Here is a 57,671-nt window from a genome sequence, read left to right on the forward strand (position 1 = left end):
CCGCGTCATTGAATGGCAATTCATTTCTTTGATAAAGAGAGGAATTTACTATGAAGAAAATTACGGCGATCGTTCGTGCTGAGAAGCTTGAGGTTCTTAAAGACGCGCTGTTTGCTGCCGATGTTCGCGGTATGACTATCAACCAGGTGCAGGGCTGCGGCTCACAGCATGGCTGGAAGGAATACGTGCGCGGCAACGAGTTGCTTGTCAACACGATCCCTAAGGTGCAGTTCACCCTTATCTGCGCCGATGAGCACGTCGATGGCATTGTCGACATCATCTGCAACGCCGCTCGCACCGGAGCCGTCGGCGATGGCAAGATCTGGGTCGAGCCGGTCGAGGAAGTCATCCGCATCCGTACCGGCGAACACGGCCCCGCCGCGGTGTAGAATCGACCGCCTGCCATCCGCAACGTTAAAATACTGCAATGAGGCACAAGACTTGCGTTGCGGATGGACAGATTATGGGGCGTAATAAATATCCCGAGGAGACAGTCGCGAAGATTCTCGACGCGGCGCTGGAGCTATTCTGCGCACAGGGTTATGAGGGGACGAGCATTCAAGATATCGTCGACCGCCTCGATGGCATGACCAAGGGTGCTGTCTATCATCACTTTAAGAGCAAAGAAGAGATTTTCAACGCCGCATTTGATCGGGCAATGGCTCCGATTGTTGAGCGCCGCCGCGCGACACTCGGTGCTGGCAATATGACGGGAGCCCAAAAGCTCAAGCGACTGTACGCGCCCGAGTCTGTCGTTCCGCAAATTGAGCTATGGGCACGCATGCATCCTGCGGCAGATCCGGTAAAAAGCTCGCGTCTACTGGCGATGCAGTACCAGGGCTCGTTCGACGAGTCGGCCGATGGCTGTCTTTTGCCAGTGATCGAGGAGGGCATCGCCGACGGCTCCATTGCGTGCAAATGCCCGCGCGAAGCGGCTGAGGCCGTATCGTTGTTGGCGAATCTTTGGCTGCTGCCGCTGTTCCGTCCGCTCGAGACCAAGGATCGAATGCTCGCTCGCGCGCAATGTTTGGCGCAGATGGCGGCCGCGGTGGGGCTCGATTTGGGTAATGAAGTGCTCCAGACAACGGCTCAGATTTGGGACGTATGGAACCGTGCTGGGTGGTAATATAGATACTGACGGTATGTAATTGATTTGTAAGGGTAGCCACGGCTGCCCTTTTCAAGTCATTAAATACATACTAATGGTATGTATAGGGGGCAGGCTTATGGCTGGAATGCGGAGGAGCAATGTCTCGTTGGCGCAAAAAACAGTGCGATCTATCAGGCTTTTCGGTCTTCTTGTTGCACAGCTGTGCGCGTATTCGATGTTGTCGGCACTGTGCTTTGCGTGCCCGCTTTACTTGTTCGATTGCAGCGGCTCGTCAACGTTATATGGTGCTGTCGCGGCGATAGCGTTCGTGCCGGGCGTGCTTGCGACTCCGGCTGGCGGAATCTTGGCGGATCACGGGAGACATCGCGGGGTTCTTGTGGTGCTCGGCATTGTTCTGATGGCTGCATCACTGCTGTTTATCCCCATGAAGTGTTCGCTGCCTCTTGCGGTTGTCGTGGCAGCAATGCTTTGCGTCCAATATGGCATCCAATCGCTGCTGAAACCGATGCTTTAAATTGAGACGGTGCACATGATGGGCCAAGAAAAGGTTGAGCGTGCCACAGCGTTGGTCTCGCAGGTAACCATGGCGAGCAATATCTTGGGGCCTGTAGTCGGGACGGCAGTCTATGGGTGCTTTGGTATCGATGCTCTATGCGAAACCGCGGCGTTGACGTTTGCGATGTCAGCCCTGCTGTTCGGGGGCGCACTCAAGCAAAATGCCTCATCTGGAATGACAGGGGACAGTACGACTTGCTCGACATGCCGAAGCGATTTTCGGGAGTCGATTCGGTACCTGTTTCAAAACGCATCATTGCTCGTTGTGTTTTTGCTTGCGGCTATTTTGAACCTTGCGTTAGTTGGGTTAACGATTGGTGCTCCCGTTATTGTTGCAAAGCATCTCGGAATGCAGTCATCCTTTGTTGGGATTATTGAGGTGGCTATGGGCTTAGGTGGTTTTGTCGGCAGTGGTTTGGTCGGTATTTGGCCGCATCGTTTTTCCTTCAAGGGCATATGTCGATATGTTGCGATGATTTGTTTTGGAGTCGTACCGATTATTGTCACGCTACTGAGCGGTCCTGATGAATTAGCGTTTGCCGCGCTTGCGGCCGGCTCGGCATGGGTCATGGCGTGGGCAAGCATTGCATCGGTCGGAATCGTTTCATTTGTTCAGCGGTCAGCGCCAAAGGAACTCTGCGGAAAAGTGCTGGCACTCGTTTATATGACACTTTCCTGTGCAACGCCTATTGGCCAATTGGTTTACGGGCTTGCATATGATCGATGGGCTCCGGCGATTGTATTCGCAGGCATGTTGGCGGTGCTGACGTCGACGACGGCGCTGTTTAATCGGCTGAAAAGTCGCTTATGGCGAATGTCTTAAGGCGCTGGGGGACCGTGAATTTGTGGAGACAGTGGCACGCCGCGCCGGGACGGCATTGTTTAGGCATGCCTCTCCTTCGTCTACAATATCGTGCAGACGAAGGAGAGGCGTATCCATGATCAAGATGTTTGCGAGTGACTTAGACGGAACGCTGCTGAACGCCCTGCACGAGGCAGATGGGACCATCCGCCGTGCCATTCGCGAGCTGACCGAGGCTGGCCTGCATGTGGTTCCCGCGACCGGGCGCTCGACGCTGCCGATTGGCGAGCATGGCTTTACGGGCCTGGCACTCGACGCCTGCTGCTCCAATGGGTCCATCGTGCGCGACAGCCATGGCGAGGTGCTCAGGACCTGGACCATCGACTCGCAGATTACCGAGGAGCTGCTCAAGGAGTTTCCGGATATCTGTTTTGACTGCTCCACGCCCGATGGCATGTTCTCGAGTGGATCGTTCGAGATGCACCAGGCAGGCTTTAAAAAAGACAGTCCTATCAAGCGCATCGTGATGCGCGGTATGCGTGCACGTGGCGGGTACCACGAGGAACAGTATTTCGACCAGTCGATCGGTGACATCCTGCGCCACGATGTGTGCAAGATCAACTGTCGCGTGACCTCGCCCGAGCTGGAGCGCGACCTTAAGGCGTATTTGGCCGAGCGCTCGGACCGTGTGGTCAACGCGCCGTTTGATCCGGTGATGTTCGAGATCACGGACGTGGCGTGCAACAAGGGCGAGAGTGTGGCCTGGCTGGCGGGCTACTACGGCATTGCCGAGGACGAGGTCGCGGTTTACGGAGACGGCGGCAACGACATTGCCATGCTCAAACGCTTCCGCCATAGCTACGCGACCAAAAACGGCAGTGACGCGGCCAAGGCCGCCGCGAGCGCGACTATCGGTAGCTGCATGGCCCACGCCGTTCCCAAACACATGCTTGCCACCATGCACAAGCAGAATTCCTGCACCGTAATCGAATAATGTGACAAAGGGACAGCCCCTTTGTCACAGGTGACGCTGGTCTCTTGAAATACGAACAAACATTCGCATATCTAACTGCGCTTTGATAGAATTGATACTGTTGGCGGCAGTTCCATGTGCCGGGCAACGCCCTCCATCTGATGGGAGGTGATGCCCATGACCGATCTGATTGATTTCGTGAGACTTCTGACCGCTTTGGTCTCGTTCTCCACGGCGCTCGTCGGGCTTTCCGAGGCACTCAAGCAACGTTCGAAGCAACGTAAAAGGGGTCGCCGCCGCTAAGGCGTTGACCCCTTAATCCAAGCAACGGCGCTGCCCAGCTTTCCAGAACTTGGGCTGCCGTCGACACTATTCTACCCACGAATGACATTTTGAACAATCGGCAATGCCGCTCCAAAAGCCAGGCACAACTGGCACAACCTAGGCGGTCGCTGAATGTGACAAAGGGACTGCCCTTTGTCACATTCCAAATATTGCCTTTACGTGTTGATACACACGGTGTGCAATAATACTCGCACTGTGCAATAGCGTACAGTCTGAGTAACAAGGAGGACGCTTGTCCCAGCTCGAGAAATGTGATCGCCGGTCCCTTCGCTCGCAGCGCGCCCTTCGCCAGGCGCTTGCCAGCGAGCTTGCCGAAAGCGGCGACCTTTCGCGCATTAACGTCGCGTCGCTCACCGAGCGCGCCGGTCTTACGCGTCGAACGTTCTATTCGCACTACCGCGATATCCCCGACTTTATCAGCCAGATCGAGGACGGCCTGCTTGCCGAGATTCGCGAGCGGGTGGAGCTTATCACCGCAGCTCAATTACCCGATCTTTACCGCAACATCGACGAGCTCGAGCCGGCACCCGGTTCGGTTGAGCTGCTTCGCTATCTTGCGGCTAATCGCGACCTTATCGGGGCCCTACTGGGCCCGGGCGGCGACCCCGCCTTTATTAAAAAGATCATCGATACCGCACGCGAGGCTGTGGTGCCGCGTGCACAGACGGGCATCTTGGGCCTGGCACTGGGCACCTTCTTTGACTACTACGTTACCTATGTCGTGAGTGCCGAGGTCGGTCTGATTCAGCGCTGGTTTGAGCGTGGGCTCACCGAATCGCCCGAGACCATGGCGCGCATTATGACGGTTATCGCCTTTGTGCGCCCCGGCGACCTGTATGGCCAACCCATCGATATCAACGTGCCGGAATACGGCATGAAGCTATTGAATCTGCAGCTCGAGGACGCGGTCGACACCACCGCAACCGTCGAGTCCAACAACTAAGAGGAGAGACAATGAGCAAACTCGTCGAGGGCATCAAGGACCGCATGGTCGCTGCCGCACGCGAGGCCGCGCCCGCCGTGGTGGACGCCGCGCAGAAGGCCGCGACCGCGGCTGCCGAGAAAGTTGCCGAGGCAGTTGCCGATGCCAAGAACGTGGCAGGGGAGACTTCCGTCGTCAGCGAGCCCGCCACCGCCGCTGAGCCCGTAGCCGCCGCCCAGGCCCCCGAAGGCGCGATCTTCAACCCCGAGGCCGCCCGCGGCAACCTGCACCTGGGCATCGACGTGGGCTCCACCACCGTTAAGCTCGCCGTGCTCAACGACGACAACCAGATCGTCTACGCCAAGTACCAGCGCCACCACACCGACGTCCGCGCTTGTGCCCGCGACCTGTTCGAGGGCGCTGCGACCGTGCTGCCGACGGCCCAGATGACCTGCGCCATTACCGGCTCGGGCGGCCTGCTGCTGTCCCAGTGGCTTGACCTGGAGTTTGTCCAGGAGGTCATCGCCAGCAAGCGTGCCGTCGAGACCCTCATCCCGGCCACCGACGTCGCCATCGAGCTGGGCGGCGAGGACGCCAAGATCATCTACTTCGACAACGGCATCGAGCAGCGCATGAACGGCACCTGCGCCGGCGGCACGGGCGCGTTCATCGACCAGATGGCAACCCTGCTGCACACTGACGCCAGCGGCCTTAACGAACTCGCGGCCAACGCCACCACCATCTATCCCATCGCTAGCCGCTGCGGTGTCTTTGCCAAGACCGACGTCCAGCCGCTGCTCAACGAGGGCGCCCGCCCCGAGGACGTGGCCGCCTCCATCTTCCAGGCCGTCGTGACCCAGACCATCTCGGGCCTGGCGTGCGGCCGTCCCATCCGCGGCAACGTCGCCTTCCTGGGCGGCCCGCTGCAGTATCTCTCCGAGCTGCGCCATCGCTTCTACCTCACGCTCAACCTGGACGAGGAGCACCGCATTGTGCCCCAAAACGCCCACCTGTTTGTGGCGAGCGGCGCCGCCATGGCGCATGAGTCCAACAAGCTCAGCACGTTCCCGCAGCTCATCGAGGCTATCGATGCCCTGGGTGACACACAGGGTGCCGAGGTCGAGCGCCTGGATCCGCTCTTTGCCACCGACGAGGACTTCGCCGAGTTCAAAACCCGCCACGACCAGGAAGTCGTCCCCAAGGGCAAGCTCGACGGCTACACCGGCCGCGTGTTCATCGGCATCGACGCCGGCTCCACCACCATGAAGGCCGCGCTCGTGGGCGAGGACGGTCAGCTGCTGCACACCTGGTACGGCAACAACAACGGCGACATCCTTGGCACGGCCAAGGTCATCATGGCCGATTTCTACAACCACATCCCCGCCGGCTGCACCATCGGCCACGTGACAACTACGGGCTACGGCGAGGCGCTGCTCATCGAGGCACTCAAGGCCGACTCCGGCGAGATCGAGACCGTTGCGCACCTGCGCGGCGCCAAGGCGTTCCTGCCCGGCGTCGAGTTTATTCTGGACATTGGCGGCCAAGACATGAAGTGCCTGCGCGTCAAGGACGGCGTTATCGAGCACATCATGCTCAACGAGGCCTGCTCGTCGGGTTGCGGTAGCTTTATCGAGAGCTTCGCCGTCTCTATGAACATGGACGTGCGCGCGTTTGCCGATGCCGCCATCCATGCCAAGGCCCCGGTCGACCTGGGCAGTCGCTGCACGGTCTTTATGAACTCGCGCGTCAAGCAGGCGCAAAAGGAAGGCGCCACGGTGGGCGACATCGCGGCCGGCCTGTCCTATTCCGTCATCAAGAATGCCCTGTTCAAGGTCATTAAGCTGCGCGACCCCAAGGAGATCGGCAGCCAGGTGATCGTCCAAGGCGGCACCTTTATGTCCGATGCCACGCTGCGTGCGTTTGAGCAGCTCACCGGCGTCCACGCCGTGCGTCCCGACATCGCCGGCTGCATGGGTGCCTATGGTGCTGCCCTGCTCGCCCGCGATCGCGCCGGCGCTGACGGCACCTCGACCATCCTTTCGGCTGAGGACATCGCGCACCTTACCGTGACGCAAAAGCATGTCCGCTGCGGCCGTTGCTCCAACAACTGCCAGCTCACCGTCAACGATTTTGGCGGCGGCAGGCGCTTCATTACCGGTAACCGCTGCGAGAAGGGTGCTGGCCACAAAAAGCAGAAAACCGAGGCCCCCAACCTCTTCAAAAAGAAAAACGAGCTGCTCTTTAACCGCGAGGTGCTGAGCCCCGACGAGGCCCCGCGTGGTACCGTGGGTATCCCCCGTGCGCTCAACATGTACGAGAACTACCCCTTCTGGCATGCGTTCTTTACGCGCCTGGGCTTTAGCGTGCAGCTGTCCGACCAGTCGAGCAAAAAGACTTACCAGGCGGGCATCGAGTCCATGCCGTCCGAGAGCGTGTGCTATCCGGCCAAGATGAGCCACGGCCACGTGATGAACCTCATCGACCGCGATGTCGACTTCATTTGGATGCCGTGCGTGCGCTGGGAGCGCAAGGAGGATCCGACGGCTGGCAACTGCTATAACTGCCCTATCGTCATGAGCTACCCCACGGCGTTGGCACTCAACATCGACGAGATCCGCGAGCAGAACATCGAGTTCCTGTACCCATTTGTGCCCTATCACGATAAGACCGAGCTCAAGCGTCGTCTGTACCAGGTGCTCGCCGTCGACCGTGTGGCCGATGCGCAAGCCGGTCGCGGTCGCGTGCGCGGTCCCAAGATCACGCGCTCCGAGGTCGATGCCGCCGTCAACGCTGCCTTTGAGGCCGATGCGCGTTTCCACGAGGACATCCAGACCATGGGCGAGGAGGCTCTTAAGTGGGTTGAGGATCACGGCGGTCACGGCATTGTGCTCGCCGGCCGTCCTTACCACAATGACCCCGAGATCAACCACGCCCTGCCTGAGCTTATCTCGAGCTTTGGCTTTGCGGTCTTTACCGAGGATTCGCTCGCGCATCTCGTGAAGCCGGAGCGCCCGATCCGCGTCGTCGACCAGTGGATGTACCACTCGCGCCTCTACGCCGTGGCCCGTTTTGTGACGATGCGCAACGATCTGGACCTGATCCAGCTCAACTCTTTCGGCTGCGGCCTCGATGCCCTGACCACCGATCAGGTGCAGGAGATTCTGGAAGCCAGCGGCAAGATCTATACCGTGCTCAAGATCGACGAGGTATCCAACCTGGGCGCCGCGCGTATCCGTATTCGCTCGCTCATGGCAGCGCTCAAGGACCAGGAGGCCGAGCGCCTGGCCGAGGCCACGGCCGCGGGCGAGGCCTACGAGCAGGGCGATGCCGCGCCGGTGGGGCCCTCCACGGATGCCCCCGCGTTCGCGAGCCGTAAGTACACGTTCGAGGCGCAGCGCGAGAGTGCTTCGACCGCGTGGCCCAAGGTGCCCTTTACCGAGCAGATGCGCGAGGAGGGCTACACCATCCTGTGCCCGCAGATGGCGCCGATCCACTTTGACCTGGTCAAAGAGGTGTTCCGTGGTGCTGGCTACAACTTGGAGCTGCTGCCCTCGACCGATCACGATGCCGTCGAGGCCGGCCTGCGCTACGTGAACAACGACATCTGCTATCCGTCGATCCTGGTGACGGGCCAGATCATGGAGGCCATCGAGAGCGGTCGATACGACCTGTCCAAGACAGCCGTGGTTATCAGCCAGACCGGCGGCGGCTGCCGTGCCACCAACTACATCGCACTCATCCGCAAGGCCCTGCGCGAGAGCGGCCACCCCGAGATCCCGGTGATCTCGCTTTCGGCCGTGGCGCTGGGCGAGGACAACCCTGGCTTTAAGATTACGCCGGCGCTGCTTAAGCAGGCAGTCTACGCGGTGCTCTTTGGCGACGTGATGATGCAGATGCTCTATCGCTGCCGCCCGTACGAGGCTACGCCCGGTGCCGCCAACGCGCTCTACGAGGAGTACATGGCGCGCGCTCGCAAGCTGGCGCCCAAGTTTAACCGCCACAACTACACCAAGCTGTGCCGCGAGGCCATCCGCGCGTTCGACACCATGCCGCTCGTGGGCGAGGGTACCAAGCCGCGCGTGGGCGTGGTCGGCGAGATCCTGGTCAAGTTCCATCCCACAGCCAACAACCACGTGGTCGATGTCATCGAGCGCGAGGGCTGCGAGGCCGTGGTGCCGGGTCTGCTCGACTTTTTCCTGTACTCCATGAGCAACGCCGAGCTGCAGAAGGACGAGTTGGGAAGCTCCGCTACCACGCGCGCTGGTATGCAGGCGCTCATCAAGCTCGTGGACTGGATGCGCACGCCGGTGGAGGAGATGCTCGAGAAGTCCCGCCGCTTCGAGGCGCCCGAGCGCATCGGCACCATGGCCGACAAGGCCCGCACGGTGCTTTCGGTGTGCAACAACATGGGCGAGGGCTGGCTGCTCACGGCCGAGATGCTCGACCTGATCGATCATGGCGCACCCAATATCATCTGCACGCAGCCCTTCGCGTGCCTGCCCAATCACGTGGTGGGCAAGGCCGTGATTAAGGAGCTGCGCCGCCAGCATCCCGAGAGCAACATCGTTGCGGTGGACTATGATCCTGGTGCGTCCGAGGTCAACCAGCTCAACCGTATTAAGCTCATGATCAGCGTGGCCAAGGAAAACATGCGCGCCGGCAAGGGCTTTAAGCTTGAGAAGGTGGCGCCGCTCGCGATGGACGAGGTCACCGGCCAGATGCGTGCCCACGACGGCTGCGTGAGCTGCGGTTCGGTCGATGAGAGCGCCGTGGCGTCGGTCGCTGAGCGCCTGGGACGCGGCATTAAGAAGTAGCTGGCCTGCTATGGGCTGGATATGAGACAAACGGGTGGTGGCCGTACCGGCTACCACCAGTTTTTGCTTGGACATATGTTGCGTAAACGCCCCGACTATCACCCTTTGCGAACTCAGATTTCGGAAGTATGCGGCAAAATCTGAATAGACCGAGCACACCGAATATGTCCAAGCCCTGTACCTGCGGTTTTATTGGCGGAAAATCGGGGGGTGCTCAAGGGTTCCGGAATTTGCCGCATACTTCCGCAAACGACGTCTCGGTGGCACAAAAAATCGCCCTCGGAACCCTGAGATAATGAACAGATGTAGCCGTTCGCCGCAAATTACCGTCCGTTTATAGAACCCACCCCCAGTGTGCAGCCCTCTTACGGTTGAATAAATACACATCTATGGAATTACGTAAGAGAGGACTGTTCCTATGAGCTACAAGACCGTTTGCGTTGCCGGCGGCGGCGTGCTGGGAAGCCAGATTGCCTTTCAGGCTGCCTACTGCGGCTTCGATGTAACGATTTGGCTGCGCAGCGAGGGCAGCATCGGTCGCACCCAGCCCAAGATCGATCATGTGCGCGAGGAGTACATCGCGGCAATCGAGGGTATGGCGGACGGCACGGGCGAGTGGTGCTCCGGTATCGCCGATAGCGGCAAGCCCTTCGACAAAGAGGCGGCACTCGCCGCCGTTGAGCGCGCCTACTCCACACTCAAGCTGGAGCTCGATCTTGCCAAGGCAGTGGCCGACGCCGACTTGGTCATCGAGTCTATGGCCGAGGACACCCAGGCAAAAATCGATTTTTACAAGAAGCTCGCCCCGGTCCTTCCGCAAAAGACCGTCGTCGTGACCAACTCCTCCACGTTACTGCCGAGTACCTTTGCCAAGTACACTGGCCGCCCCGAGAAGTACCTGTCGCTGCACTTTGCCAACTCTATCTGGAAGAACAACATGACCGAGGTCATGGCACAGGACCAGACCGACAAGCGCTACTTCGATGAACTCGTCGACTTTGCCAACGACATCCGTATGCTGGCGTTGCCCGTCAACAAGGAAAAGAACGGTTATCTGCTCAACTCCATGTTGGTACCGTGGCTGCTTTCGGGCCTTGATCTGTACGTCTCGGGCGTGAGCGATCCCAAGAGCATCGACCTCGCGTGGACGCGTGGCACCGGCGCTCCCAAGGGCCCGTTCCGCGTATTCGACACGGTGGGTATCCAGACGGCCTACAACATCGTCATGCAGTATCAGAAGGTGCCGGGCCTGGTGAGCCCGCTGCTTAAGAAGATGATGATGCCCTACAACTTTAAGGCCATGGCCTCCGTTCTCAAGAAAATGCTCGACGAAGGCAAGCTGGGCGAAAGCTCGGGCGAGGGCTTCTTCAAGTACTAAGAACGATCCCTCGGGGTCGGAGGAAAACGGATCATTTTCGGCCGCCAGCAGTGAGAAGATGGACCCAGAAATAGAAAGGAGTGACAATGGGCTGGCTCGGGCTTTGAAGACAAGTTATTGCAGGCCCAGGGCGATTTCTCGCTCAATGCAGGCCAGCACAGCGTGACGTATCTGCCGAGTTCTGACACGGCAGCGACTGGTCGCTACCAGGTGCTGCTATACGACAACAACTTTGGTGCGACCGAGCGCTATCCCAAGTTCGACTGGGGCCAGCTGGGCGCCGCGGTGGCGACCGACTACAGCAAGGGAACGCATTCGTTTGGGCGCATCTTTACGGTGGACGAGACCGTGCGCACCTACGAGCTTGTGGACCAGATCGCCGTGCCGTTCTCGGGCTATGCGAGCAGTGCGCAGCGCGTCGGCGATTCGAATAGCATGCTCGTGGCATCGGGCATGGCCAAGACTTTTGCCGAGTACGATCGCTATGGACTGCCCATCGCCACCTACGAGATGGAAGCCGAGAAGTACATCTACCGCGTGTACAAGTACGAGCTGTAGCGCTGCGCTTGGCTGCGTCTGTGCCCCGTGGCTGCGCGCGCTCGCGCCGGGCCCGCCTCGCGTCCCGCATCACTTCACATCGAACTCCACGCGATCGAGTTCAGGCACGTTGAGGTCTATGAGCTTGCGGGCGACGTGGCGGTCGTGTGCCCCAAGCGCCTCGCCTGTCGTCACATGGGCGACAATCTCACGCTCGACGACGCCCTCCTCCTCGCCTTCGGTAGCCGAGGTCTCGACGGCGACGGTGTAATCCTTAAAGCCCGGCAGCACCGCGGCAAGTTCGCGCGTAGTTTCGGTGACGCCGTAGCCGTCCTGCACGCCGGCCTGCGACGAGCCAATAGACCCCGCGGTCATAACGATGCAGGGGATGGCAAAGATCGCCGTGCCCACAATAATGCGGCGGCGCACCTTGCGTGACAGCTCACCGACCTCGGCGTCTTCTTCGGCGGTCACAATGCCGTCGCCGTTCAGGTCGCGCTTGAGCGGCACGCGCAAAAGAAGCAGCACGGCTTCGGCAGCCAGTGCGATAAAGACTACATTGATGCCAAACTCGTAAAGCGCCGAGAGGAACAGTGACCCGCTTGCGATGGCGATGCCGTAACCCGCCGCGCACAGGGGCGGCATGAGCGCGGTCGCCACGGCTACGCCGGCAATGAGCGTCGAAGGCTCCTGATCGCGCGAGTTGCCCAGCCCGCCCGCAAAGCCGCCCGCGAGCGCGACGGCAAGGTCCCATATGGTGGGTGTCGAGTTGTCGATGATGGCGGCCGTGGTGGTGCCAAGGGGCGAGAGCTTAAAATACAGCGTGGACGTGACCAGGCAAAAGACCATCTGCAGTGCGAGGCTGGCAATGGCCTCGACGGTGATCTCACGGTCGAGCGTGGCAATGCCGTATGCCATGGCAAGAACCGAGCCCATGAGCGGGCAGATGAGCATGGCGCCCACGATGGCGATGTCCGAGTCGATATCGAGGCCGATGCTCGCGATCAGCATGGCGATGATGAGGATGCACAGGTGAGAGCCGGTCAGGCGTGCCCCGTTTACAAAGCGCTTGCGGATTACGTGGTAGGGCGCGCGACCCTCGCGAATGTTGAATGCGCGCTTTAGGAAGCGGGTGGCGTTCTCCATGGCCTCGCTATGAGCAGGGCGGATGCCGTGGCGCCGGTGATGGCGTTCGCGTAGTCGCTTGATCTGTTGTTTGTCGAGTTCCATGTTCACCTCGTTCCAGCGCGGTCCGCGCAACGCGCCCGTTGTCTTAACTCTACACCGTGGCGGGCGGGGTGTCTGTTGGATGCGGAATCCGATAGGGCGGATGACGCGGGAGCAAATGCAAATCACAGGCTCAATTCCATCCCGCGAGAATATGATGCACCAGCTCCTTCAAATGTGACGAAATTGTGAAGCACAGGAGCACGAATTTCAAAAAAAACGCTGGTCGCCAATGTTGCGCAACAGAATTCAAAAATCGACAGCTACCGTTTGATACGTATGGATACATCCGTGTCAAAGGGAGAAAGCCATGGCAAACTACAGTCCACAACACTTTGAGCCTCGGGCCAAGGCCGTCAACGTCAAGGGCGTTGCCAACCGCGCCGTCGCAACCGTTTTGACGGCGGGCCTCATCGCTCAGCCGCTCATGTCGCCGCTGGCGGCAATCGCCGCACCGTCAACCGATAACGGCGATTCTGTTCAGGGGGGGGGTAGTTCTGTAGAGAATACCGTTGCCGCCGGTAACCAAGCGGTCGTAAAGACGGCTGCCCAGCTGGCCGAGGAGTCGGCAAAGCAGCTCAAGGACGCTCAGGCCGCCTACGATGCCGCCCAGAAGAAGGCTGACGCGGCGGGTCAGTCTCAAAAGCAGGCTCAGCAGCAAAAGGATCAGGCCTCGCAGGCAGTAAGCGACAACGAAATCGAGCAGAACGCAGCAGAAGTCGCCGCGCTCCAGGAGAAGATCGACGAGCTTAAGGCGGCCGTCGAAAAGACCGAGCAGCAGAAGAAGCTGGGCGACCTGAACGATCAGCTCGATCAGGCCAACAAGAGTGTCGAGGATAAGACCCAGGCGCTCAAGGACGCCAAGGCAAAGCAGGATGAGGCCAAGAAGGCCCTCGACGATGCCCAGGCCAAGCTCGAGGCCATGGGTATGGACGAGTACGAGGCCGCCAAGAAGGCCGTCGAGGACGCGCAGACAAAGCTCGATGACGCCAATAAGGCCGTTACTGCTGCACAGGCCAATCTGGACCAGGCCAAGGCTGCCGAGGCCAGCGCCCAGCAGGAAAAGCAGAATATCGAGGCAGCTTTGACGACTGCCCAGGCCAAGAAGCAGGAGACTGCCGCTGCTCTCGCAGCCGCAACCACCGCGCGCGATAACGCCCAGCAGAAGTTCAACCAGGCGCAGGCCGCGCTCGATGCCGCGACCTCGGGCACGGGTATCGATCTGAACGCGCTCGAGGCTGCCAAGGTCACTGCCGCCAGCGAGCTCGCGACCGCGCAGGCCGCGCTCGAAGCCGCGACGACTGCAGACGCCACCGCACAGGCGAACCTGCAGGCCGCGCAGACTGCCGCCACCGCCGCACAGGAGAAGGCCAACGCCGCCAATGCCGCCGTGGCATCTGCCCAGTCTGCATACGATGCGGCAAATAAGGAGTACAACGCCGCCGCCAGCGAGCGCGACGCCGCCAAGGCCGCATACGAGAAGGCGCAGCAGACCGAAGCAGACAAGAAGACCGCGTACGATAAGCTTGTCGAAGTTCGCAAGCAGAAGCGCAGCGAGTGGGAGGCGGCCTGCGCTGCTTCGAACGCCGCGGAAAAGGCTTATGACGCTGCTAATGCCCAGGTTGAGGCTCTTGAGCAGCAGATTGCAGACCTAAAGTCCAACATGACCGTTGACCAGGAAGTCATCAGTCAGGGTATGTTCGGCTTCATGAACTACATCATCGGCGGCAGCCAGTTCACAGCCACGCAGAAAAAGAACGCCCAGGATGCCGTATCGACGTTGACCGGCGCCGATGACAAGGCCGAATGGTATGACAAGTACGTCGATCAGGACATGTCTCGCGACGCCAATCCGCTCTCCTTGGAGCAGCTGCGCAACGCTTTGACCTATCTCGATACCCAAAATAATCTCCGCAAGGCTAACGGACAGTCCGAGCTGAGCGTCAGTCTCCGCATGACTGTTGCCGCTGCACTGAACGCGTCCTATTCATCGAATAATGGTTTGAGACACTCGAACTGCTATTTCGATAATGCGGAGAACCTCGCCGGCGGCGGCGGAGCATACACCGGCGGTGAGACCGAGGATACCCTCGGCTGGCCCTACACTGGTCTCTACACTCAGGAGAAGGTTAATTACGAGAATTGGATTAAAAAGTACGGTGCGGATAGCGAGGCTGGCAAAGATCTCATAGCTCATCGCTATGATTCGTACTATATCTACCAAAACTATAACGATGTGTATTCCGGTACAAAAGATGAGAACGGTAAGGAAAGAGGAGACGGCTGCGGGCACTATCTCAACATTATCGATTCCGCTACGGCGGCTATCGGTATCGCAACCGGTAGCGGAAAGAACACCGATTCCGAGGTAACCGCATTCGATTACAGCGATGATGACACTCAGGCCGATTTCACGGTCTCTGAGTTCAAGAAGCTCGTCAACGACTACATCGATTCTGCCTATAACGCTGGCGGCACGCAGGCGCAGAAGGCGCAGCTCAAGGAGCTTCAGGGCAAGCTCGCCGAGGCGCAGAAGAACTTTGGAACTACTAGGGAAGCTTACTTCGCAGCTGTAAACGGGCAGGATGCCGCCCAGGACGCTTTCACCGCAGCAGATGTGAACATGAACACCGCCAAGGGTGAGTACGAGAAGGCTAAGTCCGACACCGCCGCCGCGAAGACGGCATACGACGCCGCGAAGGACGCACTCGGCGGAATCGACATCGAGTCCCTCAAGCAGAACCTCGATACCGCCAAGAGCAAGGCCGCTACTGCCCAGGCAGTTCTCGCTAAGGCAAACGCCACGCTTGCTGACAGCAAGACGAAGGCAGCCGAGGCCGCTGCTCACAAGGCGAAGGCTCGCAGCGCCCGCGATGCCGCCAAGGCAAAGTCCGAACAGGCCAACGAGGCGTATGACAACGCTACCGCTTCGGTCAAGGACCTTGCCGCCAAGCGCGATGCCGCCCAGGCGGACCTTGCGAATAAGCAGGGCTCGCTTGACGAGGCAAAGAAGGCCGACGATGCCGCCCAGGCTGGTGTAGACAAGGCCCAGGCCGCAGATGTCCAGGCCGCGACTGCTCTTTCGGACGCCAAGCAGGCAGTTGCCGCCAAGGCGCAGGCTGTGTCCGACGCACAGGCCAAGGCCAAGGCTGCCGAGGGCGAGCTGACCGGCGCAAACAAGGCCTTCGAGCGCTTCGCCGGCGCCCAGAAGGCGGTCGACGACGCCAAGGCCGCCTATGACGCTGCCGTCGCCGGTGTCGCCGATGCCCAGAAGCAGCTCGAGGCCGCCAACGAAGCCGTCGTCGATGCGAACCTCGAGATCGTCAAGGCCAAGGCTGAGCTTGCCAACGACGAGGCACTCAAGGCCGATCTTGAGGCTGTCGACCACAAGGCATCCCTTGCCGCGGGCACGACGGGCAACGAGAAGCTGGTCAAGCTGAACGCTGCCTACGCTCGCTATAAGGCCGCCGTCGATGCCGCCGCTGGTCTCAAGGCTGCTCTGAGCGATGCCGATGCCAAGCTGTCCGATGCCAACGACGCCTATGCCGCCGCGCTTGCCGAGCTTGGCGATGCCAAGGATGCCCTGGCTGCCGCTCAGGCCGAGTACGACAAGTATCATCCCAAGGCTGAGCCTCAGGCCAAGCCCCAGGTTACGCAGGCCGCCGCAAAGGCCCCCGTTGCCAAGAAACAGGCTGCGCCTGCCGCGCTCGCCCAGACCGGTGATGACTCCGCTCTTGCGGGCGAGGTGTTCGTCATCGGCGGTATCACCCTCGTGGCCGCTGGTGTGACGCTGAGTGATCGTCGTCGCAAGCAGATGTAGCGTTTCGAGCGTAGTTTCTGCAACGAACTTCGGTTCATAGCAGGAGCGCTTCGATGGCTTAACCGATAAGGCCGGCGCGCTGTCATACGCAGCGCGCCGGCCTTTCTTTGTTTCGATATCAAAAAGCCCGGTCGGTAGCCGCGAAAGCTACCGACCGGGCAAATCGTAGGCAATATGGTTGCTGTCGAGCAGCTGCTCAGCTTAGCCCAGCAGGCTCAGACCCACGGAGACAAACGCCAGGATAACGCCGACGATGGACTCGCCGCCGAGCAGGCCGCTGGCAACGACCAGACCCTGTTCCTGGAAGGCGGCGTCCTTGGCAGCCCTCTCCTCGTCGGAAAGACCAGCGGTGGCGTCGCGGTGGGCGGACCACTTGTCGTAGGCGAGTTTGACGCAGGAGCCCAGGAATGCCGTGAGCGACATGTAGAACGGCAGGTACACGCCCAGGCCGATCATCATGGCCGGAATGCCGAGCCAGTACATGACGATGCCGGCAATAAAGCCGCCCGCGAACCACGGCACGCTCGGGATACCCGAGACCATGGTGGCAACCACGCTTGCCTGCGCGGCCACAAAGCTCTTATCGGGACCAAAGGCATCCGGACCATAGGCGGTGACGAGCGCGACCATGACGGCGGCGGCGACCAGGGCGCCCACGATGCCGCCAATGGCCTGGCCGATCCACTGCGCACGCGAGTTGGTGCCCAGCACGGCGCCAGCCTTAAAGTCGTTCATGACGTCGCCCGCAAGGCCGCACGCCACGGCTACGATGCCGGCGATAAAGAACAGCTTGACCTGAGCGATCTGTGCGAAGGCAGCCACGATGAGCATGACGATGAGGCCAAAGATCTCCATGGGGTCGATACCCGTCTGGCCGCAGCTCTGCGCGCTCATGATGGTGGTGACAAAGGTGAACAGCGTGACGATGACGGCCGGGACGGGACCAAGGTCGAGCGCGATGGCAACGATCACGGCGATGGCTGCGGTGCCCAGGCCGATGATGCCGGCGTCGAGCTTAAGGGAGCCCGAGATGAGCGACTGCTCGTTGGTGTCGGTGGAGCTGTCGGCGGCGAGGCCGCGGACGATGCCGGTGACCTGCGGCAGGATGTCCTTAAGGACGACGGCGACGCCAAAGCCCATCATAAGGCCCATGCCGAGGGACTTGACGATACCCTGCGCGGTCACAACATCGAACAGACCGGCAGCGGTGCCGCCGACGATGATGCCAAAGTTGCCCAGCAGCGCGCCGGCAAACCAGAACGCGACGGGGGCGAAGCCCACCAAAAAGCCGATGGACAGCAACATGGGCGAGTTATAGATGGCAAAGGTCACGCCGGGGATATTGAGCGTGCACAGCATGCTGGGCACCACACCCAGAGCGTCGCGCAGCACACTGTAGATGCCTGCGATGGCCATGGAGCCAAAGAGCTGCTTGCCGGTCTTGCCGCCGGCCTCGGTGGCGCGCAGGGTCTGAGCTGCGGCGTTGCCGGTGGGGAACTCCAGCGCGGCGTCCACGATAAAGTGACGGTGGATGAGCGCTGTAGCCAGAAGGCCCAAGATGGTGCCGGCAAGCGCCACGATAAACATGTCGAGCCAGCTGATCTGGTCGGCATAGCCCAGCATCCAGGCGCCCGGGATGGTAAACGCCAGGCCGCCGGCGACCATGGCGCCCGCGGACATGATGGTGTGGGTAACGTTGGCCTCGTTGAGGCTGGCGTTGCCCATGAGCTTCAGGAAGAACAGCGAAATGACGGCAGCGAAAATGATCGGCCAGGGGAGTGCGCCCATCTTGAGGGCCGTGTAGGCCGAGCTCGCCGTGATGATTACGCAGCCAAAGACGCCAATGACGACGCCGCGCAGCGTGAGTTGCCCGCGCATCGAAGCACGGTTCGAGGGATTACTCATTTAGAACTCCTTTGCGTATATCCGCTTCCCCCGGGAGCGCCGCTACGGATACGGCGCGGGAAGTCGGGTTACCAAGGGCCGCCGCGTGAGCTCGCAAACGACCGCGCACCAGTATAGCCGCAAGCTAGTCATTTTGGGATGACTGGTTTAGGTAGGCGATATACTGCTGGGCAGACGAAAGGAGCGCCGACGATGCTTAATGGGTGCGCATATATATTGACGGTCGACGTGGGCAACACGTCCATTCGCTTTGGCCTGTTTGCCGAGGATTCGGCCGCGGCACAGGAATGTCCGCTTGCGACGTGCGAGATCACGACGCCGTCGAGCATCACAGCCGACGAGGCGCGCATGCGTCTCGTGCAGGTCATGGCTGCACTGGCGGCCGATGCGGGCATGCCGGGCGCGCTTGTGCCCGCGGCTGCTGTGCTGAGCTGCGTGGTCCCGGCGCTCGAGCGCCCGTGGAAAGCGGCGCTTTCCCGCACCTGCACGGGGCGCGTGCTCACGGTGGGGCCGGGACTTAAGACCGGCATGCCCGTGCACTACGACGATCCGGCCGAGATTGGTCCCGACCGCATCGCCGACGCCGTGGCGGCCCGTGCCGTCTACGGCTCTCCGTGCATCGTGATTGACCTGGGCACCACGACCAATATCGAGGTCATCGACGCGCGCGGTACCTTTGTGGGCGGCGTCATCGCGCCGGGTCTGGCGCTTGGCGCCCGTTCGCTTTCGGCGGCCGCGGCGCGTTTGCCTCAGGTCGAGCCCTCGGCGCCCACGCATGTGATCGGCCGCAACACGCGCGAGGCTATGCGCTCGGGCGTGGTCTTGGGCGAGGTGGCCCGCATCGACGGCATGCTCGACATGGTGCTCGCCGAGATGCGCGCGACCAAGGCCGCGGGGAAGGGCGACGTGCCCATCGTCATTACCGGCGACGACGCCGAGGCGCTCGCGTCGCTGGTCGGTCACAGTCTGACAGTCGACGATGCGCTGACGTTGCGAGGACTGGCCGAGCTCTACCGCATCAACCAAAAGCCCCGCCGCGTGTAAAGGTGAGGGCGCCGGTGGGACAAACGCCTCCACCTTTCACCTGCTACAATGGGTCAAACTATTGCGATTACGGAGGTGTCTGCCATGTCGGACGATCTTCATCAAACTTCGTCAGGCAAGCGCCTGGACGTCATTAGCTGGGACGAGTTCTTTATGAGCGTGGCTATCGCCGCGCAGCGCCGCAGCAAGGACCCCAACACGCAGGTGGGAGCGTGTATCGCCAGCACCAACCACCGCATCCTTTCGGTGGGTTACAACGGTACGCCCTCGGCGCTCAACGATGACTTTTTCCCGTGGGGAACGAGCGATGACCCGTTGCAGGACAAGCACAACTACGTGGTGCATGCCGAGGCAAACGCCGTACTCAACTACCGCGGTTCGCTCAAAGACCTTGAGGGTTCCACGGTCTACGTCACGCTGTTCCCGTGCCACGACTGCGCCAAGATCCTGGCGCAGGTGGGCGTGGGCGAGGTCGTCTACCTGGACAATAAGTATGCCGACACCGATGACGGCCGTATCAGCCGCCGCATTCTCGACTCCTGCGGCATCAGCTACCGCCAGGTCATCGTCGATGTTCAGATTGGTACCGGGGGACAAGCTCAGCAGTAGTGCGTGCCAACGCCAGCTGGCGGCAAAACAGCCAAAAGAGCCCCGTCCCAAATTGACTACTCGTGAAAGTCGCGTCTGCGCGCATGGACGGCTCGTGAGCGGGTACATGGCTGTAGTAACATAGCTTCTGTCCGCGGGCGTGCCCGCGTTATTGTGAGAAAGGAGCCCCTGTGGCTGTTAACGAAGAGCTGCTTAAGAAGGTTCTTGAAGAGATTCGCCCCAACCTGCAGGCCGACGGCGGCGATATGGAGTATGTGGGCGTCGACGACGAAGGTGTCGTCAAACTGGAGCTGCAGGGCGCTTGCGCCGGCTGCCCCATGAGCTCGCTGACCCTGTCCATGGGTATTGAACGCATCCTGAAGGAGCATGTGCCCGGCGTTACCCGTGTCGAGCAGGTCAATGCCTCCGGCGAGGCCGAGGACCTGTACGACGAGTATGCGCCGTTCTAAGAAGCGAAAGCTGCGGGCGATATGCTCCGCATAGACGTCACGCCCGAATATGCGGCTGCGAGCGCAAGGCCCGCGGCCGCATTTGTATGTAGGGAGTAGGAGGGTCGACATGCTCAACGACTTCTACCATATGCTTGATCCTGTCGCGATCTCGGCGGGCCCCATCACCATCTACTGGTACGGCCTGGCCTACGTGGTCGGCGCCCTGCTCACGGCGGTCGTCATGTACCGCACGCAGCGCCGTTGGGGTTTTGACATTACGGTCGACGACCTGACGAGTGTCGTGGTCGGCGTAGTCTTTGGCCTTATCATTGGCGCCCGCCTGTTCTACGTCATCTTTTACGGCGACGGCTACTACTGGGCGCATCCGCTCGAGATCTTTGCCACCAACGAGGGCGGCATGAGCTTCCATGGCGGCCTGGTGGGCGGCATCATCGGCGGCGTGCTCGTGTGCCGCATGTACAAGCTCGACGCCTGGACCATCGCCGACCTTGCCGTTATCGGTGCTCCGCTGGCCTTATGTCTGGGCCGTTGTGCCAACTTTGTCAACGGAGAGCTGTGGGGCAAGCCGACCGATCTGCCCTGGGGCGTGATCTTTGGCGGCACCGCGGGCGATATGCCGCGCCATCCCTCCCAGCTCTACGAGGCATTCCTCGAGGGTATTGTGCTCTTTTGCATTCTGCAGGTGCTCAGCCGCAAAAAGCCGCTGCTGCCCCAGGGTACGTTTATGGGCGTGTTCGTGATGGGGTACGGCATCGTCCGCTTTCTCGTTGAGTTTGTGCGCGTGCCCGATGCCCAGCTGGGTTATCTGCTGGGAGGCGTCATCACCATGGGCCAGCTGCTGAGTCTGCCGCTCGTGATTGCGGGCCTGGCGCTCGTCATCTTTGCCCTCCGCCACAACCGTCCCCAGCGCATCTACCTCGACGCCTAACCACCACAAAGGGGACAGGCACCTTTGTGGTGGTTTGCTGGGTAACGATGACAGAACAGCAACGTTTCCCCAGATAAAACCTGCCAAAATAAACCTGTCCCTTTTTGGCAGGTTTCTAGAAAGGCTCTTTGGACTGTGAAGGATTCCGATCTCTCCACAACGGCTGCGCGCGACGCTGCCCGCATTGTCTGGTTTAAGCGCTACCCCGCCAAGCAGACGCTCATCGCATTTTTGCTCGCGCTGTTGGCGACCACGGCGTTTTCCATCGATCCCTCCCCGGTGTCGAGCAACGCAGTCTTGGCGATTGACCCCAAAGCCTCGGGCATGCTGTACGTGTGCTACGAGGTGCTCCTCTCGTTTGCCGGCCATACCGACGCGGTCATGCTGCTTGCACTTGCTTGCCTGCTCACCTTGCCGTTTCGCTACGTGTTCTTTGGCCGTGGCGACACCTGGCGTCCATCGATCGTTCTGCCGTCGCTGTTCTTCGCCATCTGCATGGTGTTCGGCCGCAGCTACGATCTCACCGACTCGGCCGAGATTGTCCTTGGCGACAAATCCCGTATCATCTGCGCCTGGATTGGCGGCGCGGGCTGGATGCTCTTGGCGGTCGTTGCCTTCTACCTTGCCTTTGAGTGTCTAGATTGGCTGAGCTCTCGGCGCATTCCGTTTTCGGAAGCGCACTTTGGCCGCGTATGGCGTGTGACTCACGCCGTGCTCTCGGTCCATCCCTTTGCCGGGCCCTTCCTGGTGCTTATGATCGCCTGGGCGCCCACGCTTATCGCTTCGCTGCCCGGCCTTTTTATGGGAGATACGGGTGCGCAGATTCGCCAGTGGTTCAACTACCCCAACGGCACGAGTGACTACCTGCGTCTGCTCAATCCCAATGTGTTGCTCAACGGGCATCACCCCGTGGTGCACACGGCTATCATCGGTTCGTGCGTCCAGCTGGGGCTTTCACTGTTCAACAGCGCTAACGCAGGTCTTGCCATCTACACCTGTGCTCAGTTCGTCATCACGGCCGCCTGCATGGCGTATTCCATTTCGTCGCTGCGCAAACTGGGCGTGAGCCTGCCGGTTCGCGGTGCGATCCTGCTGTTCTTTGCGTTTATGCCGATGTTCTCTAACTACGCGGCGTTGCTCACCAAAGACGTGCTCTTTGCCGACGCGTTTTTGGTGCTGTTGATGCAGACCGTCAAGCTCGTGGCATGTGGCTTGCCCCGTCGTGATGCCAATGTCGAGCGAGCGGGCGAGAAAGCCCCCGTGCTCTTTGCGCGCCACGACTGGCTGCTGCTCGCTCTGGGCGCCATGGGTTCCACGTTTCTGCGCAACGGCGGCCTGGTGTTTCCCCTGGCGGCATGCGTAATCGCGGCGGCGTTTTGCGTATGGGACGTGCATGTGGCTCGTCGTGCAGCCAAGCAGACTGGCGCTGCGCCTTCGGGCGCCATCCCGCGTTTCCGCTGGGTTGGCGTTCTCGCGGTGCTCGCGCTCTGCCTTGCCTCTAATATGTACTTCACCAAGGTCTTTATGCCGGCGCACGACATTACGCCCGGCTCCAAGCGCGAAATCCTTTCGATTCCGTTCCAGCAGACGGCTCGTTTCGTCCAAAAGCACGACGGCCTCAACTCGGGCGTCAACCCTACGGTTAAGGAGGACGGCACCATCGTGGAGGCACCCTGCGACGGTTTGGTGACCGACGAAGAGCGCGCCGTGATCGACCGCGTGCTCAAGTACGAGAATCTGGGCCGCCGCTACAACCCCGACAAGTCCGATGCCGTCAAGAACTGCTTTAACGAGTACGCCTCGCAGGAGGACATCGATGCCTATTTTGAGGTATGGGTCCAGATGTTTAAGAAGGATCCCGAGTGCTATATTTCGGCGCTTATCAATAACTACTATGGTTATTTTTATCCGAGCGCGCGCGATGCCTGGGTCTACAGCACGGCGCGTAGTGCCGAGATCATGGCGCGTCCCGACAACCTCAAGTACTTCGACTTCCATCCGGTCGATAGCAACGTAGTGCGCTGGTGCGACCACCTGATCAATCTGTACCGTGTGGCGGTGCAGCGCATCCCGTTTATTTCGCTCACCATGAGCTCGGCCACCTATGTGTGGATCATGATCGCCGTGGTGGTCTATCTGCTACGTCGTCATTCGTGGCGTGCGCTGGCGATCTGGGTGCCGCTGCTGGGCGTGCTCGCCGTGTGCCTGATCGGTCCCTGCAACGGCTCGACCTACATGCGCTATCTGTATCCGGTCATCGCCTGCATGCCCTTTGCCATCGGCGCCACCATCACCCGCAGCGATCTCCTCTGGTCCTAACTTGGTGCATTGGGGTCAGGTTTCTTTGCACCAAAGGGGGGCATCATCACGACGCCTTCATTTTGGGGTTTATCTCGCAGGCCAGTAGGTATATCATAACGACGTTTGTTTATATTGCCCGAGCATCTGCGCTGGGCTTTAGGTCGAAACCGATAGGAGACACGTATGTCCGGACACTCTAAGTGGGCCACAACCAAGCATCGTAAGGGCGCGCAGGACGCCAAGCGTTCCGCCCTCTTCTCCAAGCTGAGCCGCAACATCACCGTTGCTGCCCGTCTCGGCGGCGACCCGCTGCCCGAGAACAACGCCAGCCTCGCCGCTGCCGTTGCTAAGGCCAAGGCTCAGTCCATGCCCAAGGACAAGATCAAGTCCGCTATCGACAAGGCCTTCGGTTCGGGTGCCGATGCCGCCGTCTACGAGAACATCGTGTACGAGGGCTACGGTCCCGCCGGTGTCGCCGTCTACGTTGACTGCCTGACCGACAACCGCAACCGCACCGCCGCTGATGTCCGTTCCGCCTTCTCCCACGCTGGTGGTAACCTGGGCACCTCGGGCTCCGTCGCCTTCCAGTTTGAGCGCAAGGGCCAGATCGTCGTCGCCAAGGAGATCCTGGACGAGAACGCCAAGAAGGAGACCATGATCGCCAACGGTGCTGCCGGTGACGAGGATGAGTTCATGATGGCCATCGCCGAGGCCGGTGGCGAGGACTACGAGGACGCCGGCGAGGAGTGGATCGTCTGGACTACTGCCAACGAGGTCATGGCTGTCTCCAAGGCGCTCGAGGAGCAGGGCGTCCAGGTCAAGGGCTCCGAGACCACCATGGTCCCGACCACCCCGACCGAGGTCTCCGGTACCGACGCCAAGAAGGTCCAGCGCCTCATCGACCGTCTCGAGGAGCTCGACGACGTCCAGGACGTCTACAGCACCATGGACATGACCGACGAGGTCATCGCTGCCCTCGAGGAGGAGTAGCGCCTGCACGGGTTAAGCCGTGCATATCTGGGCATAATGAAGCGAGCATGCAAGCCTCGTGGAATAGATGAGCCGGATCCGCGTGCGTATGGCACCGGACCCGGCTCTTTTATAATGATACGAATCGTTTTGCATTCTGTGGACCGAAACCTGAAGGGAGCGCGCGTGCGCGTACTCAAACGAGCCCTAGCGATCGTGTATCTTGCCGCCGCCATCGTGGCGCTGGGTACGCTTGTCTGCCAGTTCTGGGGACCGTATACGTATCGCTTTATGCTGCTGATGCGCGATCCGCTGCCTCGCATCGTTGTTACGGCGTGCGGCGGTGTCGTGGCGCTCGGCGTGCTCGTGTGGTTCTTCCGTCTGATGTTTGCTCGTCGCGAGCCGTCCTGCGTGCATCCGGCGGGGGAGCGTAATATCGAGGTCACGCTCGCTGCCCTCTCCTCGTGTGCTCGCACCGCGGTAGAGCGCGACGACCGCGTGATGGTCGAGCATGTCGAGGCGCGCGTGCAGGGCTCCGACGAATCGCGTGTCCGTTTTAAGGTCGACGCCATCGCGCTCGACGATCGGGATGTGGCCTCCCTTGCGGCCGCGATGCAGCAACGTATCGAGGAGGCCTGCGACACCATGCTCGGCACGCCGGGCACGACTGCGCGCGTTCGTTTTTTGCCGTCCAAGACTACCGTCCAGACCGTGGAGGTTTCCGGTGAGTGATACCAATCAAGACAAGACCGCTCGTACGCCGCGCCTGACGATTGACCAGAGCGCTGCGCCGGCGAGCGAACCTGTTGATTCCAAAACAGAGGCAACCGAGTTACATGACGCGGCAGCCGCGGATTTTGACGAGGCTATGGGTCTCATCAAGGGTACGGGCACTGCCATCTGGAGCTATGCTGTGCGTCATCCCAACACCACGCTCGGTGCCGTCGCTGGCTTTATCCTTGCCGTGTTGGTGCTCACGCTCGGCCTGTGGGACACGCTCGTCATTGCATTCTTCGTGCTGATCGGCGCCGTGATCGGCCAAATTCGCGACGGTGAGAACGGGATCGTCAACTTCTTCGGCCGTCTGTTTAGCGGCCGCTAATATGTATTCGACTGTCGCATCCGCGGCAGGCATAAGGAGGAACCATGGCTTTTAATACGAAGGTCGATGTGGCCGATACCGAGCTCGAGGCAGACGAGACCGTCACCGCCGAGGCCGAGGACGTAACGCTCGAGGATGAGGCGCTCGTCGAGGCCGAGTCCGATGTGGATGAGGATGACGAGGAAGCGGACGAGTCCGAGGACTCGCTGACCTATTCCAACGGTGTGATCGAAAAGATCGTTGCCATGGCCACCCGCGAGGTTCCGCACGTTCTGGGCATGAAGGGTAACCTCATGCACTTTGTGCAGGAGCAGTTTGGTGCCGAGAATCTGACCAAGGGCGTGACGGTCGAGGTCACCGATGACAATCGCGTGGTCGTCAACATCTCCGTCATCATCGAGTACGGCGCCTATGCGCCCGCGATCTTCGACGATGTCAAGGCACGTGTCACCGAGCGCCTTGCCGCGATGACCGGCCTTGAGGTGGCGGGTGTCAACCTGCGCATCGAGGACGTCATCACCCCCGAGGAGTACGAGCACCGCACCAGCCAGCACGAATAACCTTCCAAAAAGGGACAGGTTTGTTTTGGCAGATTTTATCTGCGAAAACGTTAAACGGCCGACCGCGCAAGCAAAAGCGTGGCCGGCCGTTATTTGTATGCCCCCCGATGTAGGCATACCGCTCGTCTAACTAGGGGTTGCAATCGTCGCGTTCCGCGTTACCCTAATGGGCGCATTGTTTCCAAATTGTTAACGAGGGGTTGCCGTAATGGCCGACGAGCACGAAACAGAAAGCAAGGCATGGGCGATTGAGGCCGCCGCGGCAGAGGCGGCATCACGTGCTGCCGAGGAGATGCATCGTCCTCCCGTGGTGCCGATGGAGCGCGTGGTCGATCGCACCGATATCGAGCGCGGCGAGCGTGCCGGTCAAAAGCGCAGCCAGGAGCCGGGCTTCCCGCGCTTTTTTGCCGAGCTCAATCTGGGCCTGATTCTTACGGCCTTTGCCATCGTTGCGTTTAAAACCCCTAATCACTTTGCTTTTGGCGGCACCTCGGGCGTGTCGGTCATTCTGTCCACGCTGTTCCCGACCCTGCCCGTCGGCGTCTTTATGTGGATTATCAACGCGGTTCTCGTCGTTTTGGGCTTTATCTTTTTGGAGCGCAAGGCAATCCTGTGGAGCGTCTTCGCCTCGTTTGCGTTGTCCGCCTATGTTTCGCTGTTTGAGCTCTTTATTCCGACCGATGTCTCGATGACAGGCGATATGTGGCTTGACCTGTGCTTTGCCGTGATCCTGCCGGCGCTCGGCAGCGCCATTGTCTTTGATATTGGCGCCTCGACGGGCGGCACGGACATTCTCGCTATGATCCTCAAACGCCGCACCACGCTCGAGATTGGTCGCGCCCTGCTGTTGGTCGATATCGGCATCGTGACCATCGCGGCCTTTTTGTATGGCCCGCGTGTCGGTCTGTATTGCGTGCTCGGCCTGTTTGCCAAGACGCTTGTGGTCGACAAGGCCATCGAGAGCATCCATCTTCGTAAGGTCTGCACGGTCATTTGTTCCGAGCCCCTTAAGGTCGAGGAGTTTATCGTCAAGCATCTCAACCGCACGGCGACCATCAGCCGCGGCTACGGTGCCTTCTCGGGCAAGTGCGTGACGGTGATCATGAGCGTGCTGAGCCGTCGCGAGGCCGTGCAACTGCGCCGCTATGCGCGCGAGGTCGATCCGGGTGCCTTTATCACGATCGTCGACAGTTCCGAGATCGTCGGCAAGGGTTTTCGCGGTACGAACTAGCACAGACGTATTCAACGAACCGCCTGCTGGCGCCGTGTACCTTGCAAATCGGTCATCTTTGAGTATTTGACCCCACATTGGGCAATAATGATGCTAAAGACAACGTTTGCGATCCAAGTGATTCGTTCAAGATACGAAGGGATGATTCTATGTTCTGCTCGCAGTGCGGCGCCCCCATGGGCGATAACGACAAGTTCTGCGGCGTGTGTGGTGCTCCTAATGCCGGTGCCGCTGGCCCCGCTCCCCAGGGACAACCTCAGCCCCAGCAGTTTGTTCCGCAACCGCCCGTGGCGAATGCGCCAAAGGGCTGTGTGGCTCAGGCGTTCCAAGATATGACCAAGACTCCGGGCGTGCTTCAGCGTGTATGCCAAATCGCGTTTTTGCCGGCGCTGATTTGCGTTGTGTCAGTGCTCGTGTTGTTTATTCCCGTTATTGGCGGCATTGCGGCTGCCATCGGCTTTTTGGCAGCTTGCATTGCGAGCGTGTGCGGTTCCGGCTTTGGCATCGAGTGGGGTCGCGATCTGTCGCTTAAGATCGATGACGGCATGGATCGTCCGCTGATGCGTTCCACGTCGTTTGGTCTCGGAGTCTTTTCGAGCGTTATTTCGGTCGTGCTCGAGGTTATCGCTGCCATTCCCGTTATCGGTGTAGTGCTTTCGCTGGTGGAGGGCGTGGTAATTGGCGCCGCGGGCTCGTATTCTTATTACGGCTCTTATGCGCTCGAGGCTGCGCTGTTCGGTTCGCTCGGCCTGCTTGTCCTGGCGCTAATTGCCTCGGCGATTCTGGGTGTCTTCTTTAAGATGTTCGCCGACATTGCCGTGATGCACTTTGCGGTGACCGGTCGCGTCGAGAGCGCGTTTTCGCTCGATAAGGTTTGGGCAGCCTTTAAGAACAATAAGACCAAGCTGTTCTGCGCTTCGTTCCTTCCCGAGTTTTTGACGGGCCTGGTCGCCAATGTTGTCACATGGATCTTGACGGTCGTCTTTGGCGCCGTTGCCTCTGTCGGTATGTATAGCTACTACTATCGTCCTACGGGTATTGAGGCGATTGTTGCCGGCGGTGGCATCACACTCGTGCTGTTCCTGGTGCTGGTCGCTTTTGTCACCGTATTTCTTACGGTCTTTGGCAAGATGCTCAAGCACCGTGCCGTTGGCTATTGGGTTGCACGTTATGCAAGCGAGTGGGCCGACGAGGACAAGGACGACGTCCTGACTTTTGTATTGCCCTTCGAGAAGAAGTCCGCTCCCTCGGGTTACAGCTCTCCGGATGTCGCGCCTGAGCCCGAGCCCAAGCCTGAGCCGGCACCTGCACCCGCTCCCGCGACCGAGCCTGAGCCGGCGCCCGAGCCTGAACCGGCGCCCGAGTCTGAGACGGCATCTGAGCTTGAGCCTGCGCCTGAGCCTGAGCCTGAGCCTGAGCCGGCACCTGCACCTGAGTCGGCGTCCGAGCCAAGCTCCGACGAGGAACCTCAGGACGAGTAGCCATGCCGTCTGCCATTTGGGGACGGGGTAGAAATAGCGCTTGAAAAATGAGCGGGGGCGGACGTGTCGAAACGTCCGCCCCCGCTCTGCTTTAGCCAGGCTGTTATGGATGGGTGTGACGACTACTCGTCGTGCTTCTCCTCGCGGCGTGCAGCAGCGCGTGCGTCGTGGATGCCCTTGATCGCGGCATGGCGAGCCGTTCGGGCATCATGGATGGCGTCGCGAGCCTCGGCGGTCGTCGCCTTGGCAGAGCGCAACTTGGCGGCCAGATCGGGGTTGGTTTCGGCGACCGCGGTAATCGCGGGGCCGTCGAGCTCCTCTTGCGTGGGCTCGGCCAAAAAGTCGATAGCATACTGGGCGGCCACCATGGAGCCCTTTGCCAGCACGGTCTCGTCAATCTTGTAAAAGCAGGAATGTTGGGCGTACGTGGCGCCAATCTTGGGGTTGCGCGTACCTACAAAGGCGAGCACGCCCGGTACGCGACGCAGGTACTCCGAAAAATCCTCGCCCGAAAGCGTGCCGCGATAATGGCCTTGGCCGGCGGGGCCCAGACACTTAATTACAGCCTGACGGCAGCGCTCGCTCGAGGCCGCGTCGTTTTCGACCTTGTAGTTGGCGATGGTGTAGTCGGTGAGCTCTGCCTCGGCGCCCAGGGCTGCCGCGGTATGCTCCACGATGCGGCGCATGAGCTCCGGCATTTCCTCGTGGGTCGAATCGCCGTAGGTGCGCACTGTGCCGGCGAGGTAGGCCGTGCCGGCGATAACGTTGCGCGCGGTTCCGCCATGCAGCTCGCCGACGGTGATGACGGCCGGCTCGTATGGGCTGATTTCGCGCGAAACGATGGTCTGCAGGGCATTGACGATCTCGGCGGCAACCATAACGGCGTCGTGGCCGCGCTGGGGCATGGCGCCGTGGCACGAGGTGCCGCGGACGTCGATGCGGAACCAGTCGGTATTGGCCATGCGCGGTCCGGGCTCGCAGCTCACGGTGCCGGCATCGACCTCACTCCAGATGTGCGCGGCGTAGGCGCCATCGACGCCGTCGAGCACACCCGTGCCGATCATGAGCTTGGCGCCCTGGCCGTTTTCCTCGCTGGGCTGGAAGACGATGCGGACTTCGCCGTGGATGTCGTCGGTCATATGGCGCAGGATTTGCAGCGTGCCGAGCATCATGGCGATATGGCAGTCGTGGCCGCAGGCGTGCATGCAGCCCTCGTTGACGCTGGCGAACTCCTCGCCGGTCTGTTCGGTGACGGGCAGGGCGTCGATGTCGGCGCGCAGCAGGATGCGGCGGCGTGGCGTGCCGTCCTCGAGATAGGCATCCGGCGCGGTACCGCGAAGCGTTGCCACCAAGCCGGTCTTGAGCGGACGCTCGTAGGGGATATTCATGGCGTCGAGCTGGTTGGCGATGTCGGAGGTCGTGCGCTCCTCGGCAAGGCTCAGCTCCGGGTGCTTATGGAAGTGCCGGCGCTGCTTGATGATATATGGTTCAAATTCGGTAGCGATATCTTGGATGGCCGCGGTGACGTCGTCAGCCGCGCGAGCCTCGGTCGCTGCCATAATCTGCTGTGCCTTGGTCTTCGTCATGGTCGATTTGCTCCTTGCTGGGTTGATCGCAAAATCGTACAGGCTCTCTCCAGTATGCCACCTGCCGCTAGGGCTGGTAAAGTTGCCGTTTGCCGCTTGGGGTTTTGTTACAAGGGCGGGGGAGTACACTCGGGGGTGTTGAATTTCCTGCCAGAGATGGGGATGCCCATGCAACATATCGATCGGATTATCCGCTCCAAGAACGTCTTTACCGCGCAAGACGGCATCGATACCACCCGCGAGCTGGCGATTGCCATCGCAGGCGACCGTATCGTCGCAGTCGGTGCGCCCGATGACGTGATCGCCGCCGCTCCTGCCGCTACGTCGGTTATCGACTACGGCGAGCAGTTTGTCTGCCCCGGTTTCCATGACGCTCATCTGCACTTCTTCCATACCTCGGTCGGTTCCTCGCCGTACATGCTCATGGATATGGGCACGTCCGAGGCGGCGCTGGTGCAACATGCGCTCGAGTTTTCCCAGGACCTGCCCGACGACGCTTGGGTTGTGACGCAGGGCTGGCGCGACTACCGTTGGGACCCGCCCGAGCATCCTACCAAGGCGTCGCTCGATGTGGCATTCCCCGATCGTCCCTGTGTTATGTATTCGGGCGACGGGCACACGCTGTGGCTCAACAGCCGCGCACTCGATGCACTCGGCGTCACGCGCGACAGCGAGCCACCAGCGGGCGGTAGCTACGACAAGGACGCAAACGGCGAGCTCACGGGTATTGCTCACGAGGCGGCTGCCATGCAGCTGCTACCGCGCTGCCTTGAGTGGCTGGGCGAGGATCGCATCGCAAGCGCTTACGCCGATCAAATGAGGCGGATGGCCGAGCAGGGCATCACCTCGATATGCGATATGTCGCTCATGCCCATGCCGGGCTGCGATTTTATCCGCGACGACGTCTACGACAAACTGCAGGCAGCCGGCAAGTTGGGCATCCGAGCCCATTTGTTTCCCACGCTGCTGGATGACCAATCGCGCTTGGAAGAGCTGCAGGTACGTTACGCGAACAACGCGCTGCTCTCGGCGCCAGGCTTTAAACAGTTCTTCGACGGCGTGTCGAGCGAGCATACGGCGTATCTCACCGAGCCCTATACCAATCCGCGCTTCCCGGGCGACCAAGGTCGCCTGACGGTTCCTGCCGAGCGTATGCGCAAGCTGGTCCTCGCTGCCGCGGAGCGTGGTCACACCGTGCGCATCCACGTCATCGGCGACGGTGCCATCCATGCCGCGCTCGATATCTTTGAGGAGGCCGCCGAACTGTATGGCCTGCCCCAGCACAGTCATAACACGCTTGAGCATCTGGAGAACCTCTTGCCCGAGGACATCGATCGCCTGCGCAAGCTCAACGTGGTTGCTTCGAGCCAGCCCTGCCACATTACACTCGACCCGGGTGGACCGGAGCGCGACCTGGGCCTGGAGCGCAGCCGCATCATGTGGCCGTTTGCGACCTATAAGCAGCGCGGCATCCGCCAAGCCTTCGGCACCGATAGTCCCATCACAGCCGTTACCAGCATGAACGTGCTCTACACGGCCATCACGCGCCAAGACCCCAAAAGCCACTGGCCCGAGGGCGGCTGGTTACCGAGCGAGCGTATCGATGCGGCAACAGCTCTGCGCAACTACACCCTGGGCAGCGCCTACGCGGCAGGCGACGAGCAAAACCTCGGCAGCTTGGAGCCCGGCAAGTATGCCGACCTGGTAGTCCTGGACCAAAACCCGCTCATCATCGATCCCCAAGAGCTCCAGACCACTAAGGTTCAGGCCACCTACCTGGCAGGCAACTTGATTTACGAGCGCTGACGTTCATACCGCACCGTTAAACGCGGCTCGGGCAGTCTATTTTGGGATGGCGCTCGAGCCGCATTTGTTTGCCGATGGGGGTTCGTTAGGAGCGTCCCCGCTCTGTTGGATTTGGGCGCGGGGTTGAGGTGCTGCTGTCTCGTGCGCTCAATTTGGACATCAGCAATGCTGACTCTTAGTGTTTTGCATACTTCCCATTACAGATTGCATAAAAAGGCTGGGATGTTCTTCCTGATCCTGATGTACCCCCGCCCGTGCCGTGCAAAAAACGGAGTATTCAGCACCACGAGCTCTGCCGGTGCCGCTGCGGCTGAGTAACGTTGCGGAGATTGACGTCATTTTGGGCTCCGGTACGGCGCGAAGTACGCCCATTTGTCCCAACGGGGTCTGCCCACCGACCAAAACCGCCCGCTGAAGGCGTTCTTGGGACCAATAAGGTATGTCCGGCGCGTATGCAGCCGTCCTGGCTTGCTGAATACTCCCAAAAATGCACGGTGCTTCCCAGGGGACCCGTGCGCGCAGCGAAAACCATACCCACGTTCCTATCCGCATCGCCATTTTGCTGCACTGACTTTTCTGAATGTCGGGCCCGAATTAGTTAGCCTGCCTCCCGTGTGGCTCCGGAGGGGCGGGGCATAAGGTTTATCGCGAGTTCCGCACGAGCCGAAGGCCACTTAATGTGGCCTTCGTGCGAGCAGGACTGCCCGAGCAGGAAACCTTACGCCCCGCCCCTCCGGAGCCACACGGGAGGCATCGCTAAGTTATCCCCCGGCATTCAGAAAATCTAAGTGCCAAAAAATAAGATTTTTTGACTCCGTGTTGTATAACCCGCCATTCGTGGGTACCATTCAACGCGTACGCAAACAAAAAGGGTTAATTCGCGTGGTATAACCGCGCGGCCCAAAAAGGAGGAGACAAGCATGTCGTCTTTGAAGCCGCTTGCAGATCGTGTTCTGGTCAAGCCCGACGAGGCCGAGCAGAAGACCGCTTCTGGTCTGTACATCGCCAGCAACGCTCAGGAGAAGCCGCAGCGCGGCACCATCGTTGCCGTGGGCGCCGGCAAGGTCAACGACAAGGGTGAGCGCATCCCCATGGACGTCAAGGTTGGCGACGTTGTCATCTACGGTAAGTTCGGTGGCAACGAGGTCAAGGTCGACGGCGAGAAGTATCTGCTGATGCGCGCCGACGACATCTACGCTGTCGTCGAGGCCTAGTCTCGTCAGAATCTCTGATTCGTCTTTGAACGCGCCCGCCGCATAGGACTCGGAAGCGGCGACGCGAGTCACATTTCTTTTGGAGGATTACCTACCATGGCAAAGAACATTACGTTCAACACCGATGCCCGCGCTAAGCTTGCCAAGGGCGTCAACACTCTGGCCGACGCCGTTACCGTCACCATGGGCCCCAAGGGTCGCTACGTTGCGCTGCAGCGCACGTTCGGTGCCCCGACCATCACCAACGACGGCGTTTCTGTCGCCAAGGAGATCGAGCTCGAGGACAACATCGAGAACATGGGCGCTCAGCTGGTGAAGGAGGTCGCCACCAAGACCAACGACACCGTGGGTGACGGCACCACCACCGCAACCCTGCTCGCCCAGGCCATCGTCAACGACGGCCTGCGTAACGTCGCCGCTGGCGCCAACCCGCTGGCCATCCGTCGCGGCATCGATAAGGCCGTCAACGCCGCCGTCGCCGAGATGAAGAAGCAGGCCAAGCCGGTCGAGACCAAGGAGCAGATCGCTTCCGTCGGTACCATCTCCGCCGGTGACCCCGAGGTCGGCGAGAAGATCGCCGAGGCCATGGAGGTCGTGGGCAAGGACGGCGTCATCACCGTCGAGGATTCCCAGACGTTCGACATCACCATCGACACCGTCGAGGGCATGCAGTTCGACAAGGGCTATGTCTCCGCTTACTTCGTCACGGATAACGACCGCATGGAGGCCGTGATGAAGGATCCGTACATCCTCATCACCGACCAGAAGATCTCCAGCGTTCAGGACATCATGCCCGTTCTCGAGGCTGTCCAGCGCGCTGGCCGTGGCCTGCTCATCATCGCTGAGGACATCGACGGCGAAGCTCTGCCTACCCTGGTCCTCAACAAGATCCGTGGCGCCCTCAACGTCTGCGCCGTCAAGGCCCCGGGCTACGGCGATCGCCGCAAGCGCATTCTCGAGGACATCGCCGTCCTCACCGGTGGCCAGGCTGCCCTGGACGAGTTGGGCGTGAAGGTCGCTGACATCACCGCCGATATGCTCGGTACCGCTAAGTCCGTCACCATCTCTAAGGACAACACCGTCGTCGTCGGCGGCGCTGGCTCCAAGGAGGCCATCGACGCCCGTATCGCTCAGATTAAGGGCGAGATGGAGAACACCACCTCTGACTTCGACCGCGAGAAGCTCCAGGAGCGCCTGGCCAAGCTTTCCGGTGGCGTTGCCGTCATCAAGGTCGGCGCTGCTACCGAGTCCGAGCTCAAGGAGATCAAGCATCGCGTCGAGGACGCCCTGCAGGCTACCCGCGCTGCTGTCGAGGAGGGCATTGTCGCTGGCGGCGGCGTCGCCTTCATGGACGCTGCTCCTGCGCTCGACGCTGTCGAGATCGACGACCCCGAGGAGAAGATCGGCGTCGACATCGTCAAGAAGGCTCTGACCGCTCCGGTCGCTACCATCGCCAAGAACGCTGGCTTTGAGGGCGCTGTCGTGGTCGACAAGGTTGCCGAGCTGCCCGCTGGCCAGGGTCTCAACTCTGCCAACGGCGAGTGGGGCGATATGATCGAGATGGGCGTCCTCGACCCCGTCAAGGTCAGCCGCGTCACCCTGCAGAACGCTGCTTCTGTCGCCAGCCTGATCCTCATCACCGAGGCCACCGTCTCCGATGTGCCCAAGAACACTCAGCTTGAGGATGCTATCGCTGCTGCTACCGCTGGTCAGCAGGGCGGCGGTATGTACTAAGGCCGACAAGGTCTAGAACTCCCACCGGGAATCCGGGGGCGGGACGGGGGTTTCTCTCCGGAACGTCCTCGGACATGCAAAGAGGCTCCGCATCGCGCTTCGCGCTGCGGAGCCTCTTTGCGTCCTGCGGAATGTTCCGGAGAGAAACCCCCGTCCCGCCCCCGGATTTCCTGCGTTTACGGCCTTGAGGTCGGCGGGCGGAGAAGGACGTGGTTGATAGGGATACGTGTTCCTTTCGCTGTTTCGCGCTTTGCGCGAAAGGCGCGTTACTTTGGGATGGGTGGGGAACGTGGTTGTTACGGCAACTGGTCCCCACCACAAATTATCCTTGGCATACTTGCGCGAATACCTGCCCGTGCTACACTTGCAATTGCTGTTTCAGGGCGGGGTGGAATTCCCCACTGGCGGTAAATCGGGCGGTGCCAAAGGGGTGCCGTGGCGCAGGCGAGGTGTCTGCGACCGAGCCGATGAGTCCGCGACCCGTGCGTGCGTTGGTTCGCATGCCGGCTGAACTGGTGAGATCCCAGTACCAACGGTTAGAGTCCGGATGAAAGAGGCAGGTGATCTTATGTCTGAACAGTCGCAGCATATCCATTTTGAGAACACGAATAGGTGGAGCACCAAACAGCTCGTTACCATGGCGTTGATGTGCGCCTTGGGCGCCCTGTTTATGTATGTGCAGCTGCCCATTCTTCCTTCGGCGCCGTTTTTGACGTATGACCCGTCGCTGGTGCCGGCGATGGTGTGCGGATTTGCGTATGGCCCCGGTGCTGGTACCGCTGTTGCAGCCATGGCGATCGTTATCCATGCGCTCACTACGGGTGACTGGGTCGGCGCGCTTATGAACCTGGTTGCCACGCTGGGCTACATTCTGCCCGCGGCTATTGTCTACCAGAAGATGCATACCTATAAGGGTGCCGTGATTGGCCTGGTGCTCGGCGTTATTGCCGCTACGGCGTTGTCTATGGTCGCAAATCTTACCATTGGCGTATGGTTCTGGTATGGCTCGGTCGATGTGATCGCCCCGCTCATGATTCCTGCCGTGCTGCCGTTCAACCTTATCAAGACCGTGCTTAACTCGGTGTTGACGCTTGCGGTGTACAAGGCGGTCTCCAACCTCATCACGCCTAAAAAGGACCAGGTCAAAGGCCGCGCATGATTGAGTGTCGGGGCGTTTCCTTTAGCTATGACGGTGCCGTACCGGCACTCGACGGCGTCGATCTGAACATCGAGGATGGCGAGTTTTTCTGCATCCTCGGTGGCAATGGGTCGGGCAAGTCGACGTTTGCCAAGCATCTGAATGCGCTGCTGCAGCCCGATGCGGGCACGGTGCGCATCGATGGCATAGATGCGTCCGACCCCGAGCTGGTCTACGACATTCGTTCGACCGCGGGCATGGTATTCCAGAATCCTGATGATCAGCTGGTGGCAACGCTTGTCGAAGATGACGTTGCGTTTGGTCCCGAAAACCTTGGCGTGCCATCGGCGCAAATTGCGCAGCGCGTACGCGAGGCGCTGAAGGGCGTGGGCCTGGTGGGCTTTGAGCGTCACGAGACCCATGCGCTTTCGGGCGGCCAAAAGCAGCGCGTGGCGCTTGCCGGCGTGCTCGCCATGGAGCCGCGCGTGCTCATTTTGGATGAGGCTTCTTCGATGCTCGATCCGCGTGGACGCAAGGGCCTCATGAAGGCTTGCCACGCGTTGCACAATCGTGGCATGACCATCGTGATGATTACGCACTTTATGGAAGAGGCCGCCGAGGCCGATCGCGTTGCTGTCTTCCAAGCGGGCCGCGTTGCCATGCTCGGTAAGCCCGAGGAAATCTTGACGCGGGCGGACGAACTTGCGCAGCTCAACCTGGATATGCCGGCGTCGTGCTGCCTAGGTAGGGCACTTCGTGAGAAGGGCGTTTCCGTTTGCGCGCAGGTGCGCGAGGCAGATATGGTCGCCGAGATTGCACAGGCTTATGCCGAGCGGAGCGGGACGGACATCGCAGGGCAGCCTTCCGCATCCGATTCTCATGTGCTTGACAATGGATCCTCTGCGGCCGACGGGATAGCCGCGTCGGAGCCCGTTATCGAGATCTCGCACCTCTCGCATAGTTACTCGCTGAGCGCCCGCGAGCGCCGTCGATGGCGCAAGCGCTCGACCACTGCGGACGCATCGAGCAAACAGGCTCTTTGGGGCGACGATCCAAACAGCCCCTGGGCACTGCGCGATGTTTCGCTGACGGTGCGTCGCGGCGAGTTTCTGGGCCTGGCGGGTCATACCGGCTCGGGTAAATCGACGTTGGTTCAGCATCTCAACGGGCTGATTCGTCCACAGGAGGGATCCGTTCGTGCGCTGGGGCTCGACCTATCAAACAAGAAAGACGCCGCCGCGGTTAAGGCCAAGGTCGGCGTGGTGTTTCAGTATCCCGAGCGCCAGCTATTTGCCGAGACTGTGGCGCAGGACGTGGCGTTTGGCCCGCGCAACCTTGGCCTGCCACAAGACGAGGTTGCACGCCGCGTTGCGTCATCGCTTGCGCGCGTGGGCCTCGACCTTGCCGCGATAGGCGACAAGAACCCCTTTGAGCTTTCGGGCGGCCAGCAGCGCCGCGTGGCGTTTGCCGGCGTGCTCGCCATGGAGCCCGAGGTGCTGGTGCTCGACGAGCCCATGGCGGGGCTCGATCCGGCAGCGCGCAGGGATTTCCTGGGGCTCATCGATCGGCTCCATCGCGAGGGCCTGACTGTTGTCATGGTTTCGCATAGCATGGATGACCTGGCAAATTGCTGTGACCGTATCGTTGTGATGAACGAGGGCGCCGTGTTTGCCGAGGGAACGCCTACGCAGGTGTTTGCGCGCGCGGACGAGCTCAAGTCGATCGGCCTGGGCGTTCCCGCCGCCCAGCGCATGGCGCTGGCGCTTGCGCAAGCCGGTGTGCCGCTCCGCTGCGACAATCTTTATACGGTTGAGGTGCTAGCCGACGAGTTGGCCGGCTTGCTGCTGGGCTGCGCGGACGGACCTTTGGGGGTTCCGTGTCAGGCCGGTTCCAAGATAGCCGCGCGAGAGGAGGAATGCTAATGGAGGCGTTCTCATTTGGCAGCTACTATCCCGGGGATAGCGCGGTGCATCGCCTGGATCCGCGCACTAAGTTGCTCCTGGGTTTCGCATTTCTGATCACCGTGCTCGCCGTTGGCGGTTTCCGCGGGCTGGTTCCGGTCGCATTTTTTGTCGTGCTGGTCTATCTCGCAGCCCGGGTGCCGTTGCGTTGGGCCCTATCATCGATGGCACCATTGCTGGCGATTGTCGTGGTGGTCGCGGTGCTCAACCTGTTTTCCGACCAGAGTGGCCGCACCCTGTGGCAGCTTGGCTTTTTGCAGGTGAGCGAGGGCTCGCTGCGTTCTGCGGCGTTTGTGGCGTGCCGCCTGACGTTGATGATGGCCGGCATGAGCGCCATTACACTCACCACGCCGACGCTCGACCTCACCGCGGGCTTTGAACGTCTGCTCGCACCATTTGCGCGCGTGGGGCTTCCGGCGCACGAGCTCGGCATGATTATGGGTATCGCGCTGCGGTTTATGCCGCAATTTGCCACCGAGATGAAACAGACGGCCGATGCACAGGCAAGTCGCGGCGCGCGCGTGACGGGCGGTCCGCTCGGCGGTGTGCGCATGCTCGGCAGTGTGGCGATTCCGCTGTTCACCGGCGTGTTTCGTCATGCCGAGACGCTTTCGGCCGCCATGGATGCGCGCTGCTATCACGGCGAACAGGGACGCACGCGTCTGCATGCGCTTACGTTTGGCCGCGGGGATGCACTGGCCGCGGTGGCGATGGCGCTGCTGGTGACATGCGTTGTCGTTATCAATCTTCAACTCGTCTAAGCTCGATTCGAGCGCAAGAAAGGGGTCTCTATGACCGACATCGATCGCACGGCTCAGCTCGAGCGCGCTTGCTCGTATCTCAGACGCATTCCGGCGTGGTATCTTGCCACGACCGATGTGAGCGACGGGCATCAGCCCCGCGTGAGGCCGTTTTCGTTTGCCATGGTCGATGACGACAAACTGTGGTTTTGCACGTCGCGCGACAAGGACGTGTGGGCGGAGTTGAGCGCGAATCCCAAGTTTGAGGTATCGGGCTGGAAGCCGGGGGAGTGCTGGATCGTGTTAACCGGTGAGGCCGCGCTCGATGATGATGCAGTCGTGAGCGACAAGGTGCGTCAGGCAGGCTTTAGGCACATGGTGGGCATTGGCGAGCAACACGATAGTGCCAACGACGGCCGCCTTGCATTCTTCTCGGTCCGCAACATCGCCGCACGGTTCTGCGATATCGACGGCAGCGAAGAGCGCCTCGAGCTCTAATTTCCCAAATTGGCTACCCATTCCAAAAAGACTGGTCAGGCGTCAGGAGGACACATGGACGGATTGAATACGGTGCTGGAGTATCTGGCGTCGGTGCCGGCGTGGTATCTGGCGACGAGCGTGGGCGGGCAGCCGCATGTGCGTCCGTTCTCGTTTGCGCAGATTCAGGACGGCAAGCTGTGGTTTGTGACGGCGCGCACCAAAGATGTGTGGCAGGAGCTGCTGCAAAACCAGCGCTTTGAGGCCACGAGTTGGTGGCCGGGCCATGGTTGGTTGATCCTGCGCGGGCGTGCGGGGCTGGAAGACCGGGCTTCGAGCGAAATGCGCGGGGCCGGATGGAAGCATCTTGAGCGCTTGAGCGAGCACTATGAGGGGCCTAACGACCCCGCGCTCGTCTTCTTTAGCGTCGAGGATCCCGAGGCATTTATCTGCAATCATGACGAATGGGTGCCGGTTGAGCTCTAGCCAGCTGGCTCATCCTAACAACTTAGTTTTCGCATGGGCGGACCCCGTGTTGCCTGGCACCGTAAGGAGTGCCGGTCAATACGGGGCCCACTCTATTTGTCAATTCCTTCAAGCGAATGTGTCGGGAATGTTTCAATGCATGAACATGCAAGCTATTTACGTATTCATGCATCTTTTGGTGCTAAAGTTTCAACCCATCTCATAACGACTGCTGCGAAATGCGCATCGGTGCATAAATCGCAGACAAGGAGTCTGATATGTCTTTGAAGGTTGGAATCGTCGGCGCGGCTGGATATGCCGGAGCCGAGCTCATTCGCCTCGTACTCGGCCATCCCGAGTTTGAACTTGTTGCCATTACGTCCAACGCCGATGCCGGCCAGCCGCTGTCCGCGGTGTATTCGAGCTTTGCTGGCGTGAGCGATCTGGTTTTCACCACGCATGACGCCCCCGAGCTCAAGAGCTGCGATGCGGTTTTTCTTGCCGTGCCGCACACGGCTGCCATGGCGCAGGTGCCCGCGCTCCTTGCCGCGGGCGTTTCCTGCTTTGATCTTTCGGCCGATTACCGTCTGAGCGACCCGTCCGTCTTTGAGGCATGGTATGCCGCCGAGCACACGAGCCCCGAGCTGCTCAAGACCCGCGCTTTTGGCCTGCCCGAGCTGTTCTGCCAGGACTTAGAGACCGCTGCTTCCAGCCATGCCGCCGGAAAGCCCGTTTTGGTCGCTTGCGCCGGCTGCTATCCCACCGCAACGAGCCTTGCTGCTGCTCCTGCCGTGCGTGCGGGCTGGGTGGCAGAGAACGGCCCCGTGATTGTCGATGCCATTAGCGGCGTGACGGGCGCCGGTAAGTCCTGCAACGCTCGCACCCATTTTTGTAGCGCGGACGAGAACCTGGAGGCCTATGGCGTAGGCAAACATCGCCATACGCCCGAGATTGAGCAGATCCTGGACCTGACCGATCGCGTCGTCTTTACTCCGCACTTGGCACCGCTCAAGCGCGGCCTGCTTTCCACGGTGACGATGCCGCTCGCGCCGCAGGCTCTCGACGCGTTGGCCCTTGAGGACGTCGTCGACCATTACAAGAAGTTTTACGCCGGACGCAGCTTTGTGCGCGTGCTCGATGCCGGCCAGCAGCCCAAGACGGCTTCGGTCGTCGGCACCAATGCCGCCCAGATCGGCCTTGCGCTCAACAAGCGTGCGGGCGTGCTGGTGGCGACGGGCGCTATCGACAATTTGTGCAAGGGTGCTGCGGGCCAGGCGGTCCAGTGCGCCAACATCGTTTTTGGCTTTGACGAGCGACGAGGCTTGCCCACAGTGGCGTGCCCGGTGTAGCACATTCGATTGTTAACGATTTGGTAGTCGGGTATCGAGTTGGGCGCCACTTTTAAGCTGGTCTACTAATTGCGACCGGTATGGCGTGCCAGCCGATGCCCGCTTTTTTATTTGATATAAGGAGTCGTAGGGACGATGAATACCGACCTGATTGATATCAAGATTCGCGCCGTCGAGGGCGGCGTTACGGCAGCGGCCGGCTTTAAGGCTGCAGGTATCCATGCGGGATTCCGGAAGAATCCCGAGCGCTTGGACTATGCACTCGTCGTGCCCGATAAGCCCTGTCCAGGTGCCGGCGTGTTTACGACCAACCGCTTTTGCGCGGCGCCCGTGCAGGTGAGCCGTGCCAACCTGGGCGGTGCGGACAAGGGCTATGGCATCATCGCCGGTGTTTCAATCAACTCCGGCAACGCGAACGCCGCCACGGGCGAGACCGGCCTAGCCTGTGCGCGCGAGACATGCAACATCGCGTCGCAGGTCATCGGCTGTGAACCCCAGCAGATCCTAGTTGCATCCACAGGCGTGATCGGACAGATTCTGCCGATCGACACGTTTGAGACGGCCGTTCCGTCCGCCTTCGAGGCGCTCTCCGCTCATGGTGGCGCCGATGCCGCCCGCGCTATCATGACGACTGATACACATTCCAAGGAGTATGCCGTTCGCTATCGCAGTGAGGCTGCGGGGCACGCAGGCAATGCCTATACGGTGGGCGGTATGTGCAAGGGCTCGGGCATGATCATGCCTAATATGGCCACCATGATCGCGGTCATTACTACCGATGCCCCCGTCGAGCCGGCGGCGCTCCACGCCCTGTTGCTCTCGACCGTTAAGCAGACCTTCAATAAAGTGACGGTCGATTCTGATACCTCGACCAACGACACCTGCATCATGCTTGCTTCTGGCGCTGCTGCCGCTGATACCGAGGCTATCGTCGAGGGCACTGATGCCTTTGACGAACTGTCCTTTGCCGTGCACGAGGTGTGCGAGAGCCTGGCGCGCAACATTGCGGCCGATGGCGAGGGTGCGTCAAAGCTCGTGACGGTTAACGTCGCCGGCGCCGCCAACGACGAGGAAGCCGATATCGCCGCCCGCGCCGTCGCCAATTCGCCGCTCGTCAAGACCTGCATCGCCGGCCACGACTGCAACTGGGGCCGCGTCGCCATGGCGCTTGGCAAGTGCGGCGTGAAGTTTAATCAGGAAGACGTTTCCATCGACATAATGGGCATGCCCGTCTGTCGCGATGGTCTGACCGTTCCCTTTGACGAGGACGAGGCTCTGCGACGTTTTGAGGCGCCCGAGATCGTGATCTCGGCCGACCTGGGCGCAGGCGATGCGGCAACGACCGTGTGGACCTGCGACCTCACGCACGAGTACATCTCCATCAACGGTGACTACCGTTCCTAGATTCCAGGCACGCTGCGCATCTTGCCGCGATTGCGGACGGCGGAGCACGGCACGATAACGATACGAAAGACGAGGCAGATTATGAAATTCGCACGCGATTGTCGTTCGAGCGAATCCAACGAAGCAACCGCGCAGCTGCTGTTCGAAGCGCTGCCGTGGATTAAAAACCTGACCGGCAAGACGGTCGTTATCAAATATGGCGGAGCGGCCATGGTCGATGAGCAACTGCGCCGCGACGTGATGAGCGACATCGTTTTGCTCAAGATTATCGGTATGCGCCCCGTCATCGTGCATGGCGGCGGCAAGGCCATCAACGAGGCGTTGAGCCATTACGATATTCCCGTCGAGTTTAAGAACGGCCAGCGCGTGACTACGCCGGCGACCATGGATATCGTGCGCGAGGTGCTGGGCGGCAAGGTTAACCAGGAGCTGGTCGCTGCCATCAACCACCACGGCAATTTGGCCGTAGGCGTGTCGGGTAGCGATGCCGGCACGCTCATCGCCGAGCCGCTCGACCCCGAGCTCGGTCGCGTGGGCAAAGTGACGCACGTCAACACCGACTATATCGAGCGCTTGCTCGATAGCGAGTACATCCCCGTCATCGCTACCGTCGCAGCGGGGGAGGACGGCGGATTCTTCAACATCAACGCCGATACCGCCGCCGGCGCCGTTGCGGCGGCGCTCCACGCGCACAAGGCGATCTTTTTGACTGACGTCGACGGCCTGTACAAGGACTTTAGCGACAAGGACTCGCTCATCTCCAATTTAACGCTCGACGAGGTTAACGAGATGCTCTATAGCGGGGAGGTCGATAAGGGCATGATTCCCAAGCTGCGCGCGGCCGTCGATGCGCTTGCCGGCGGCGTATTTCGCGCCCACATCATTAACGGTACCACGCCGCATTCGCTGCTGCTTGAGCTGCTGACCGATGCTGGCGTCGGCACCGTGATCCATTCTACCGAGACGGCCTACGAGTTCGATACGCACCCGCACCCGCTTTCGACCTTTGCGGCGCGCCTGACCGAGAACTTCGACGAGGTCGAGAAGCTCCAGACGGTCTAGCCGGCTCGAAATTGCTACGCCATTACGCCCACAGTCCGCGCTACCTGGCGCTTAACGAAAGGTATCTCATGTCACTTGCAGCACAACAATCGCTCGAATCCCACTATGTCATGCACACCTTTGGTCGCTCGCCGGTCGAGTTTGTCGAAGGCCACGGCATGAAGCTCACCGGCGACGATGGTCGCGAATACCTCGATTTTCTTGCCGGCATCGGCGTGTGCAGCCTGGGCCACGGCAATCCGGCAGTGCTGTCGGCGCTCGAGGCCCAGACCAAGAGGCTCCTGCATGTCTCCAACTATTTCTACATCGAGCAGCGCGGCCAGGTCGCGGCGCTGCTGTCCAAGCTCGCTAACGATGATGCGGACGGTGCACGCGTGCTTGCCGACGCGATTGCCGCCGGCGACGAGACCACGGCGGCGGCGCTTGGCGCTCCGGCTGCGGGCGAGCAGTTGTGGGAGACGTTCTTTGCCAATTCCGGTGCCGAGGCCAACGAGGGCTCTATGAAGCTCGCGCGTCTGTACGCCAAGCGTGCCGGCAACGCTGGCAACACCATCGTGTGCATGCGTGGCGGCTTTCACGGTCGTACGCTCGAGACCATTGCCGCGACCATGCAGGATTGGCTGCAGGACAGTTTCCGCCCGCTGCCGGGTGGCTTTGTGGCCTGCGCACCCAACGATGTAGATGAACTGCGTGCAATTTTTAAGCAGTTGGGCAGTGAAATTTGCGCCGTGATGCTCGAGCCGATTCAGGGCGAGAGCGGTGTGCACCCCATGACCGAGGAGTTTATGGCTACGGCGCGCGACTTGGCGCACGAGGTGGGTGCCGTGCTTATTGCCGACGAGGTCCAGTGCGGAATCTTTCGTACTGGTAAGCCGTTTGCGTTCCAGACCTATGGCGTGGAGCCCGACATCATGAGCCTTGCCAAGGGCATTGCCGACGGTGTGCCTATGGGTGCCGTGGTGGCAAAGAAGGAAATCGCCGACGTCTTTAAGCCCGGCGATCATGGTTCGACCTTCGGTGGCAGCTGCTTGGCCATCGCGGCGTGTGCCGCGACGCTCTCCGCGCTTGTGCACGGCGATTATGCCGAGCATGCTGCCAAAGTTGGCGCCTATATGGAGCAGGCGCTGGCTAAGCTTCCGCATGTGGTAGAGGTGCGTGGTCGCGGCCTGATGCTCGGCTGCGATTTGGATGATGCCGCGGGTGATGCACACGACGTCGTGGCCCGTGCATTGGGGGCTGGTGCCGTGATCAACGCTACAGGCGCACATACGCTGCGCTTCCTTCCGCCGCTCGTGTGCGAAGAGGCCGACGTGGACAGCCTAATCGAGATCCTGTCGGACGTTTTGGCCTAGCGCCATCAGGCATAGCAATTTGGAGCAGGTTCGAATCCCCCTGCACTGGGCACAAAAAGGAAAGGCCCCCATCGCTGGGAGCCTTTTCAATCAAGTGGTGGGCGATGAGGGATTCGAACCCCCAGCCTTGTGCGTGTAAAGCACCTGCGCTAACCGTTGCGCCAATCGCCCGCAGGGACTGAGTATAGCGGAAACCCTGCGTGGTTCACCGCTAATTCATAACGAAATCTAAGCGGCGACTTCAGTGCTCTTGTTCTCGTCGATAAAGAAGCGCTTGTACCAAATGAGGAACGTCAGCGTGGTATAGATCTTGCGCTGGTTGAGCGCGCGGCCCTTAAAGTGATCGTCGAGCAGTTTCATGAGCGCATCAGTGTCAAAGAAATCAGCAGCCCACGGTGCGGTGAAGTATTCCTTTACGTAGTCGTAGTACTTTTGCTCGCGCAGCCAGAACTTGACCGGTACGGGGAAGCCCACCTTCTTGCGCGTTGCCCACTCGTCGGGCAGCGTGCGGTTGGCAGCGTGACGCAGAACGAGCTTGCAGCCTTCTTCGTTAACACGGTAGTTGGCGGGAATGTGCTCGGCAAACTCCATGACCTTCTTGTCCAGGAACGGAACGCGGAGCTCCAGAGAATGCGCCATGCACATCTTGTCGGCCTTGAGCAGAATGTCACCCGGCAGCCACATGTTCATATCCAGATACTGTTTCTTGGAAAGCTCGCAGCAGTCGGGAACCTGCTTGTAGTACTCGGCGCACATCTCGGCGGCGTTCTTGCCGGTGTCATAAGCGGGCTTGAGCACCTCGTCGACCTCGGAGGGATCGAACACCTTTGCCTGACCCACATACCAGCGCTCGGGAACCTCGGCGCATTTCGTCAGGAAGTTGTGGCCCTTAAAGTAGGGGAGATGCTGAACGAGTGAGCCCAGGGCGCGACGTACGCCGAGCGGCACGCGCTTCTTAAAAGTGCGCATCTCGGGGGTGTCCTCGTACCACTCATAGCCGGCAAACAGTTCGTCGGCACCCTCGCCCGAAAGGACGACGGTGACCTCCTTGGAAGCCATCTGCGCCAGATAGTACAGCGGCACGCTGGACAGGTTCGATTGCGGCTCGTCCATGTGGTACTGGATATCGGGCAGTGCATCAAAGAACTCGTCGGCGGTAATCATCTTGCGCACGTTCTTGATGCCCAGCTTGTCGGAAAGCTCGGCGGCGTAGTTGGTCTCGTTGAAGTTCTTGTAATCGAAGCCGACAGAATACGTGGTGTCGGGCATGAGACAGGCGGCAATGTAGCTGGAGTCCACACCGCCAGAAAGGAACGAGCCCACCTTAACATCGGCGATTCGGTGCGCAGCGACGCTTTCGTGCACGACCTTGTCGCACTCGTCCACGTACTCCTCGAAGGTCTTGGAGTTGTCGTCGGTGAAGTCACAGCTCCAGTAACGCTTGATGTCCATGGTGTTGGTCGTCAGGTCATACGTAAAACAATGCGCCGGGGCAAGCTTGAACACGCCCTTAAAGAAGGTCTCCTCCGTGGCAGGGAATTGCAGCGTCAGGTAGGGGCGCAGCGCGTCGTGGTTGACAGCCTTCTCAAACTTGGGATGGTCCAGGAAGCTCTTGATCTCGGAGCCAAACAGCAGCGAGCCATCGGATGCCTGGTAGTAATAGAACGGCTTGATACCAAAGATGTCACGAGCACCAAAGAGTTTGTTCTTGTTCTGGTCGTGAATCACGAACGCGTACATGCCGCGCAGACGGTTGACCAGGTCCTCGCCCCACTCCTCGTAACCGTGTACCAGGACTTCGGTATCAGCGTTGCAGTGGAAGGCGTAGCCGGCCGCCTCCAGCTCGGCGCGAAGCTCCTGGAAGTTGTAGATCTCTCCGTTGAAGACAATCGTGACCTTGCCGTCGTCGCTCGACATGGGCTGGGCTCCAGCTTCGGAAAGATCGAGAATCGAAAGACGACGGAAGCCAAGGGCAACGTTGTCGACGATATGCTGGCCGCCCATATCGGGACCACGGTGGATGATGCGATTCATCATGGCCGTGAGAACCAGCTCACTCTGTTCATCTGTACCGGTAAAACCGACAAAACCGCACATGCAAGATCCTTTCTGCTGACGGCTCAGGTGTACTGCCGCAAGGATTGCGGCAGCTGATGTCAAATAATCTTTACTATCATGCCAATCTTTTGTTTCGTGATAGGGCATAAGCGCCGAGCGAACCGAAAAAACCACGTCCCGATCTTCAGACGAAGCGGCGGGCCGTGGTTGCGAACGCTATGTTAAAGAACAGCACCCAGATTTCCTTGTTTTTACACGGGGTGAACACTGTTGCCATTTATTAGACCACGGCACAGTCCATGCAATTTTTTAGAAGGCTGTGATGCGTGCAAGGTCAGGTGGCATATTAGGATGGTTGATAATACAGAATGTTTCATCGTTTCTGCCGCGGGACGTCTTCTGCCCTTTAAGGCTGAATTTAGCGAGAGAGGTCTTTGTATGTCGAGTCCGACACAAGAGAAGCTAACTCTGATGCGCTATATAGAGTTGCTCGAGGAAGATGACCTTGTTGTTTCCAGACCGAGCGCTTCGTGCGACCAGCGCATTGAGTTTGCGACTGATGACTCGCGCCAGGTGCGTCCGGACACGTTGTTTGTCTGCAAGGGCCGTGCGTTTAAGCGCGAGTACCTGCTTTCGGCAATCGCCGATGGCGCCGTGGCCTACGTTTCCGAGGTCGATTACGATGTTGATCTTCCCGCGGTGATTGTGAGCGATATTCGTCGCACGCTCGCCGTGGTGGCAGATGCCTTTTATGGGCACCCGTCGGGTAAGGTGAAGGTCTGCGCCTTTACAGGCACCAAGGGCAAGTCGACCTGCAGCTTTTATCTGCGCGGCATCCTCGCCAACGAGGCCAAGCTTAAGGGCTGTCATCGACCCGCTCTTAATACGGGCATTGAGTTCGATGACGGCATCGAGACGGGCCCTTCCAAGCTGACGACCCCCGAATCCTTCCTGCTGCAGTCTCGCATCGCACATGCTGCGGAGGCGGGTGCCCCGTGGCTGGTTATGGAGGCATCGAGTCAGGGCCTCAAATACGAGCGTACGGGCAAGATTGACTTTGAAGTCGGCGCCTTTACCAATATCGGCGAGGATCACATTTCGCCGATTGAGCATCTGACGCTCGAGGATTACTTTGCCAGCAAGCTCAAAATCTTCTTGCAGAGCCGTTTTGCCGTGGTCAATCTCGATATGGATAAGGTCGATCGCGCGCTCGAGGCGGCATCTCGTTGCGAACGTACGGTGACGTTCTCCCTGACCGACGAGCGTGCCGACGTGCTTGCGCTGGCGATTCGCAATGGCGACTGCGGCGTGGTGGCAACGGTGCGCACGCCCCGTTTTACGCGTGACATTGTGATTCCCACGCCGGTTAAGTTCAATGTGTCCAACGCGCTTGCCGCTATTGCCTGCGCCGAGGCCCTGGGCATTTCCGAAGAGGGTATCGTCCATGGCTTTGAGGGCGTCTTCGTTCCCGGTCGTATGGAGCTCTATCCGTCCGTATCGGGCAAAATCCTGGGCATCGTCGATTTTGCACATAACGGCATGAGCCTCGAGACACTCCTGCGCGACTTGCGCGAGAACTATCCCGAGCGCGAGCTGGCGGTTGTATTTGGCGCTACGGGCGGTAAGGGTGTCGATCGACGCACCACGATGGGTATTGCCGCCGGCAAGTACGCCGATCGCATCGTGATTACCGAGGACGACCCGGGTCCCGAGGACGTCGAGGACATTTGTGCCGAGATTGCGCGCAATGTACAGGCGCAGGGAAATGATAACTGGCAAATCGTGACTGATCGCGTTGCCGCTATCGAGACTGCCGTGCGCGAAACTGTCCGTCCTGCCGTGGTCATCGTGACCGGTAAGGGCGAGGAAGAGTGTATGCTGCGCAAGAACGGACCCGAGCCTTGTGAGCGCGACGGTTCGATTCTCAAGCGCACCCTTGCGGCGTACGACGCCTAGACCAGCCCCTTCTATGTAAACGGAGTGACCATGTCCCACAACATCCTGCCGACCGTTGCCGAGCTTTCGGGCGAGGTGCGCGAGCGCCTTGCCAAGGTCAAGTATGTCTTTACCGATCTGGACGCCACGATGCTCGCCCCCGGCTCGTGTGTACTGCGCGATAACGACGGCAATCCCTCGACCAAGCTCGTCGAGGCGGTTGTCGCGCTCGCTCGTGCCGGCATCCAGGTGGTCCCCACCTCGGGTCGCAATCGCACCATGATCCATGAGGACGCCCGCGTGCTCGGCCTCAACTCCTACATCGGCGAGATGGGCGGCCTGGTCATGTACGACCTCAAGGCCAACGACTGGGAGTACCTGACGGGCGACATGCCCTACGACCCCGCCTGCGGTCTCACGCCGCACCAGGTGATCGAGCAGACCGGCGTGTGCGAGAAGATCCTTGCCCGCTGGCCGCACAAGATCGAATACCACAACGACATGTCGACCGGCTACAAGTACCGTGAGGTCACCGTCGGCATGCGCGGCGATGTGCCCGACGATGAGGTCCAGGCCATCCTGGACGAGGCCGGCTGCGGTCTGGTCTGGGCTTGCAACGGTCATCTGACTCACCTGTCCAAGCCGACGACGCTCGAGCTTAATCGCGTCGAGGACGGCCGCGCCTTCAACATCAATCCGGCGGGTCTCAACAAAGGCGTTGCCATTGCGCGCTTCTGCGAGCACCTGGGGATCGAGCGCGAGGAGACGCTTGCGCTCGGCGACTCCGAGTCCGACTTCTACATGGCCGACCATGTTGGCATGTTCTGCCTGGTCGAGAACGGTCTGACGAGCGCCGGTGCCCCGGAGTTCTTGGATGCCTGCGACAATGCCTATATTACGCGCGGCAAGATTGTCGACGGTTGGGTGGCAACGGCCGAGCTGTTGGTCGCGGCCCGTTCGTAGCGCGACGCATCACGCATGGTCGCATTTTTCGAGAGAGAATCTGGTGAGGTAATGTCCGATATCGATAATCTGGCCGGGGACACGCGTCCGATCGGCGTGTTCGACTCGGGCCTGGGCGGCTTAACGGTCGCGCGCGCGATCGCAACGGCGCTTCCGCACGAGTCCGTCTACTATTTCGGTGACACTAAGCGCTGCCCTTATGGCACCCGCACCGAGGACGAGGTTCGCTCGTTTGCGCTGCAGGCGGGCCGCTGGCTATCGAGGCACGACGTTAAGATCATGGTCATCGCCTGTAACACGGCGACCGCCGCGGCCTTGCGTCTGGCTCAGCAAGTGCTTGACGTTCCCGTGATCGGCGTGATCGCCCCGGGCGCACGCGCCGCCATCAACAGCACGCGTACGCGTCGCGTGGGCGTGCTCGCCACCAACCTCACCATTCGCTCGGGTGCCTACACGCGCGCCATCCAGGACTTGGATGCTGGTGTCGATGTGTATGGCTGCCCGGCTTCGAGCTTTGTCGAGGTCGTCGAGCACGAGCTCGCCTCGGGCGCGCATCTGCAGGAGCAGTGGCTCGAGAACGAGGATATTTTTGATACGCCAGCCGTTCGCGCGCTGGTCGGCGCCACAGTCGAGCCACTGCACGATCGTGGCATCGATACCGTGGTGCTCGGCTGTACGCACTTCCCGCTGCTGGTAGGTCCCATCCGCCATGCGCTGGGACCCGGGGTGCGCGTGGTGAGCTCCGCCGAGGAGACCACCCGCGAGCTGACCGATATCCTCACGCGCCGTGAGCAGCTGGCGGGCGATACCGCCGAGCCGCAGCATCGCTTTGCCACCACGTCTGACAACATTGCCGAGTTTGCGGTTGCGGGCAGTTTTATCTTTGGCCAGCCGCTCAAAAGCATCGAGCATGTCGATATCGACGAACTCGGTTAGGCTCGCAATGTCGCCGGAGGCTTCGCCACATCTTTTGCCGAAAGGATAGTTCCATGGAATACATGCAGGTCAACCGCGCCAACGGCCGTGCCGCCAACGAGCTGCGCCCCGTTAAGCTCACCCGCGGCGTCATGAAGCACGCCCACGGCTCGTGCCTGGCTGAGTTCGGCGACACGCGCGTACTGTGCGCCGCCACCATCGAGGAGGGTGTGCCTGGTTGGCGCAAGGGAGCCAAGGCCGGCTGGGTAACGGCGGAATATGCGATGCTACCGGCCTCGACCGGTAAACGCTGCAAGCGCGAGCATGCCAACCGCAAGGGCCGCTCCATGGAGATCGAGCGGCTTATCGGCCGCAGCCTGCGTACCGTCGTCAATATGAAGGCGCTCGGCGAGTACACCGTTACCGTCGACTGCGATGTGATCCAGGCCGATGGCGGCACGCGTACGGCGAGCATTACCGGCGCCTGGGTGGCGCTGCACGACGCCCTTGCCATGTGGGTCGAGGCGGGCAAACTCGAGCGCATCCCGCTCACGGGCCAGGTTGCCGCCATTTCCATGGGCGTCGTCGACGGCAATACCCTGCTCGACTTGGATTATTCCGAGGACAGCCACGCCGAGGTCGATATGAACCTCGTCGCCACCGATTCTGGTGAGATGATCGAACTCCAGGGTACCGGCGAGCAGGCGCCCTTCGACCGCAAGCGTCTCAACGCCCTGCTCGACCTGGGCGACAAGGGTATCGCCGAGCTCATCGAGCTTCAGCGCCAAGCCCTCGCCTAACCTGCCAAAAAGGGACAGGTTTATTTTGGCAGGTTTTATCTGGGAAAACGTCGAAGTATAAGACTGCCGTTGATTGAGACGGGAGAGAGGCCGAAGTCCTCGTCGTCCTCAACTCGGCATTGCTATAGAGACAAAGGAGACCAGCTATGGCACTTGAGAAGATTGACATCGACACCCTCGACCCGGCGGCGACCATCGTCGTGGCAACCGGCAACGCCCATAAGCTCACCGAGATCGAGGCCATTTTGGGCAAGGTCATGCCCGAGGTGCGCTTTGTGGCGCTCGGCCAGCTGGGCGATTTTGAGGACCCCGAGGAAAACGGCACGACGTTTTTGGAGAACGCCATCATCAAGGCGCAGGCTGCGGTCGAGGAGACGGGCCTTATGGCCATCGCCGACGACTCCGGCTTGGTCGTCGATGCGTTGGACGGCGAGCCGGGCGTGTATAGCGCGCGCTATGCGGGCGTGCATGGCGACGATGCCGCCAACAACGCCAAGCTTCTCGTTAACCTGGAAGGCGTGGCAGACGAGGACCGTACCGCGCGCTTTATGAGCGTCGTCGCGCTTATCGATACGGACGGCCTGGTCACCTATGGCGAGGGCGCCTGCGAAGGCGTTATCGCGCACGAGGGCCGCGGCGAACACGGTTTTGGCTACGACCCGCTGTTCCTGCCGGTCGATACGCCGGGCAAGACCATGGCCGAGCTCACAGCGGACGAGAAGAACGCCATCAGCCATCGTTTCCATGCGCTCGAGCATCTGTCCGCCAAGCTGACGGGCGAGGAGTAGACCGTGCGTGCGGTGGTGCAGCGCGTGCTCAACGCCAGCGTGACAGTCGACGACGAGTGCGTGGGCCGTATTGGACGCGGCTACTTGGTGCTGCTGGGCGTGGGCCACGGCGACACACGCGCCGAAGCCGACAAGCTGTGGGGCAAGCTCCGCGGGCTGCGTATCAACGAGGACGAGAACGGCAAGACCAACTTGGCGCTGGCGGATGTCGACGGCGAGGTGCTCGTGGTGTCGCAGTTCACGCTGTTTGCCGACTGCCGCCACGGCCGCCGTCCGTCGTTTACGGACGCCGGCGCGCCCGATGTCGCTAACGAACTTTACGAGTACTTTTTGACACTCGTCGCTCAGGACGTTGAGCATGTGGCGCACGGTATCTTTGGCGCCGATATGAAGGTCGACCTGGTCAACGACGGTCCGTTCACCATCGTTCTGGACACCGATAGCCTGTAAGTAGTCAATTTGGGACGGGGCTTATTTAGCTACTTGCGTATGGCCACAACAGGGTGCTATAGTATTAGAGTTTTGTCTATCTTAGGGGTATTATCCCCTTTTTGAATTGCACCTTCTGGAGGCCCTGTTCATGGAAGAGATGGAAGTCAATCACGTCGACGACATCCACGAGAAGCTGACCGATATGGTGGGCGATCGCGTTAAGGTGAAGGCCAACATGGGCCGCACCCGCGTCGTCGAGCGCATGGGCACCATCAAGAGCGTCCATCCGGCAGTCTTTATCGTCGAGGTCGACGAGCGCCGTGGCCGCAAGTCGCGTCAGTCCTACCAGTATATTGATGTTCTCACCGGCCAGGTCGAGCTGTTTGACCCCGAGAGCGGCGAGCACATTTTTACTCCGCTCGGCAATCAGCTCGAGGAGCACTAGCGGTGACCGATTGGTCCCTGACCCTTTCCGCGCCGGCAAAGATCAACCTCTATCTGGGGGTTCATACCGAGCGCGACGACCGCGGCTACCATAAGGTCGATTCCCTGATGGCAGCCGTCGGTCTTGTCGATACCGTTACGGTTACGCCGGCACAGGCACTGACCGTCCAGACGATTCCGGCATCCGATTTTCCCATGCAAAAGAATACGGCGTATCGTGCGGCCGCTGCTATGGCCGAGCATTATGGTCGCGAAGCCAATGTCTGCATCACGATCGAGAAGCGCATCCCGTTGTGTGCCGGCCTGGGCGGTCCTTCGACGGATGCCGCGGCGGTCATTGTCGCCTTGGCAGAGAGTTGGGGCATCGACCGTGCCGATTCCGCGCTGGACAACATCGCGCGCGGCATTGGCGCTGACGTTCCCTTCTTTTTGCATGCCAGCCCTGCATTTTACGTGGGTGGGGGAGACGTGCTGGCAACCGAGTACCCCGCACTACCCGCGACACCCGTCGTGCTGGTCAAGCCGCGCGAGGCAAGCGTTTCAACAATTGAAGCCTATCGACGTTTTGACGAGACCCCTGCGCCTGCGGACAAGCCCGGAGCGATCGCATCTGCCCTTCACTCGGGAGATGCAGAGGTGGCCTACGCGCTCGTCCACAACAACCTGGGTGTCATTTCCGCGCAGATGGAGCCGCGGATTCAAACGGTGCTCGACTGGCTTCGTTCGCAGAACGGTACCGTTGCCGTAAACGTGTGCGGTTCGGGTGCCTGCTCGTTTGCTCTCTGCGATAGCGCCGCCACGGCAGTCAATCTTGCGGCAGCCGCTCAACAAAACGGCTGGTGGGCTTATGCAACGGAGCTCGTTTCCGACACGGTTCGCATTGAAGCGCCAAAGAAGTAAAAATTTCTCTGGCACACGACGGAAATCTTTGTTACTATAGTCGAGCTAACGGGTTGTGGCTCAGTTTGGTAGAGCACTGCGTTCGGGACGCAGGGGTCGCTGGTTCAAATCCAGTCAACCCGACCAGAGCATGAGGAGGGACCGCTTCTTGCGGTCCCTTTTTTTAGCTATTGTTGTGATACCGCGATACCCGCGGTATACTCATTCGAGCTTGTCTCGCTGTATTGTGGAGGTCTACATGTTTGGACTGAGGGCTCCTGAGCTCATCATTATTCTCGTTGTTGTCCTGATTATCTTTGGGCCTAAGAACCTGCCGAAGCTCGGTAAGTCCCTCGGCTCTACCGTCAAGAATATCCGCGAGGGTATGGAGGGCGACGATAGGGGCGAAACCAAGCAGGCCGAGGACGTTGTGGTCGAGGAGTCCAAGGAGGACAAGGAGATCGCAGAGCTCGAGGCCAAGCTCGCTGCTGCCAAGCAAAAGAAGGCAGAGGACAGCGACGCGGACGCAGAGTAGTCCCATCCCTTTGGGGTGAGCACCTGACCGGCTTGCCCGCAGGCTAGCCGGTCTTTTTCGTTTTTGTTGACAGTTGATCGTTACATCATAGTTGGGGAGATATCCGTATGGACGCAAGCCAGATCGTACTGACCGCTGAGGGCCGCCAGAAGCTCGTCGAGGAGCTCGCTTGGCGTGAGGGCGATTACGCCAAGGAGATCGTCGAGGACATCAAGGAAGCCCGCGCGTTCGGCGACCTTTCGGAGAACTCCGAGTACGATGCCGCCAAGGACAAGCAGGCCCAGAATGCTGCTCGCATCGCCGAGATTCAGGCTATTCTCGCCAACGCCCAGGTTGCTGCCACCACGGGTGATCTGACCGTCTCCATCGGTTCCACCGTTTCGTTGATTGATCCCAACGGTGAGGTCATGGAGGTCACGCTTGTCGGTACCACCGAGACCAACTCGCTCGAGCACAAGATCTCCAACGAGTCTCCGGTCGGCCACGCCATCATTGGTCATGGCGAGGGCGACTCCGTCGAGGTCGTTACGCCTTCCGGCAAGACCCGCATCTACACCATCGCCAAGATCGCACGCTAGACCACGGTCCCGCGTAAAGGTATGTTTTCGCTCCCTGGGACCGAATCCTGGGGAGCGTTTTAGTTTGAGGAGCTAACTATGGCAGAAAACCAGAACGCCGCCGATCAGGCATCGACGCTCAACGACGAGCGCGCCACCCGCCTGGCCAAGCGTGCCTCCCTGTTCGAGGCGGGCCAGAACCCGTATCCCGAGCACTCCGAGATTGAGGACTACGTCGTCGACATCGAGACTAAGTACGCCGAGCTCACCGATGGCGAGGACACCGAGGACGTCGTGAAGATCGGCGGCCGTGTGGTTGCCAAGCGCGGTCAGGGCAAGATTATGTTCATCGTCGTGCGCGACGCGACCGGTGAGATCCAGCTGTTCTGCCGCATCAACGATATGGACGAGGCCGCCTGGAACACGCTCAAGGCACTCGACCTGGGCGATATCCTGGGCGTGACCGGCGTAGTCGTGCGCACCAAGCGTGGCCAGCTTTCCGTTGCCCCCAAGAGTGCGACGCTGCTGTCCAAGGCCGTTCGCCCGCTGCCCGAGAAGTTCCACGGACTCTCCGACAAGGAGACCCGCTATCGTCAGCGCTATGTCGACCTGATCGCCAACGACGACGTTCGCGAGACCTTCCGCAAGCGCTCGCAGATTCTCTCCACGTTCCGCCGCTTTATGGAGTCCGATGGCTACATGGAGGTCGAGACCCCCATCCTGCAGACCATCCAGGGCGGAGCTACTGCCAAGCCGTTCATCACGCACTTCAACGCGCTCGATCAGGAGTGCTACCTGCGTATCGCCACCGAGCTGCACCTCAAGCGCTGCATCGTCGGCGGCTTTGAGCGCGTGTTCGAAATCGGTCGCATCTTCCGCAACGAGGGCATGGACCTTACCCACAATCCCGAGTTCACCACGATGGAGGCCTACCGCGCCTTCTCCGATCTCGAGGGCATGAAGGCGCTCGCCCAGGGCGTCATCAAGGCCGCTAACAAGGCCATCGGCAACCCCGAGGTCATCGAGTATCAGGGCCAGACTATCGACCTGTCCGGTGAGTGGGCAAGCCGCCCCATGACCGACATCGTCTCCGACGTGCTCGGCAAGCAGGTCACCATCGACACGCCTGTTGAGGAGCTTGCTGCCGCCGCACGCGAGAAGGGCCTGGAGATCAAGCCCGAGTGGACCGCCGGCAAGATCATCGCCGAGATCTATGACGAGCTGGGCGAGGACACCATCGTCAACCCCACCTTCGTGTGCGATTACCCCATCGAGGTTAGCCCGCTTGCCAAGCGCTTTGAGGATGACCCGCGCCTGACCCATCGCTTTGAGCTGGTCATCGCCGGCCACGAGTACGCGAACGCGTTCTCCGAGCTCAACGACCCGGTCGACCAGGCCGAGCGCTTCGCTGCCCAGATGGCCGAGAAGGCCGGCGGTGACGACGAGGCCATGGAGTACGACGAGGATTACGTGCGCGCCCTCGAGTACGGTATGCCTCCCGCGGGCGGCATTGGCATCGGTATCGACCGCGTGGTCATGCTGCTCACCAACCAGGCTTCCATCCGCGACGTGCTGCTGTTCCCGCACATGAAGCCCGAGAAGGGTTTCCAGTCCGGTGCCGCTGCTGCCAAGGCTGCCGAGGCCGGCAACACCGCGAGCCCCTTCGTCAAGCCGCTCAAGCCCACGGTTGATTATTCCAAGATTGCCGTCGAGCCGCTGTTTGAGGAGTTCGTCGACTTTGATACCTTCTCCAAGAGCGACTTCCGCGCCGTGAAGGTCAAGGCATGCGAGGCCGTCAAGAAGTCCAAGAAGCTGCTGAACTTTACGCTCGATGATGGCACCGGCACCGACCGCACCATCCTCTCCGGTATTCACGATTATTACGAGCCCGAGGACCTGGTCGGCAAGACCTTGCTCGCCATCACCAACCTGCCTCCGCGCAAGATGATGGGCATCCCCAGCTGCGGCATGCTCATCAGTGCCATCCACGAGGAGGATGGCGAGGAGCGTC

General features: G+C 60.5%; 48 protein-coding genes, 2 tRNA genes, 1 pseudogene and 1 riboswitch (1 of these 52 only partly in view). Of the genes and pseudogenes, 46 read left to right on the forward strand and 5 right to left on the reverse strand.

What is annotated here, in order from left to right; genetic code table 11:
* Window positions 1-50 precede the first annotated feature (50 nt).
* From AAA021_RS06865 to AAA021_RS06910, 10 genes and pseudogenes are all read left to right on the forward strand, one after another.
* Complete coding sequence (locus tag AAA021_RS06865; RefSeq protein ID WP_118328228.1) at window positions 51-389, forward strand: P-II family nitrogen regulator; 339 nt, start codon at window positions 51-53, stop codon at window positions 387-389.
* Window positions 390-463: 74 nt separating this feature from the next.
* A complete protein-coding gene (locus tag AAA021_RS06870) occupies window positions 464-1,126 on the forward strand; it encodes a TetR/AcrR family transcriptional regulator (RefSeq protein WP_195361842.1) in 663 nt (220 codons plus the stop codon).
* 130 nt (window positions 1,127-1,256) lie between these two features.
* Window positions 1,257-1,625 carry a hypothetical protein gene (locus AAA021_RS06875; RefSeq protein ID WP_349088589.1) on the forward strand — a complete coding sequence of 123 codons (369 nt, stop codon included), beginning with the start codon at window positions 1,257-1,259 and terminating at the stop codon, window positions 1,623-1,625.
* An 18-nt stretch (window positions 1,626-1,643) separates the two neighbouring features.
* Window positions 1,644-2,489 (forward strand): MFS transporter, encoded by an 846-nt coding sequence (locus tag AAA021_RS06880; protein ID WP_349088591.1) that lies wholly within the window; start codon window positions 1,644-1,646, stop codon window positions 2,487-2,489.
* Window positions 2,490-2,604: 115 nt separating this feature from the next.
* Window positions 2,605-3,462 (forward strand): HAD family hydrolase, encoded by an 858-nt coding sequence (locus AAA021_RS06885; protein ID WP_349088592.1) that lies wholly within the window; start codon window positions 2,605-2,607, stop codon window positions 3,460-3,462.
* A 156-nt stretch (window positions 3,463-3,618) separates the two neighbouring features.
* A complete protein-coding gene (locus AAA021_RS06890) occupies window positions 3,619-3,744 on the forward strand; it encodes a hypothetical protein (protein WP_260699404.1) in 126 nt (41 codons plus the stop codon).
* Between the two features lie 274 nt (window positions 3,745-4,018).
* Window positions 4,019-4,729, forward strand: coding sequence for a TetR-like C-terminal domain-containing protein (locus tag AAA021_RS06895; protein WP_195362251.1), 711 nt, complete (start codon window positions 4,019-4,021; stop codon window positions 4,727-4,729).
* A gap of 11 nt (window positions 4,730-4,740) precedes the next feature.
* Complete coding sequence (locus tag AAA021_RS06900; RefSeq protein WP_349088595.1) at window positions 4,741-9,522, forward strand: acyl-CoA dehydratase activase-related protein; 4,782 nt, start codon at window positions 4,741-4,743, stop codon at window positions 9,520-9,522.
* A gap of 418 nt (window positions 9,523-9,940) precedes the next feature.
* Window positions 9,941-10,900 (forward strand): 3-hydroxyacyl-CoA dehydrogenase, encoded by a 960-nt coding sequence (locus AAA021_RS06905; RefSeq protein WP_271758444.1) that lies wholly within the window; start codon window positions 9,941-9,943, stop codon window positions 10,898-10,900.
* Window positions 10,901-10,999: 99 nt separating this feature from the next.
* Window positions 11,000-11,458: pseudogene (locus AAA021_RS06910) on the forward strand (aryl-sulfate sulfotransferase); the annotation flags it as partial.
* 69 nt (window positions 11,459-11,527) lie between these two features.
* Here AAA021_RS06910 and AAA021_RS06915 read toward each other — a convergent pair.
* The gene (locus tag AAA021_RS06915) at window positions 11,528-12,667 is read right to left on the reverse strand and encodes a DUF389 domain-containing protein (protein WP_349088596.1); all 1,140 of its coding nucleotides are present in this window, start codon (window positions 12,665-12,667) and stop codon (window positions 11,528-11,530) included.
* A gap of 307 nt (window positions 12,668-12,974) precedes the next feature.
* Here AAA021_RS06915 and AAA021_RS06920 point away from each other — a divergent pair, with 307 nt between their 5' ends.
* A complete protein-coding gene (locus tag AAA021_RS06920) occupies window positions 12,975-16,484 on the forward strand; it encodes a CAP domain-containing protein (protein WP_349088597.1) in 3,510 nt (1,169 codons plus the stop codon).
* A gap of 201 nt (window positions 16,485-16,685) precedes the next feature.
* Here the strand turns inward: AAA021_RS06920 and AAA021_RS06925 are convergent, their stop codons facing one another.
* Complete coding sequence (locus AAA021_RS06925) at window positions 16,686-18,389, reverse strand: OPT/YSL family transporter (RefSeq protein WP_349088598.1); 1,704 nt, start codon at window positions 18,387-18,389, stop codon at window positions 16,686-16,688.
* Window positions 18,390-18,581: 192 nt separating this feature from the next.
* Here AAA021_RS06925 and AAA021_RS06930 point away from each other — a divergent pair, with 192 nt between their 5' ends.
* From AAA021_RS06930 to AAA021_RS06980, 11 genes are all read left to right on the forward strand, one after another.
* Entirely contained in the window at window positions 18,582-19,433 is an 852-nt protein-coding gene (locus tag AAA021_RS06930; protein WP_349088599.1) for a type III pantothenate kinase, read from the forward strand.
* Window positions 19,434-19,517: 84 nt separating this feature from the next.
* Complete coding sequence (locus tag AAA021_RS06935) at window positions 19,518-20,042, forward strand: dCMP deaminase family protein (RefSeq protein ID WP_227790583.1); 525 nt, start codon at window positions 19,518-19,520, stop codon at window positions 20,040-20,042.
* A 170-nt stretch (window positions 20,043-20,212) separates the two neighbouring features.
* Window positions 20,213-20,491, forward strand: coding sequence for a NifU family protein (locus AAA021_RS06940; RefSeq protein ID WP_035137589.1), 279 nt, complete (start codon window positions 20,213-20,215; stop codon window positions 20,489-20,491).
* Between the two features lie 109 nt (window positions 20,492-20,600).
* Window positions 20,601-21,422, forward strand: coding sequence for a prolipoprotein diacylglyceryl transferase (lgt, locus tag AAA021_RS06945; protein ID WP_349088601.1), 822 nt, complete (start codon window positions 20,601-20,603; stop codon window positions 21,420-21,422).
* A gap of 135 nt (window positions 21,423-21,557) precedes the next feature.
* Window positions 21,558-23,741, forward strand: a complete 2,184-nt coding sequence (locus AAA021_RS06950; RefSeq protein WP_349088603.1) for a DUF6020 family protein — start codon at window positions 21,558-21,560, stop codon at window positions 23,739-23,741.
* A 165-nt stretch (window positions 23,742-23,906) separates the two neighbouring features.
* On the forward strand, window positions 23,907-24,713 hold the full coding sequence (locus tag AAA021_RS06955) for a YebC/PmpR family DNA-binding transcriptional regulator (protein ID WP_117640266.1): 807 nt from the start codon (window positions 23,907-23,909) through the stop codon (window positions 24,711-24,713).
* 165 nt (window positions 24,714-24,878) lie between these two features.
* Window positions 24,879-25,424, forward strand: a complete 546-nt coding sequence (locus AAA021_RS06960; RefSeq protein WP_349088604.1) for a hypothetical protein — start codon at window positions 24,879-24,881, stop codon at window positions 25,422-25,424.
* On the forward strand, window positions 25,417-25,794 hold the full coding sequence (locus AAA021_RS06965) for a DUF2273 domain-containing protein (RefSeq protein ID WP_349088605.1): 378 nt from the start codon (window positions 25,417-25,419) through the stop codon (window positions 25,792-25,794). Before AAA021_RS06960 ends, AAA021_RS06965 begins: the two co-directional genes overlap by 8 nt.
* Window positions 25,795-25,838: 44 nt before the next feature.
* Window positions 25,839-26,354, forward strand: coding sequence for an Asp23/Gls24 family envelope stress response protein (locus AAA021_RS06970; RefSeq protein WP_006234930.1), 516 nt, complete (start codon window positions 25,839-25,841; stop codon window positions 26,352-26,354).
* A 208-nt stretch (window positions 26,355-26,562) separates the two neighbouring features.
* Entirely contained in the window at window positions 26,563-27,585 is a 1,023-nt protein-coding gene (locus AAA021_RS06975; protein ID WP_349088607.1) for a YitT family protein, read from the forward strand.
* 149 nt (window positions 27,586-27,734) lie between these two features.
* On the forward strand, window positions 27,735-29,066 hold the full coding sequence (locus AAA021_RS06980) for a zinc-ribbon domain-containing protein (RefSeq protein ID WP_349088608.1): 1,332 nt from the start codon (window positions 27,735-27,737) through the stop codon (window positions 29,064-29,066).
* A gap of 122 nt (window positions 29,067-29,188) precedes the next feature.
* Here AAA021_RS06980 and AAA021_RS06985 read toward each other — a convergent pair whose 3' ends face one another.
* Entirely contained in the window at window positions 29,189-30,652 is a 1,464-nt protein-coding gene (locus AAA021_RS06985; RefSeq protein ID WP_349088609.1) for a M20 family metallopeptidase, read from the reverse strand.
* A gap of 168 nt (window positions 30,653-30,820) precedes the next feature.
* Here AAA021_RS06985 and AAA021_RS06990 point away from each other — a divergent pair, with 168 nt between their 5' ends.
* The 12 genes from AAA021_RS06990 (at window position 30,821) to AAA021_RS07045 (ending at window position 45,354) form a co-directional block, all read left to right on the forward strand.
* Window positions 30,821-32,458 carry an amidohydrolase gene (locus tag AAA021_RS06990; protein ID WP_349088610.1) on the forward strand — a complete coding sequence of 546 codons (1,638 nt, stop codon included), beginning with the start codon at window positions 30,821-30,823 and terminating at the stop codon, window positions 32,456-32,458.
* 920 nt (window positions 32,459-33,378) lie between these two features.
* Window positions 33,379-33,672 (forward strand): co-chaperone GroES, encoded by a 294-nt coding sequence (gene groES / locus AAA021_RS06995; RefSeq protein WP_022094351.1) that lies wholly within the window; start codon window positions 33,379-33,381, stop codon window positions 33,670-33,672.
* A 96-nt stretch (window positions 33,673-33,768) separates the two neighbouring features.
* On the forward strand, window positions 33,769-35,406 hold the full coding sequence (groL, locus tag AAA021_RS07000) for a chaperonin GroEL (RefSeq protein ID WP_006234938.1): 1,638 nt from the start codon (window positions 33,769-33,771) through the stop codon (window positions 35,404-35,406).
* A 370-nt stretch (window positions 35,407-35,776) separates the two neighbouring features.
* A riboswitch (FMN riboswitch) is annotated at window positions 35,777-35,969 on the forward strand.
* Between the two features lie 5 nt (window positions 35,970-35,974).
* Window positions 35,975-36,565 carry an ECF transporter S component gene (locus tag AAA021_RS07005; RefSeq protein WP_055252299.1) on the forward strand — a complete coding sequence of 197 codons (591 nt, stop codon included), beginning with the start codon at window positions 35,975-35,977 and terminating at the stop codon, window positions 36,563-36,565.
* Window positions 36,562-38,466: an energy-coupling factor transporter ATPase gene (locus AAA021_RS07010; RefSeq protein ID WP_349088611.1), complete on the forward strand. Its 1,905-nt coding sequence runs from the start codon at window positions 36,562-36,564 to the stop codon at window positions 38,464-38,466. Before AAA021_RS07005 ends, AAA021_RS07010 begins: the two co-directional genes overlap by 4 nt.
* On the forward strand, window positions 38,466-39,266 hold the full coding sequence (locus AAA021_RS07015) for an energy-coupling factor transporter transmembrane component T (protein WP_349088612.1): 801 nt from the start codon (window positions 38,466-38,468) through the stop codon (window positions 39,264-39,266). Before AAA021_RS07010 ends, AAA021_RS07015 begins: the two co-directional genes overlap by 1 nt.
* Before the next feature lie 30 nt (window positions 39,267-39,296).
* Window positions 39,297-39,743: a pyridoxamine 5'-phosphate oxidase family protein gene (locus tag AAA021_RS07020; protein WP_215692722.1), complete on the forward strand. Its 447-nt coding sequence runs from the start codon at window positions 39,297-39,299 to the stop codon at window positions 39,741-39,743.
* 54 nt (window positions 39,744-39,797) lie between these two features.
* The gene (locus AAA021_RS07025) at window positions 39,798-40,208 is read left to right on the forward strand and encodes a pyridoxamine 5'-phosphate oxidase family protein (protein WP_349088613.1); all 411 of its coding nucleotides are present in this window, start codon (window positions 39,798-39,800) and stop codon (window positions 40,206-40,208) included.
* A 257-nt stretch (window positions 40,209-40,465) separates the two neighbouring features.
* Window positions 40,466-41,536 carry an N-acetyl-gamma-glutamyl-phosphate reductase gene (gene argC / locus AAA021_RS07030; RefSeq protein ID WP_349088614.1) on the forward strand — a complete coding sequence of 357 codons (1,071 nt, stop codon included), beginning with the start codon at window positions 40,466-40,468 and terminating at the stop codon, window positions 41,534-41,536.
* 135 nt (window positions 41,537-41,671) lie between these two features.
* Window positions 41,672-42,940 carry a bifunctional glutamate N-acetyltransferase/amino-acid acetyltransferase ArgJ gene (argJ, locus tag AAA021_RS07035; protein WP_349088615.1) on the forward strand — a complete coding sequence of 423 codons (1,269 nt, stop codon included), beginning with the start codon at window positions 41,672-41,674 and terminating at the stop codon, window positions 42,938-42,940.
* 81 nt (window positions 42,941-43,021) lie between these two features.
* The gene (gene argB, locus AAA021_RS07040) at window positions 43,022-44,002 is read left to right on the forward strand and encodes an acetylglutamate kinase (RefSeq protein ID WP_349088616.1); all 981 of its coding nucleotides are present in this window, start codon (window positions 43,022-43,024) and stop codon (window positions 44,000-44,002) included.
* Window positions 44,003-44,070: 68 nt separating this feature from the next.
* On the forward strand, window positions 44,071-45,354 hold the full coding sequence (locus tag AAA021_RS07045; RefSeq protein WP_349088617.1) for an aminotransferase class III-fold pyridoxal phosphate-dependent enzyme: 1,284 nt from the start codon (window positions 44,071-44,073) through the stop codon (window positions 45,352-45,354).
* 95 nt (window positions 45,355-45,449) lie between these two features.
* Here AAA021_RS07045 and AAA021_RS07050 read toward each other — a convergent pair.
* Together AAA021_RS07050 and asnB are read right to left on the reverse strand one after the other, a co-directional pair.
* Window positions 45,450-45,525 (reverse strand) — tRNA-Val (locus AAA021_RS07050).
* A gap of 57 nt (window positions 45,526-45,582) precedes the next feature.
* A complete protein-coding gene (asnB, locus tag AAA021_RS07055) occupies window positions 45,583-47,451 on the reverse strand; it encodes an asparagine synthase (glutamine-hydrolyzing) (protein WP_195239390.1) in 1,869 nt (622 codons plus the stop codon).
* A 432-nt stretch (window positions 47,452-47,883) separates the two neighbouring features.
* Here asnB and AAA021_RS07060 point away from each other — a divergent pair, with 432 nt between their 5' ends.
* The 12 genes from AAA021_RS07060 to lysS form a co-directional block, all read left to right on the forward strand.
* A complete protein-coding gene (locus AAA021_RS07060) occupies window positions 47,884-49,368 on the forward strand; it encodes a UDP-N-acetylmuramoyl-L-alanyl-D-glutamate--2,6-diaminopimelate ligase (protein ID WP_349088618.1) in 1,485 nt (494 codons plus the stop codon).
* A gap of 30 nt (window positions 49,369-49,398) precedes the next feature.
* On the forward strand, window positions 49,399-50,310 hold the full coding sequence (locus tag AAA021_RS07065) for an HAD family hydrolase (protein ID WP_349088619.1): 912 nt from the start codon (window positions 49,399-49,401) through the stop codon (window positions 50,308-50,310).
* Window positions 50,311-50,361: 51 nt separating this feature from the next.
* Window positions 50,362-51,246: a glutamate racemase gene (gene murI, locus AAA021_RS07070; RefSeq protein ID WP_215694632.1), complete on the forward strand. Its 885-nt coding sequence runs from the start codon at window positions 50,362-50,364 to the stop codon at window positions 51,244-51,246.
* A gap of 53 nt (window positions 51,247-51,299) precedes the next feature.
* Entirely contained in the window at window positions 51,300-52,025 is a 726-nt protein-coding gene (rph, locus tag AAA021_RS07075) for a ribonuclease PH (RefSeq protein ID WP_117799672.1), read from the forward strand.
* Between the two features lie 146 nt (window positions 52,026-52,171).
* Window positions 52,172-52,813 carry an RdgB/HAM1 family non-canonical purine NTP pyrophosphatase gene (rdgB, locus tag AAA021_RS07080; protein ID WP_118081031.1) on the forward strand — a complete coding sequence of 214 codons (642 nt, stop codon included), beginning with the start codon at window positions 52,172-52,174 and terminating at the stop codon, window positions 52,811-52,813.
* A 3-nt stretch (window positions 52,814-52,816) separates the two neighbouring features.
* A complete protein-coding gene (gene dtd / locus AAA021_RS07085; protein ID WP_349088621.1) occupies window positions 52,817-53,263 on the forward strand; it encodes a D-aminoacyl-tRNA deacylase in 447 nt (148 codons plus the stop codon).
* Window positions 53,264-53,393: 130 nt separating this feature from the next.
* Complete coding sequence (locus AAA021_RS07090; protein WP_006234957.1) at window positions 53,394-53,690, forward strand: Veg family protein; 297 nt, start codon at window positions 53,394-53,396, stop codon at window positions 53,688-53,690.
* 2 nt (window positions 53,691-53,692) lie between these two features.
* Window positions 53,693-54,589 (forward strand): 4-(cytidine 5'-diphospho)-2-C-methyl-D-erythritol kinase, encoded by an 897-nt coding sequence (gene ispE, locus AAA021_RS07095; protein ID WP_349088624.1) that lies wholly within the window; start codon window positions 53,693-53,695, stop codon window positions 54,587-54,589.
* A gap of 49 nt (window positions 54,590-54,638) precedes the next feature.
* Window positions 54,639-54,715: transfer RNA gene (locus AAA021_RS07100), tRNA-Pro, on the forward strand.
* A 112-nt stretch (window positions 54,716-54,827) separates the two neighbouring features.
* The gene (gene tatA / locus AAA021_RS07105; RefSeq protein ID WP_349088625.1) at window positions 54,828-55,103 is read left to right on the forward strand and encodes a twin-arginine translocase TatA/TatE family subunit; all 276 of its coding nucleotides are present in this window, start codon (window positions 54,828-54,830) and stop codon (window positions 55,101-55,103) included.
* Window positions 55,104-55,210: 107 nt separating this feature from the next.
* Window positions 55,211-55,681, forward strand: coding sequence for a transcription elongation factor GreA (gene greA, locus AAA021_RS07110; protein ID WP_117655963.1), 471 nt, complete (start codon window positions 55,211-55,213; stop codon window positions 55,679-55,681).
* 78 nt (window positions 55,682-55,759) lie between these two features.
* A protein-coding gene (lysS, locus tag AAA021_RS07115; RefSeq protein WP_349088627.1) for a lysine--tRNA ligase crosses the window boundary here: on the forward strand, window positions 55,760-57,671 show its 5' portion. The gene runs 53 nt beyond the window's last position; only the first 1,912 of its 1,965 coding nucleotides appear in the window; the start codon lies at window positions 55,760-55,762; its stop codon lies beyond the right edge, outside the window.

Source organism: Collinsella sp. CLA-JM-H32, from assembly GCF_040098165.1.
Taxonomy (GTDB): domain Bacteria; phylum Actinomycetota; class Coriobacteriia; order Coriobacteriales; family Coriobacteriaceae; genus Collinsella.

What these genes read in the sequence shown, in the direction of transcription:
- AAA021_RS06865 (WP_118328228.1), top strand. Translation starts at nt 51, where the DNA reads ATGAAGAAAATTACGGCGATCGTTCGTGCTGAGAAGCTTGAGGTTCTT.
- AAA021_RS06870 (WP_195361842.1), top strand. Translation starts at nt 464, where the DNA reads ATGGGGCGTAATAAATATCCCGAGGAGACAGTCGCGAAGATTCTCGAC.
- AAA021_RS06880 (WP_349088591.1), top strand. Translation starts at nt 1,644, where the DNA reads ATGGGCCAAGAAAAGGTTGAGCGTGCCACAGCGTTGGTCTCGCAGGTA.
- AAA021_RS06885 (WP_349088592.1), top strand. Translation starts at nt 2,605, where the DNA reads ATGATCAAGATGTTTGCGAGTGACTTAGACGGAACGCTGCTGAACGCC.
- AAA021_RS06890 (WP_260699404.1), top strand. Translation starts at nt 3,619, where the DNA reads ATGACCGATCTGATTGATTTCGTGAGACTTCTGACCGCTTTGGTCTCG.
- AAA021_RS06900 (WP_349088595.1), top strand. Translation starts at nt 4,741, where the DNA reads ATGAGCAAACTCGTCGAGGGCATCAAGGACCGCATGGTCGCTGCCGCA.
- AAA021_RS06905 (WP_271758444.1), top strand. Translation starts at nt 9,941, where the DNA reads ATGAGCTACAAGACCGTTTGCGTTGCCGGCGGCGGCGTGCTGGGAAGC.
- AAA021_RS06915 (WP_349088596.1), bottom strand. Translation starts at nt 12,667, where the DNA reads ATGGAACTCGACAAACAACAGATCAAGCGACTACGCGAACGCCATCAC.
- AAA021_RS06920 (WP_349088597.1), top strand. Translation starts at nt 12,975, where the DNA reads ATGGCAAACTACAGTCCACAACACTTTGAGCCTCGGGCCAAGGCCGTC.
- AAA021_RS06925 (WP_349088598.1), bottom strand. Translation starts at nt 18,389, where the DNA reads ATGAGTAATCCCTCGAACCGTGCTTCGATGCGCGGGCAACTCACGCTG.
- AAA021_RS06930 (WP_349088599.1), top strand. Translation starts at nt 18,582, where the DNA reads ATGCTTAATGGGTGCGCATATATATTGACGGTCGACGTGGGCAACACG.
- AAA021_RS06935 (WP_227790583.1), top strand. Translation starts at nt 19,518, where the DNA reads ATGTCGGACGATCTTCATCAAACTTCGTCAGGCAAGCGCCTGGACGTC.
- lgt (WP_349088601.1), top strand. Translation starts at nt 20,601, where the DNA reads ATGCTCAACGACTTCTACCATATGCTTGATCCTGTCGCGATCTCGGCG.
- AAA021_RS06955 (WP_117640266.1), top strand. Translation starts at nt 23,907, where the DNA reads ATGTCCGGACACTCTAAGTGGGCCACAACCAAGCATCGTAAGGGCGCG.
- AAA021_RS06970 (WP_006234930.1), top strand. Translation starts at nt 25,839, where the DNA reads ATGGCTTTTAATACGAAGGTCGATGTGGCCGATACCGAGCTCGAGGCA.
- AAA021_RS06975 (WP_349088607.1), top strand. Translation starts at nt 26,563, where the DNA reads ATGGCCGACGAGCACGAAACAGAAAGCAAGGCATGGGCGATTGAGGCC.
- AAA021_RS06980 (WP_349088608.1), top strand. Translation starts at nt 27,735, where the DNA reads ATGTTCTGCTCGCAGTGCGGCGCCCCCATGGGCGATAACGACAAGTTC.
- AAA021_RS06985 (WP_349088609.1), bottom strand. Translation starts at nt 30,652, where the DNA reads ATGACGAAGACCAAGGCACAGCAGATTATGGCAGCGACCGAGGCTCGC.
- AAA021_RS06990 (WP_349088610.1), top strand. Translation starts at nt 30,821, where the DNA reads ATGCAACATATCGATCGGATTATCCGCTCCAAGAACGTCTTTACCGCG.
- groES (WP_022094351.1), top strand. Translation starts at nt 33,379, where the DNA reads ATGTCGTCTTTGAAGCCGCTTGCAGATCGTGTTCTGGTCAAGCCCGAC.
- groL (WP_006234938.1), top strand. Translation starts at nt 33,769, where the DNA reads ATGGCAAAGAACATTACGTTCAACACCGATGCCCGCGCTAAGCTTGCC.
- AAA021_RS07005 (WP_055252299.1), top strand. Translation starts at nt 35,975, where the DNA reads ATGTCTGAACAGTCGCAGCATATCCATTTTGAGAACACGAATAGGTGG.
- AAA021_RS07010 (WP_349088611.1), top strand. Translation starts at nt 36,562, where the DNA reads ATGATTGAGTGTCGGGGCGTTTCCTTTAGCTATGACGGTGCCGTACCG.
- AAA021_RS07015 (WP_349088612.1), top strand. Translation starts at nt 38,466, where the DNA reads ATGGAGGCGTTCTCATTTGGCAGCTACTATCCCGGGGATAGCGCGGTG.
- AAA021_RS07020 (WP_215692722.1), top strand. Translation starts at nt 39,297, where the DNA reads ATGACCGACATCGATCGCACGGCTCAGCTCGAGCGCGCTTGCTCGTAT.
- AAA021_RS07025 (WP_349088613.1), top strand. Translation starts at nt 39,798, where the DNA reads ATGGACGGATTGAATACGGTGCTGGAGTATCTGGCGTCGGTGCCGGCG.
- argC (WP_349088614.1), top strand. Translation starts at nt 40,466, where the DNA reads ATGTCTTTGAAGGTTGGAATCGTCGGCGCGGCTGGATATGCCGGAGCC.
- argJ (WP_349088615.1), top strand. Translation starts at nt 41,672, where the DNA reads ATGAATACCGACCTGATTGATATCAAGATTCGCGCCGTCGAGGGCGGC.
- argB (WP_349088616.1), top strand. Translation starts at nt 43,022, where the DNA reads ATGAAATTCGCACGCGATTGTCGTTCGAGCGAATCCAACGAAGCAACC.
- AAA021_RS07045 (WP_349088617.1), top strand. Translation starts at nt 44,071, where the DNA reads ATGTCACTTGCAGCACAACAATCGCTCGAATCCCACTATGTCATGCAC.
- asnB (WP_195239390.1), bottom strand. Translation starts at nt 47,451, where the DNA reads ATGTGCGGTTTTGTCGGTTTTACCGGTACAGATGAACAGAGTGAGCTG.
- AAA021_RS07060 (WP_349088618.1), top strand. Translation starts at nt 47,884, where the DNA reads ATGCGCTATATAGAGTTGCTCGAGGAAGATGACCTTGTTGTTTCCAGA.
- AAA021_RS07065 (WP_349088619.1), top strand. Translation starts at nt 49,399, where the DNA reads ATGTCCCACAACATCCTGCCGACCGTTGCCGAGCTTTCGGGCGAGGTG.
- murI (WP_215694632.1), top strand. Translation starts at nt 50,362, where the DNA reads ATGTCCGATATCGATAATCTGGCCGGGGACACGCGTCCGATCGGCGTG.
- rph (WP_117799672.1), top strand. Translation starts at nt 51,300, where the DNA reads ATGGAATACATGCAGGTCAACCGCGCCAACGGCCGTGCCGCCAACGAG.
- rdgB (WP_118081031.1), top strand. Translation starts at nt 52,172, where the DNA reads ATGGCACTTGAGAAGATTGACATCGACACCCTCGACCCGGCGGCGACC.
- AAA021_RS07090 (WP_006234957.1), top strand. Translation starts at nt 53,394, where the DNA reads ATGGAAGAGATGGAAGTCAATCACGTCGACGACATCCACGAGAAGCTG.
- tatA (WP_349088625.1), top strand. Translation starts at nt 54,828, where the DNA reads ATGTTTGGACTGAGGGCTCCTGAGCTCATCATTATTCTCGTTGTTGTC.
- greA (WP_117655963.1), top strand. Translation starts at nt 55,211, where the DNA reads ATGGACGCAAGCCAGATCGTACTGACCGCTGAGGGCCGCCAGAAGCTC.